Below are 56974 nucleotides of genomic sequence, written 5' to 3'. Positions count from 1 at the left end.
TCATTGGGATTGTTATCCTGGGAGGGAGCCTGTGAAAGGGGCGTTCTGGGCCTTATGCAGCGTGCTGTTAGTCAGCGCCGCGCAGCTGCTGCTGCGCGAGGCCATGCAGGCTCTGCCTCCGGTCAGCGAGATTCTGACGTTTATTTCCGCGCTGTGGCGCGTCTCGTCCGGCACGGGCGCGCTGCTGCTGGGGTTGATGGGGTATGTGGCTTCTATGGGCTGCTGGTACCTGGCGCTGCATCGCATGGCGCTCAGCAAAGCGTATGCCTTGCTGAGTCTTAGCTATATCCTGGTGTGGGGCGCCGCGATCCTGCTGCCGGGCTGGGGAGAAAGCTTCTCCTGGCACGGGCTGGTCGGCGTCGTGTTTATTATGTTGGGTGTACTGGTGATTTTCCTGCCCCGACGTGGATAATCGACTCGGTGGTCAGGGTGTAAGGGGTCGACGTACAAACGGCCAGGCTGAGTGAGCCGATCTGCACCTGGCTGACCGAGTGCGACGGCGCCGTGCTGTCGATGCTGACAATCTGCCAGGCGCTACCGCCACGCTGTTTGATGATTGCCTCTTTTCGCGTCCAGATACGCCAGAAGGCGGCAAGCCGTTCCTCTGGCGCTTCGCGCTCAAGCTCATCATGCTCCGTCATGCTGAAGACGGCATTCGCTAACGCCTGCCAGTTCTTCCTGGGGCGAATCACTTCGATATCACAGCCGACTTCGCCTTCATCGCTCATCAGCAAGGCGATATCGTCACCGCTGTGGCTCAGGTTGAACCACAGCGGATGGCCCTCCGCAAAGGCCGGTTTCCCCTGCTCGCCGTAAATAATGTCGGGGAGCGGATGAGGGGATAACGCTCTGGCGAGCAGCATCCTGCCAGCCAGCCATGAGGCATTGCGAGCACCCTGAGGTGCGCTGTCTGCGAGCGTTGACGCCAGCGGGTCCGCGCAAAGGGTGGATATTTTTCCCAGTACAAACTGGTACATAGTTACGCCCAGCGTTTAATGATAATCGAGGTGTTGATGCCGCCAAACGCGAAGTTATTGCTCTGCAGGTACTCGCAATCGATCTGGCGGGCTTCTCCCATAATATAATCTAAAGCACCACATTGCTCATCCGGTTGCCTTAAATTGAGTGTCGGGGCAAACCAGCCTTCACGCATCATCTGTAAACTCATCCATGCTTCCAGCGCGCCGCAGGCTCCGAGCGTGTGGCCAAAATAGCTCTTCAGCGATGAAATCGGCACGTTGTCACCATAGATAGCGGCAGTGGCCTGGCTTTCAGCAATATCACCGCGATCGGTGGCAGTACCGTGTGCGGAGATATACCCCATATCCAGGGCGCTTAATCCCGCCATGGCCAGCGACTGCTCCATACAAATCTGCATGGTTTCACGCTGAGGCTGGGTGATATGGGCCGCATCACAGTTAGTGGCAAAGCCCACGATTTCGCCGTAGATAGTGGCTCCGCGCGCTTTGGCATGCTCCAGCTCTTCGAGTATCAGGGTGCCCGCGCCTTCCCCAATCACCAGACCATCGCGCTGCGTATCAAATGGCGAAGGGGTGGTTTTAGGTTCATCGTTACGCTGGCTGGTGGCAAACAGCGTGTCAAACACCGCCGCTTCAGACGGGCACAGCTCCTCAGCGCCCCCCGCAACCATAACGGTCTGATAGCCGTGGCGAATCGCCTCCCAGGCGTAGCCAATTGCCTGGCTGCCTGACGTACAGGCGCTTGAGGTCGGGATGACGCGGCCACGTAATCCAAAGAACAGTCCGGTATTCACCGCGGTGGTGTGCGGCATCATCTGCACGTAGGTTGTGCCGGTGATGTTATTGGTGTGCTTTTCGGTGAGCATAGTGGCGAATTCGCTGACGGGCCCGGTACTGCCTGTGGATGAGCCATACGCGATACCCGTTTGCCCATTGGTGAGCACCGCCTCGCCAATCAGCCCCGCCTGCTCCAGCGCCAGCTCGGTGGCGCGGGTCGACATCAACGACACGCGGCCCATGGCGCGGATCCGTTTGCGGGTATAATGTTCCGGCAGCGTGAAGTCATCAATCGGCGCGCCCAGCAGGGTGTGCAGGCCATCATAGACCTGCCATTCCGGCATTTTACGCACCGCGTTTTCATACGCCAGCAGCCTGCTGGACACGGATTGCCAGTTTTCGCCAAAGGCGGTCACGCCGCCCATGCCCGTAATCACCACGCGACGCGTCATAGCATTCCTCCGTTAATGGAAATGACCTGGCGGGTGACGTAACCCGCAATATCTGACATCAGATAGCTTGCCAGCCCGGCGACCTCCTCAGCCTGGCCCATGCGTTTCATTGGAATGATGGACATCGCTTCTTTCAGCGCGGCCTCTTCCATTTCAATCATTCCGGTATCAATCAGCCCCGGCGCAATGCAGTTCACGGTGATTTTGCGTTTTGCCAGCTCAATCGCCAGCGCTTTGGTGGCACCGATAATGCCCGCTTTTGCCGCGCTGTAGTTCACCTGCCCGCGGTTACCCATCACGCCGGACACGGACGATAGGGTGATAATGCGTCCCCCTTTACGGGTGCCAATCATCGGCATAATGCAGGGGTGAATGACGTTATAAAAACTGTCGAGATTGGTGTGGATCACGCTGTCCCAGTCGTCTTCACTCAATGCCGGAAAGGCGCCATCGCGGGTGATACCTGCGTTGCTAACCACGCCATACCATGCGCCATGGGCTTCAATGTCCTGTTCCAGCACCTCGCGGCACTGTTCGCGGTTGCCCACATCAAACGAGAGTAAACGGCCGTTGCCGCCCGCCTGCGTGATGGCGTCCAGCGTCTCCTGCGCGCCTGCGGCATCACGATGGTAATGCACGCCTACGGTAAACCCGTCGGCGGCAAGCTGGCGGGCGATGGCGCGCCCTATGCCTTTGCTGGCCCCGGTGACCAGTACGGAACGACTCATGCGTTAGATCCCTGATTAAAAAGCGAGGTTAATTCTTCTGCGCTTGGCTGGAAGGTGTTGACCCGGCCCGTGGCCAGCGTCTCTTCATTAGCGGAAATTGCGCATTCAAAACTGCCGAAGCGTTCGTCCTGCATCAGCAGCTTAACGGTGATGTCCAGCGTCAAGCCTGCGGCGAAACGCCCGCTGGCGCAGATCAGTTCACGCGCGCCGAGCACCATGCCCAGCGCAATATGCTCCTGCCCCTGCTGCTGGCGATGCCAGCCGGACCAGACGCCGACGGTCTGCGCCATCAGCTCGAGCGCGTACCAGCCCGGCAGGTCGCCATCGGCATTCAGAAAGGGTGCCAGCACGCTTTGTCTGTCTATCGCGACGCGGCATACCGCCATGTCGTCCGTCACATTCTCAACGGACTCCAGCAGCATCATGGGCGCATCGTGCGGCAAATAGGCTTCGGGTGATAAATAGCTCATGACGCTCTCCCCAGCAGAATGCTGGCGTTGTTGCCGCCAAACGCGAACGAGTTAGACAGAATGACCGGCTTTGTCAGCGCGGTGCGCTGGTGCAGCAGACCGCACGGCGCCAGCGTGTCGTCCGGTGCGTAGCGGGCGAAGTCCTGCGGCGGTAAGGGCAGATCGCGCGTCAGAATCAGCCAGCTCAGGGCCGCTTCGGTGATACCGGCAGCGCCCAGCGTATGGCCGGTAAGGTGTTTGGTAGAACTACAGGGCACGCTTTCCCCAAAGAGATCGTGTACCACCTGCGATTCAATCTGATCGTTAAGCGGCGTGGCCGTGCCGTGCAGGTTGATGTAGCCGATATCTCCGGGCTGCATACCCGCTTCGTTGAGCGCCTGCGTGATGGCCCTGATCGCCCCTTCGCCCTGCGGATGCGGAGCGGAGATATGGTACGCATCGCTGGATTCACCCGTCCCGAGCAGCGCCACGTCCGCGGGCTCACGGCTAAGCATCATCAGCGCGGCGGCTTCACCGATGGTGATCCCCCGACGGTCGCGACCAAAAGGCTCGCAGAGCGTAGGGGAGAAGGATTCAAGGCTGTTAAACCCGTTGACGGGCATCCGGCTCAGGGTATCTGCTCCGCCAACAATCGCGATGTCCACCAGCCCGGCTTCAATCAGACGTTTGCCGCCGATCATCGCTCGCGCGCTGGAAGAGCAGGCTGTCGAGATCGTATAGGCCGGGCCTTCGAGCTGAAGCCAGTTGGCGAGGAAGCGGGACGGATCGCCGAGCTCCTGCTGCGGGTACTGCCAGTGCGTGCTCGCTTCGCCATGGGTCATGCGCTGCACGTGCTCATCGCCTTCATCCAGCCCAGAGGTGCTGGTCCCCAGCACCACGGCCACCCGATCGCGGCCGACGCGGGCGATAGCCTCGTCGACGGTCGACTGAATCTGCGCCAGCGCGGCCAGCAGAAGCTGGTTATTGCGGGTGCGGTGTGCGGACAGCGTTTCCGGGATGGGCGGCAGTTCGCCTTCCACACCGCCCAGCACGGCGTCGGGTGAACCCTGTAACCAGCCGGTTCGGGCATGCATACCCGGCGCTACGCCCGTCACCAGGTTGGCAGCGATTTCATCATGCGAGTTGCCCAGCGCGTTGACCATGCCAACAGCGGAAATATAAATCATCTCAGTCACCCAGATATTGAATGGTGATGTGGTATTTAAAAACGTGTTGCTCGATGCTGATCGGCTCGCGCTTGCCTTTACGCTGCAGGTAGACAATCTCCGTCACCAGCTTGCCGCTGGCGTTACGCAGTTCGCGCCGATCGCCCGTGTCAGTCAGCGTCCAGCCATTCGGCAACTGCGGCTGCCAGGCGCTAATCGGCCAGTGGCTGAGCATCACGTCGGCCAGCACCTGGCTGGCGGGCGGCAACTGCGGCACAACGATCGACTGCTCGGTATGAATACCGGTCTCATCGTACGTCGCCAGGAACAGACGAATGCCCACGGAAGAGAGCCCGGCCAGCGTCACTTTATGCGCATCCGCGTTGAGCATCACCAGCAGGGACTGCGTTTGCCCGTTAAAGCTGCCGGTCAGCAGCTGCTGGGAGCTTACCGCCGGGCTAATGCCGGGCGGCGGGAGCGTAACGCGGGTTCCCGGCTGGAGCCAGGCCTGGGGACGCGTCTCTTGGGTATCGGTCGAATGGCTGCAGCCTGCCAGCAGCAGCGCCGCGGTTAGCGCGACGGCGCGGTAAAAAGCGTTCATTTACGTTTTCTCTCTTTCTTATCCGGCATCGCCAGCGGCGCCAGCAGGAAGGCGGTAAAAATACCGCTCACCAGCACGATACCAAAGCTGCTAATGGCCTGCGTGGCGCTGAAGACGAGCATGCCCAGTGTCAGCAGCGTGGTCATCATCGCCAGCGTAATCGCCAGCATCGAGGTCAGCGGCGTGCCGCGCGGGTTGCTGAAAAACAGCGTGTAGTTAATGCCAATGCCGAGCACCAGCACCAGCGCCAGCAGTGAAAACAGGTTCACCGGGTGGCCCGTTGCAGCCAGTACCGCCAGCCCGCAGCTCAGCGAGAGCACGGACGGCACCAGGCTTATCAGCCCCTTACGCCAGCCGAGGCGCACCATCGCCCCGCAGGCAATCACCCCCAGCGCGGCAAACAGGAGCCCCGTCAGCAGCGTGCGGTAGAGGGCAAACAGGGTGTCAAAACTGGCTTTGCGATCGACCCAGACGACACCGTCATGGCGCGCGGCCAGCTCGCCGAGGGCCGCGCTGTTTTTTGCGCCGTCCACCGGCACGAGCACGCCGCTTTGACCGTCGGGCAGGGTCAGCCAGAGCAGACGCCAGCCTTCGCTGGCCGGGCTTTTAAGCCACGCGTCCACGCTGACCGGCATGGCGTCCAGATTCGGGGAGACGGCGTTGAGCCCTGCGCTTTTCAGCACGTTCGTTACCGCAGGCGCGGCGTTTTGCAGCAGCGTAAGATCGCTTTTCTGACGGGCCAGCGAGTTCAGCGGCAGGGTGCGCCAGCGGGTAATTTCTCCCGCTTTCTGCGCCTCTGCCAGCGCCGGGGTAAAGGCTTCCAGCCGCTCCAGCGTTTGCTGAGGCGAAGCGCCATGAACCACAAACCATTTCTGATCCACGCTCTGTCCGGTCAGGGCGGTAATGGCCTTCTCCTGCGCCAGAATATCTTTCGGCAGCGCCTGCAGCTGGGCGATGTCGTCGTCCACCTTCAGCGTGCTTATTCCCACGGCGGAGAGCAGCGCCAGCGCGACGGGAAGACCAATTGACAGTTTTTTACTGCGTCGCCAGGCGGCCAGCCAGCGCAGCATCAGGACCATAAAGGGAACCGGGCGCACCGGCAAACCCCGGCACAACCACGGATGCCAGAAAATCACCGTCAGGCAGGAGGCGCTCAGCCCCACGGCAGCGAACACCGCCATCTGGCGGATCCCGGGGAAGGGGGCCAGCATCATAATCAGGTAGGCGGCGACGGTCGTCAGCAGCGCCAGCAGCAGCGCATTGCGAACTTTGGCCAGGCTTTGCCAGGGAGAATGCTCCGCGCCGTGTACCATCCGTTCGGTCAGGTAGTAAAGCGTGTAATCTGCCGAAATTCCGATGATGCTCATGCTCATCACCAGCGTCATCAGGTGCAGCTCGCCAAAGAGCAGCAGCGTCACCACCGTCCCCGCCAGCGCGCCGATGGCAATGGAGAGCACGCTCAGCAGCAGCGGGCGCAGAGAGCGGAACACCGCCACGATGAGCAGGAACACGCCAAGCAGGGTGGCGATACCCAGCGTCGAAACATCACGTTTGGCCTGCTGGCTGGCGTAATCGCTGTAGAACACGGTCCCGCGGGAAAGCAGCTGTGCCTGAGGGTAGCGGGCTTTCAGCGTCTCCTGCAGCGCGTTAAGCGTCGTCACGAGCCGGTGGGTCTGCTGCATATCAAATGATGAGCCCGCCAGCTCGCCGTGGAGCAGATACCAGTAGTTTCCCGCCTCATCTTTTGCGACCAGCCAGCCGTCCATCAGCCGCAGCTTCTGGCCGTTTTGCGCCAGAGCGAGCTGCGAGCCGCGCATCAGCATCAGGGGATCGTTTTGCAGCTCTTTGCCGCTGACGCCGGAAAAGGCCGAGTAGAGCTGAGATAAAATCCACTGCGCCTGCGCTTCTCCGCCGTTTTGCAGGCGGGCGCGGGTGGCGGGGTCAATCAGGCCATTTCGGTGCTGCCAGAAGAACTCTCCCCAGGCCTTTTGCCCGGCGGCGTCCATCGGGCCTTTGACCTCGCTGAGCGAATCAGTGCTTTGCAGCAGCGCCAGCCACTGCTGTGCCACGCGCGGATCCGGCTCTTTGCCGGGGCTGACCAGCCAGACCAGCTGGCGGTCGAGACGCTGCATAAACCCGTCGTTGAGCGCCGGCGGGATCGCCCCCAGCGTCTGCTTCGGCAGCATGGCCAGCACGCTGCTGTTCAGTCGCGCGCCGGGCAGCAGCGACAGCAACACGCCCAGCAGAATCAGGCATAGCGTGGCCCACAGCAGCGCCGGGCGCAGGGATTTACGGTGCGGCAAAGCGTTGGCGTTCGTCATCGGTCAGGCTGGCGGGCGTCAGTTGGTGGCGAGAAAGGGCGATATCGGTACGGTCGCCCTGTTTGTCGTTGAGGCGAATCGTTTCCAGATAGGTTGCGCCGCCCAGATCGAGGGTGGCGAAAATCTTGTCCAGCGGCGTCGTTTTTGGCGTAAGCACCAGCGACCAGCGGCCCGCTCCCAGGTCTTTAAAATCGATGCGGAAGTTCTCTTCCAGCACCTTGCGGTCCGCCTGGAACAGGGCGCGCAGAAGATGGTTGAACTGGAACATCTGCGGATTATTGTCGGCAGTGATGGTTTGCGGCGGCTGGCCGTTAATCGCCTGAACCATCCGCTTGTCGTCCAGCAGGAGCGTCATCGGAAACGGCGCTTTTTGATCCCACAGCAGGCCGCTGTCGCGGGCGATCAGCATTTCGCCCTGCGAGCGCAGCGGCTGCGGCATATCTTTTATCGTGCGAACCTGTTCGAAATGCGCGCGCACCACGGGCTGCTCGGTGAAGCGCTGCTGCAGCTCATCCAGCGTCACGGCGCTGACCAGCGGGCTGACGATCAGCGCCAGTAAAGGCAACCATCTCATGGTGTTACTCCCATACGTTCAAACAGTATTGCCGGGCTTACAAAGCACATTTCGCGGGTCGCTTCTTCCACCGCCACCTGAATGGTGTAACCGGTGGTCGTGCGTTTGCCGGTCTGCGCATCGAAAATTTGATAGGCAATGCGCAGGCGGTTTTCATACTCTTCAATGTGCGCGCGGACGCGAATACGCTGCTCAAAGGTCACCGCATCGCGGTATTTCACCCGGGTGTCGACGACGGGCCAGACGTAGCCGGAGGCCTTCATCTGGCGATAGCCATAATCAAACTGATTGAGCAGCGCCTCGCGGGCGATCTCAAAGTAGCGGAAATAGTTACCGTGCCAGACCACGCCCATCATATCGACGTCGTGGAACGGAACGGTGATCTCGACTTCAGTCGTAAAGCGGGGATCGGTCAGCACCCTTTACTCCTTCTCACTGGACTCTGGCAGATGCCAGAAATCGAAAAAATTAAACCAGTCGAGCGGCGACATGAGGGCGTAATGTTCCAGCCGCTGCGCATAGCGATCGACGGTATCTTGCAGTGCCTGCTGGCGTTCACCGCGCGGCAGGCGCAGCGGGTCGGCAAACGGCTCGCAGTGCAGGACGAGCTTACCCTGCTGGCGCAGGGCGAAAATCAGCACCACCGGGCAGCGGAGGATGGAGGCCAGGATAAACGGCCCCTGTGGGAACGGTGCAGGCTGGCCCATGAATCGGCTCCAGATCACGCGCCATTCGCCGCCGCGCTGCGGATTCACCGCGATGCGATCCCCCACAATCGCGACCCATTCACCGCGCTCAAGCTTCTCTTTGATGGCAATGGCGGTATCCGGGCCGATGTCGGTGACCGACATCAAATTCACGCCAGCTTCGGGCGCCATTTCGCTCATGATTTGCTTAAAGCGCTGGGCGTTCTCGCTGAAAACCAGGGCGTTGATGATTTTACTGCCTTCCAGCTGAGCCAGGGCCCGGCAGGCCTCTACGTCGCCAAGGTGCGAGGCCAGCAGCAGTTTGCCCTGTGGAGCCGCGATGTTTAACGCTCCGCTCGCGCCGGGGGCAAAGACAATATCGCGATGAAGCTTCAGCTCGCCGCGCCAGCTGGCGACTTTATCCAGCATCGCGTTGCCGAAGCGCATGAAATGGAAAAAGCTGTTAAGCCGTGAGGGAACAGGCATGCTCCGCTGACGCAGTTCTTGCTTCACTCTCGCCATCCACTGCCGCGAGGCCTGCCGCGCCGGACGCGCGATAAGCCAGTACACGCCGATAACCGGCCACAACAGCACGGTAAAGGCCCGCCGACCCAGCCGTTCCCAGACGCGCAGCATCAGGCGCATCCCCCACAGACCCTTGACCTCGTCCTGCTGCGCCCAGTGCTGGCGGCGTCGACGGAAAAGCAGGCCGGGCATGCGGGGCAGCATGCCGAAGAAGAGCCGGGTATGCATCAGGGAGATCCGCACGTTATCTTTTAGCGCGTCGAAGTGGGACAAACCGTCCTGCGGATAGGTCACGCGCGTGGGTAGAAAGACGCTGGTGTTGCCCTGCCAGTAGAGACGAACCATCACTTCGGTGTCAAAGTCCATCCGCTTGCCGAGCGGTTCGCGCGCTGCCAGCCGCAGCGTGGGTGAAACCGGATAGACCCGAAAGCCGCACATGCTGTCTTTAAGCTGCAGCGATAAGGTTTCAATCCATACCCAGACGTGGGTGATCCAGCGCCCGTAAAGTCGTGAGCGCGGAATAGAGTCATCGTAAATGGGCTGGCCGGAAATCAGCGCGTCCGGGTGGCGCTCCGCCAGCGCCAGCAGTTTGGGGATATCTTCGATGGCGTGTTGACCGTCCGCATCCACCTGCACGGCGTGGGTGTAGCCCGTCCGCGCGCACTCCTCCAGCCCTCTGATGACCGCGGCACCTTTTCCGGCGTTTTGCGCCAGACGAACCAGCGTCATCTGCGGCTGCTCCGCCGCCAGGCGCTCAAGCTCCTGACGGGTGACTGCGTCGCTGCCGTCATCCACCACCAGGCACGGCAGGCCGAACGGCGCGAGACGTGACAATACGCTGGCAATCATCGCGCCGTGGTTGTAGCACGGGATCAGCACGCAGGGACGAAAGATTACTGACATAGACGAATTTTCCCGCTGCTGGCGGTGTGGCGCTCAGCCCCGGCATGGCGTTGATAGCTGAAGGTCAGCATCTGACGTTCGGCATGCCACTCAAGCATCAGCGTCACCGTGGTTTCCGGCAGCAGTGGTGCCTGAAACTTCACGTTTTGAATGCTGTGAAAGCGATAGCCTGGTGCCAGTAACGTCGTGGCGTAGTGCATCACCCAGTCAAGCTGCGCAACGCCGGGCAGCAGCGGTTGTACGGCGAAATGGCCCTGAAACCAGAACAGCGTTGCGTCGAGATGCAAAACGATCTCCAGCTTCTCCGGCTGTGTCTGGTGGCGCTCAATTTCATGAATTTTCATGAAATAACTCCTCTAACTGCGCATAGACACGCTTGTTCATACTGTTTACCGGCATTTCATCAACGATGCGCCAGTAGCGCGGCACCGCGACAGGTTCAAGCCACGGCAGCAGGGCGCGACGCCAGGCGAACTCCTGCGCTTTTTTATCCTGCACATACCCGCGCTGACGGGCCGTTTCATCCAGAACCAGCAGGGCGCCAATCCCCTGACGACCCCCGCGCGTGACCGGCAGTGCGGCCGCTTCGCAAATACCGTCGAGCTCCAGCAGGCGGCGTTCGATCTCGTTAAGCGAGATGCGTTTTTCTTCAATTTTGACCACCCGCCCGCGGCGACCGGCGATGCTGAAAAGCCCCTCGCTGTCGAAGTGCAGGATATCGTCGAGCTGGAGCCCTTCTGGCTCATGGATCAGTGGCGACGTAACGCGACAGGCGTCATCTTCCTGATGGAAGATCACGCCGGGGAACGGTAGCCAGGGCACGTTATCCTCCTGACGATGGCGCCAGGCGAGGATCCCGGTTTCGGTACTGCCATAAATTTCATCCGGCCAAAGGTTAAGCCAGCCGGAGGTGGTCGAGACGTCACGCCAGGGCAGCATTCCACCTGCTGAAATCAGCATCCTGACGGGCGGCGCGGCAAGCTCGGTATCCAGGCGCTTCAGGAACGCCGGGCTGCTGATGAACAGGTATTGCCTGTCAGGAGGCAGGGCGGCCAGCTGTTCTGCGTAATAGAGCATCGCGGCATGCAGCGGCAGGCCCAGCGCCATCGGCAAGACGATACGGAATGTCAGGCCATACAGATGTTGCGGTACGACCGAGGCCACAATGCTGCATCCGGCCAGACGCTCACCAAAGCGGTTAGCCAGCAGGCGGGCTTCGCGATCCAGACTGACGATGTGCTTAACCACCCGGCGCGGTGTGCCCGTGGAGCCTGAGGTGAACAGTTCAACGAAGCGGTTTTCGTCAATGGCCGGCAGAGGCACCCAGTGGCTGGCTGTCTGGTGGCTGGAGGCCACCACAATCTGTTTCCCATGAAAACCAAGAGTGCGATCGCTCAGAACGCCGCTAAACAAAGATTGCTGTTCTTCAAGCTGCGAGACGCGGCTATGGCCGGGAATGACCGGTGTTTTACCGGCGTGCAGCGAGGCCAGCAGCGCAACAATAAACAGGTAGCTGTTTTCAAAGCACAGCGCCCAGCGCTCGCCTTCCTGCTGACGCAGGGTCTCGACCAGTAAGGTTACGTCGTGGCGCAACTGGCCCAGCGTCCAGGTACGATCGTCAAGCCATGCAACAGGCGTGTCGTCAGGGCGCGGCGCATTTAACCACTGGCCCAGCGGAAGGGGGTTAGTCATTGTGCATCTCTTTTTTTATCACCCGCTGGCGCACCAGCCACTCTGCTGCCATCAGCATCCCCATCAGGATGTAAGCCACCATACCGTTCCATAGCGTCCACAGATGCATGTCGCCGTGGAGGACGGTAAACAGCGCCATCGTGCCGTTGCCGACGAAAAAACCGCACCAGACGAGGGTCACCTTACGGGTATAGCGCACGCCCTCCGGGGGCAAGTTTGGCTCGCGCAAGCGCGCCAGTCGTTCGACAAGCGGCATCGCTGTCCACAGCGAACCGCCAAACACGGCCAGCATGACAAGGTTGACGACCACCGGGTAGAGCAGCAGCCACTGGTGGGCTTTCAGCAGGTAGCTTGCCGTGCAGAGGGCGATCCCCGCCAGCGCCACGCACTGCACCACATACCGCATAGGGCTTGTGTTCCGCTGCGCCTGACGCAGCCGCAGCAGTAACACCAGAGCCATCACGGGTAATAGCCACTGCAGGCTGTTATGCGCCAGCCCAAATCCAATCAGGAAGGGCCACGCCAGCAGCATCAACCCCGTCAGAAGTGGGATGATCGGGAATGTCCGTCCGCCGCGCACGACGTCTTACTCTTCGCGCAGAAGCTGTTCGACGGCGTCTACCACATCCTGAACGGTACGAACCGATTTGAAGGTTTCCGGCTTGATTTTCTTGCCCGTTTTCTTCTGCAGATGAACAATCATGTCCACCGCATCAATGCTGTCCAGCTCCAGGTCTTCGTAAAGACGGGCTTCAGGGGTAATATCCTGCGGGTCGATTTCAAACAGTCGGGTCAGAAGGCCACAGACTTCCTGATAAATGGTTTCTTGTTCGGTCATCGTGATCACATCTCAGGCGCGTTGAGCGTTGATAAAGGACGCCAGCGTGGCGACGGAAAAGAAGTGCTGGCGCATCTCTTCGCTTTCAGCAGAAAGCACCACGCCATACTGGTTTTTCACGGCCAGACCCAGTTCCAGCGCGTCGATAGAGTCGAGACCCAGCCCATCGCCAAACAGCGCGGCATCGGTATCAATATCCTCTGCGGTAAGCTCGTCCAGATTCAGCGTGGTGATAATGAGATTCTTAATTTCAAGATAAAGCGCTTGCATCATTAATTCCTGACAAAGATTGAAGGCCTGATGTTAATCGATGCTGTAGATGCCGGTTTAACTGCCTTGCCGCCAGCGCCGGTTCTTGTTCATTTGCATCGTAAAATTCGTCGATGTTCACGCGGTCGCGGACATCCACGGTGAAGACAGGTTTTTCTGGCGGCACATCATACCAGCGACTTTTTTTATCCAGCAGATGTTCGCTACAGTGGATCAGCACCACCCGCAGATCGCTGTTACAGCGCACGGCGATATTTGCTGCGCCGCGCTGGAGGGAAATAGCTTCGCCAGACCGGGTACGTGTGCCTTCCGGGAAGATTAACAGCGTGTCGCCCTGAGCCAGACGCTGCTGGCTTGCAGCCAGCAGAGGCTCGGCTTCGCTGTTAATCAGGTAATCCGCCGCGCGGATGACGCCGCTGACAAACGGATTGCGCAGCAGCGCGCTTTTCACCAGACAGTCGGTTTCTGGCATCACCGATGCCAGAATCACGTAGTCAATTAACGTGGGGTGGTTAGCCACCACCAGACAACCCCGATCGTTGCGCAGGGCGTCAAGATTGTGAATGCGATAGTCCAGTACCCCGAGGCCACGGGCAACGGTCAGGAAGAAGCGGAAGCTGGCCGCAATGCTGCGCCGCGCAAGGCGACGGCGGTTGGTGCGGTCGCGCTGGACGATCAGCAGCAGGTTGAACCATACCAGTGACAGCAGCAGCCCGCCCACGCCAAACAGCACGAAGCAGAATCCGGTCATCACCAGACGCCATAACCAGTTAATTCGGGCAGTCAGGCGGTTCATGCGCGCGTCCATTGCCACAGCAAACGTTCGCCGGGTACCACAAACTGGCGTGCCTCGCTGAGATAGCGTTGCAGGAACACCAGGCTTTGCGGAAGGGCGGGTTCATCCCCCGTGCTGCCGCTGCGGGTTTCACACTGCAATTCCTTGCCGGATTCAATCACCAGCGCCAGCGCGTAGGGCCAGGTGGGCATCTGGTGCGGTAACGCCGGGTGGTAAAATTCCGGCAGTGCGCCGTCAAAATCGACCAGCAAGACGCGGGAGTAGCCCGCCTGCAGCAGGCTCAGGACTTCACATAATGCCTGCTGGAAGGTGTCCAGCCCGGCAGAAATGGATGACGAGACGATTGCCTGGCGTGCGGTAATCGTGAGATTGCCCACCGCCGAGTTGTGCACGGACATGGCGAAGTCGGTAGGCGATACGGATTGCCCCGTCGCCAGTGCATGCAGAATACGGTAGTTGCGCTCCAGCTCGCCGTGGCGGCTGGAATAGACGACGGCATCAATGGCGTGGTGTTGCAGCATAGCGAGACCAATGTCCACCGCCAGCTTACTGCCTGAATTGAGGCGGCGCGCGGTCATCATGGGTAAAGCGGTCAGCCGGGGAAGCGGGGCCGCTGGATCGACGGGCAGCTGCAGGCGTGACCACGCCTGCCACTCTGTGGCATCGCTGAGTCCTGGGGCTCTCGCCTGCCAGTCGATAATGTTCAGTGAAAATTTCATCTACGCGCGTCCGCGAAAAAAAACCGTATTCAAAGGGCAGACCTGGCCACCCGGGCAGCTAAGCTGCTCTATTGTTCACGTTTGGTGCATATCAGCAGGGTATGACCGACCCCAAGGTTATCCAGACGCTGTTCAACGCTGAAACCTGCGCTCTCCAGGTAACGATAAAACGCCTCTACGCTGTAAAACCGGCTATTGCCATTCGCCATACAGGTGAAATAGAGCGAGGTGGCATTCAGGCTGAAAGAGGCCGCTTCAAACTTCTGGGCATCCCAGAAAAGCTCCATGATGCACAAACGTGCGCCTGGCTTCATGACCTGTGCGACGCGCGTCAGCATGGCGACAATCTGATCCGGAGAGAAACAATCCAGGAACTGGCTCATCCACCAGACGTCAGCCTCACCCGGCAAGGCTGCTGGGCTAAGCATATCGACAGCATGGAATCCAATACGATGAGAAAAACCTGCTTTTGCGATGTTTTCCTGCGCCAGCGCTATCTGCTGCGGCAGGTCGAGGATCGTCACGGCAACATTTTCGTCATAGCGGCAGCAGCGTAACGCCCATTTACCCGTATTTCCGCCCACATCGTACAATTTTGTCGGCGAGCTTGCGAATATATATGGCAAAGCGGCATCAAACGCGGCGTCGGAATAGTAATGATCAAAGGCGAACCAGCTCTCTTTCGCCTGAGCCGGTAATTGGGATAATGCCGGATAGATGGTTGGCCAGTTGCCAAACACCGCTAATCCCGCAGGTTTTTCTTCCTTCAGGGCGTCCGCCAGGTGAAATAGCCCTTTGTAACAAACGTCCTGAGTGAAATCCATATTTACGCGGGTCATTTCATCGTGCAGTAAAAAGTGGCCCACTTTCGCCAGAAAATAACGTCCATGCTGTTGGGTAACGATCCGCCCGCTTAATCCCATATCCAGCAGTACGCTGACGCCATAGCTGCCGAGCGTGCTGTGTTCGGTTATTTCCTCGAGGTTGGCACCCTCTTTACCTTGTTTATCGAGCCAGGCGAGAATGCCTGAGTTACGCAGACAAAGCGCGGTCTGAAATAACATCGGAGCAAAAGCGATGCGTTGCGCTTCGGTAATGGCATCCAGTGCGCTGAGCGTATCCTTTTCGTACATTGCTGCGTAACCTTTCAGGGCAAGAAATAAGGGTTATCGGGCCATATGCGGCCCGACTTTAGAAAAATATTACAGTGCGGCGCCCGCGGAGAGGTTCAGCTGAATATCGTGGTCGAGGTTATTCACCCAACGGTTATAATTTTTGTGAATTTTACCGTCAGCCGCTTTCAGGTTCATACTGCTTTCGTAGTTAATGGAATAGCTTGTTGCGGAATAAGGAATACGAACGTCGACCGAGTGGTCGCGCGCCTGCAGACGACCTTTGATAACGCCCGGACCGGCTTCCGTCATGATCCAGTCACGTTTTTGTCCTGCTTTCAAAATCGCGGTTTTTACCTGGTCGGCGGTATGACCCGCGCTCACAGTAGAGTGAACCTGAGCGATTGGGGCAGTACGCGCACAGCCTGCCAGTGCGCCAACGAATACGGCGGCAGCACACCATTTAACGATCTTTTTCATCAACAACTCCATATCAATAATAACAATTAAAGGTAGTGGTTTTTACAAATAATATTCATCCGGCGTTTCTTATATGCCAGATGTTTTTTTAATCAATATTAAGGTTTGCATTACGTTGACGCGAAGGCGGGCATAATAACATGGAAAATAATTAACAATTTCATTTTTTTTAATTTGCGTTAAATCATGATTTGCGTTTCAACGTAATGCGACCGACGTAAACAAAAACAGAATTAATATTTCCTTAACGCAAATAAAAATACCGCGACAGGTTATGAACGCGGTAATTTAAGGCGGATTATTGGCGGTTTAAACCTACCTATACAGGTAGGTCAGCTACCCGGGCAACCGGCTTTTCGGCCTTCCCGGCCCGAGCAAAATGGCCAGCTTGCTGCCGCCTTTGGTGGTCTCCATCCAGATCTTACACACGCTGGTCAGGGGGACCGAGAGCAGCATACCGACCGGGCCCAGCAGCCATCCCCAAACCAGTAAGGATAAAAAGACGACCAGCGTCGACATGCCGAGCCGGTGCCCCATCATGCGTGGTTCGAGAATATTGCCCAGCACCATGTGAACGACGAGGAATAACGCGCCGACCAGCATACATTCGTAGAAACCGTTAAACAGAAACGCCTGAATCATCGGCGGCACGGCGGAAAGCACCGCGCCAATGTTGGGCACGTAGTTCAGCAGAAACGCCAGCACGCCCCACATCAGCGCGAACTGCACGTTCATCAGCATCAGCCCCAGCCAGACGATGATCCCGGTCCAGACGCTCAGCAGCGTTTTCAGCGCCAGATATTTAGAGACGCCCTTCAGCGCCCGGTGTAAGCCAGCAATGTGAATTTGTGGGTTATTCAGTGCAAAGCGCAGCTTATAGGGGACGTGGCGGACTTCAAACAGCATAAACACCACCGTCATGACCAGCAGCAGAATGCTGGCCATCGCGCCGGAAAGCCCCGTCATCAAGGTGGTGGCGTAGGTCATGACCTTCTCGGAGTCCATCCTGCGCAGCATCCGTTCGGGTGAGATATGCAGATTAAGGAAGGGCACCATCTCCTGGAGTGCGACGATCTTACGCGTCAGCTCTTTGTTGTACTGCGGCAGCATGGTGGAGAATTCACTCAGCGAGGCCGCCAGCACGCCGAAGAGCGCCGTCAGGGCAATCAGCATCACGATGACGACGATAGTGATGGCGACCGGGCGGCTAACGCCCCGGCGCAGAAACCAGGTGACCAGAGGATTAAGCACAATGGCAAAAAAGAGCGCCAGCAGGAGCTGAACTATGATGTCGGCGGCCGCATGGATACCCGCAAGGATAACCACCAGACAGGCGAGCTTTAATAAGATGTGGAGTCCTGCTTTGTCGGACGGGTTAGCGATCATGCGCGTTCCTTAGTGTGATGACCCGGTAAGTGTAGTGCCCGGGCCTCGCTTCGTCTGGCACCGTTAATCTGAAAGTCGCTGCTGATTTTCTTATTGGGGCGTGGTAATAGTGAAACACTGTTGTAAAAAATCCAGGTAGAACCCCATGCCCGAACCTGCCGCTGAACCGGCACTGAGCGGACTGCGCCTCAATCTGCGCATCGTTTCCGTTGTGATTTTTAACTTTGCCAGCTATCTCACCATCGGCCTGCCGCTGGCGGTTCTGCCGGGCTATGTCCATGACGTCATGGGCTTCAGTGCCTTCTGGGCGGGGCTGGTGATTAGCCTGCAGTATTTCGCCACGCTCCTGAGCCGCCCGCATGCCGGGCGCTACGCGGACACGTTCGGTCCAAAAAGCATCGTGGTGGTGGGATTGTGTGGCTGCTTCCTCAGTGGCCTGAGCTACCTGCTGGCTGCCTCAGCCAGCCACTGGCCGCTGGTCAGCCTGGCGCTGCTCTGCCTGGGCCGCGTCATCCTCGGCATTGGGCAAAGCCTGGCGGGAACCGGCTCGACGCTCTGGGGCGTGGGGGTTGTCGGGACGCCACACATTGGTCGGGTGATCTCCTGGAACGGGATTGTCACCTACGGCGCAATGGCGCTCGGTGCGCCGCTCGGCGTGGCCTGCTATGCCTTTGGTGGGCTGTATGGCCTGGCCGTCACCATTATGGCGGTCGCGCTTGTGGCGATACTGTTTGCGCTGCCGCGCCCGACAGTGAAGGCCAGCAAGGGCAAGCCGCTGCCGTTCCGGGCGGTGCTCGGGCGGGTCTGGCCATACGGGATGGCGCTGGCGCTGGCGACCACCGGCTTCGGGGTCATCGCCACCTTCATTACCCTGTTCTATGACGCCAAAGGCTGGGACGGCGCGGCCTTTGCGTTAACCCTGTTCAGCTGTGCGTTTGTTGGTGCGCGCCTGCTTTTCCCTAACGGCATCAACCGTCTGGGAGGGCTGAACGTGGCGACGATCTGCTTTGCGGTAGAGATTGTCGGGCTGCTGTTGACCGGCGTAGCCAGCGCGCCGTGGATGGCGAAAATGGGCGTATTTCTCGCGGGAGCCGGTTTTTCACTGGTCTTCCCGGCGCTGGGCGTGGTCGCGGTGAAAGCGGTGCCGCAGCAGAACCAGGGGGCGGCGCTGGCGACCTATACGGTATTTATGGATATGTCGTTGGGCATTACCGGGCCGCTGGCAGGGCTGGTAATGGCCCGGGCGGGGGTACCGGTGATCTATCTTGCCGCGGCGGGTCTGGTCATGATGGCATTGCTGCTGACGTGGCGGCTAAAAAAATGGCCCCCGGTGCAGGCACCGGAGGCCACGTCATCATCGTGAAACGTTACTGGATTACGATGGTGTTAATGATGTTTTCAGCAGCCGTCTGCGCTTTCTGCTGATCTTCCGCTGGCAGGGTGATCTGCAGGGTCAGGAGTTTGTTATCGACCTTGCCCAGCACGACAGAGGAGTACGCGGTCTGGCCCTTCGCGGAGATGATGCTGTCCAGCTGCTGCAGCTTATGGCCTTTCAGCTCGATGGATTTATTGGTCACGACCTGCAGCTGCGGGTCGCGGCCGCGCTGCTGATCTTCCAGACGTTTGGACAGGACGGCCAGATCTTCGCTGGTGTCGTCGCCCACAATCACAATGACCGCTTTCTGCCCGGTTGCGTCGGAGTAAACGTGCATGTTATTCGCCTGAGTGCCCAGCTTGCCGCTCTGGTCAGTCATATCGGCTGGCAGAGAGAAGCTGAGTTTGCCATCCATCAGATTCACCGGCTGGCCGGTCGCATTGCTTTCTGCGGATGCGCCCTGAGCAGGCGTTTTCGTGTCGCTGTTATCACAGGCTGCAAGACCCACAACCAGCAGGCCAATCCCGACATATTTAACCAGATTGCGCATTGACTTCTTCCTTTCGATAAACGGCCATAACGGCTCATTCGCTCATCTTATCACAACTGATAAAGCGAACCCTTAACCAGCCTGCAATGCCGTGATTTCAGATTTATCTGCCAGCCTTTTCAGCAGCATATTCAGCAGCACGCCGTACATGGGCAGGAAGAACACAATGCTGATGAGTACCTTGAAGCAGTAGTCCACCAGCGCGATTTCCATCCAGTGTTCGGCCATGAACGCATCCGGGCTACGCCAGAAGGCGATGAAGAAGAAGGCCAGCGTATCGCTCACGTTACCGAACAGCGTGGAGGCGGTGGGTGCCATCCACCAGCGATGATTCTCACGCAGGCGATTAAACACGTGCACGTCCAGAATCTGCCCCAGCGCGTAGGCCATAAAGCTTGCTGCGGCGATACGGGCGACAAACAGGTTGAAGTGGGTTAACGCCTCAAAGCCCTGCCAGCTTCCCATATAAAACAGGGACGAAACCCCGTACGAGATGAACAGCGCCGGGAGCATGACCGCAAAAATAATGCGGCGAGCCAGCGGTGCGCCAAAAATACGCACGGTCAGATCGGTGGCGAGGAAAATAAACGGAAAGCTGAACGCGCCCCAGGTGGTATGAAAACCAAAGATGGAGATAGGGAGCTGCACCAGATAGTTGCTGGAGGTGATCACCAGCAAATGGAAAAGCGAAAGCCAGAACAACGCTTTTACGCGCTGTGATTCAGAAAACTGCGTCATATTGTGACCTTTTTATACGTTGGGGTGAGGGAACCCAATAAAAACCGCAGAATGATACTGCTTTGGCGGGACATTGCAATGGTTAGTTTTTACGCAATCGTTAACCTGGTTTGCATTGACCGCAACGGGGCGTAAACTACAGCCGTTTTTACCTGACCGAGAAGATCATGATCGACCTGTTTTCCAGCCCAGACCACACTCTTGATGCCCAGGGCCTTCGCTGCCCGGAACCGGTAATGATGGTACGTAAAACCGTGCGCAACATGCAGACCGGTGAAACGCTGCTGATCGTTGCCGACGACCCTGCCACCACGCGCGACATTCCCGGTTTTTGTACCTTTATGGAGCATGAACTGGTGGCGCAGCAGACGGAAACGCTGCCGTACCGGTATTTGATTCGTAAGGGGTAGCCCTCACTTATTTGGGGGGAGGTTGAGGGTATCAGGCCGCACCCATGCTTGAACCTGTTCCTGAATATTTAAAAGCGAGTTTAACGGTAGATGACCTGCCTCTGGACGTCCCTGCCTTCGAACCGGAAGTTGATCAGTTGGGAAGCTATTGCCCGCTATTAACGCAGTTGCTGTTGGCTCGTTCACTTTCAGAGAGTGATGAAAGAGTGGCTGGAGATTTGTTGCAAGGCTTAGTTGGGCTGTATAGCGGTATGTTGAAAGCACCGCGCTGGTTGCGTACAAATGAAGGCATCTTGCCACTGTGAAAAAAGTCGGGTGGCGCTAACGCTTACCCGACCTACGGGACTAGAGCCGTTGTAGGCCGGGTAAGGCGAAGCCGCCACCCGGCAAGAATACGGCCTCTGCGGCCTGATGCCCTCTCCCACAGGGAGAGGGAGAACGTCATCCCTTCATCCACGCCCTGATCCCATCCAGGAACATCTGCGTTGCCATCATCACCAGAATGAGCCCCATCAGGCGCTCCAGCGCGTTTACCCCTTTTTCGCCCAGCAGGCGCAGGAACAGGGACGACTGCAGCAGGATGATAAACGTCCCGCCCCAGGCAATCAGCAGGGCAATGACCAGATGGCTCATCTGATTCGGATACTGGTGCGACAGCAGCATCAGCGTCGCCAGAATGGTCGGCCCCGCGACGAGCGGGATCGCCAGCGGCACAATAAACGGCTCTTCACCCGCAGGCAGGCCGCTGCTGCTGCCTTCCGCGCTCGGGAAAATCATCTTAATCGCAATCAGGAACAGAATAATCCCGCCGGAAATCGACACGGTTTCAGCGCGCAGGTTCAGGAAGGCGAGGATTTTTTCACCCGCAAACAGGAAGATAAACATCACCAGCAGGGCGATGAGCAGCTCGCGGATCATGATCGCCCGGCGGCGCTTTGGCTCGGTGTGCTTCAACACCGACATGAAGATCGGCAGGTTACCCAGGGGATCCATTATCAGGATCAATAAAACCGCGGCGGAAATGATTTCACTCATGTAAATTATCCCTGAAACTCTCTATGGTTATTATGATGATTAGCTGTATTTCTGATTGCCGGGCAATCATCGATTAATTTCGCTTGCGACTTTGGCAGCATTTTGTAATGTGAAGCATATCCCAGTTCAATACTGGCTTGCACAATCAGCACACACCCTCAGCAGGAAAAAAATGCTATGAAAAACGTTGGTTTTATCGGCTGGCGCGGTATGGTCGGCTCTGTACTCATGCAACGCATGGTTGAAGAGCGCGATTTCGACGCTATCCGCCCGGTCTTCTTCTCCACTTCCCAGCTCGGCCAGGCTGCTCCGTCCTTTGGTGGTACCACAGGCACGTTGCAGGATGCTTACGATCTGGAAGCGCTGAAGGCACTCGACATTATTGTGACCTGCCAGGGCGGCGATTATACCAACGAAATCTATCCAAAGCTGCGTGAAAGCGGCTGGCAGGGCTACTGGATTGACGCGGCCTCGTCGCTGCGCATGAAAGACGATGCCATTATCATTCTCGACCCGGTTAACCAGGGCGTGATCGCCGATGGCCTGAACAACGGCGTAAAAACCTTTGTTGGCGGTAACTGCACCGTCAGCCTGATGCTGATGTCCCTCGGCGGCCTGTTCGCGCAGGATCTGGTGGAGTGGGTCTCCGTGGCGACCTACCAGGCGGCGTCCGGCGGCGGCGCGCGTCACATGCGCGAGCTGCTGACCCAGATGGGCCAGCTGCACCAGAGCGTTGCGACCGAGCTGGCAAACCCGGCGTCGGCTATTCTGGATATCGAGCGTAAAGTGACCGAGCTGACCCGCAGCGGCGAGCTGCCGGTGGATAACTTTGGCGTACCGCTGGCCGGCGGCCTGATCCCGTGGATCGACAAACAGCTGGATAACGGCCAGACCCGCGAAGAGTGGAAAGGCCAGGCCGAGACCAACAAAATCCTCAATACCGCGAACACCATTCCGGTTGACGGTCTGTGCGTGCGTATCGGCGCGCTGCGCTGCCACAGCCAGGCTTTCACCATTAAACTGAAAAAAGATGTGTCTATTCCGACCGTGGAAGAGCTGCTGGCCGCGCACAACCCGTGGGCGAAAGTGGTGCCAAACGATCGCGATATCACCATGCGCGAGCTGACCCCGGCAGCGGTGACCGGCACGCTGACCACGCCGGTTGGCCGTCTGCGTAAGCTGAACATGGGGCCGGAGTATCTCTCCGCGTTCACCGTCGGTGACCAGCTCCTGTGGGGCGCCGCTGAGCCGCTGCGCCGCATGCTGCGCCAGCTGGCGTAATAATTTGTTAAATACCGGGGGTGATTTTCACCCCTTTTTTTTGCGTACTACATGGAGTAACACGCGTATGTCTTATTTTTTATCAGGAGTCATTTAGAGCGTTGGCTATGCTTTAAGGAAGAGTCATTTCTTACCTGAGGTTCGAACGGAGCAGAATGGATGCACATTTTTGTGCTGTCCCGTTCAGGTCACATTAAAAGTCGTCCCGGAGCGCTTAAAAAGGACGACATAAAAACAGGATGAATACCATGTCCGATCGTGTGGATAGAGACGTGATTAATGCGCTTATTGCGGGTCATTTCGCTGACCCCTTTTCTGTGCTTGGGATGCACCGTACTGAGGCAGGTCTGGAAGTTCGTGCCCTGTTGCCGGATGCCACAGAAGTCTGGGTGATTGAACCCAAAACCGGCCGCAAAGTCGGTAACCTTGAATGCCTCGATTCCCGTGGCTTCTTCTCGGGCGTGATGCCCCGTCGTAAAAACCCTTTTCGCTATCAGCTCGCCGTTCTCTGGCACGGCCAGCAGAACCTGATTGACGATCCCTACAGCTTCGGCCCTCTGCTTAAAGAGATGGATGCCTGGCTGCTCTCCGAGGGGACCCATCTGCGTCCTTATGAAACGCTGGGCGCCCATGCCGATACCATGGACGGCATCACCGGCACGCGGTTCTCCGTGTGGGCGCCCAATGCCCAGCGCGTCTCCGTTGTCGGCCAGTTCAACTACTGGGACGGCCGCCGTCACCCGATGCGCCTGCGTCGGGAAACCGGCATCTGGGAGCTGTTTATCCCCGGGGCGCACCACGGGCAGCTTTATAAATTCGAGATGATCGACGCCCACGGCAAGCTGCGCATTAAAGCCGACCCGTATGCCTTCGAAGCGCAGATGCGCCCGGATACCGCGTCGCTGATCTGCGGCCTGCCGGAGAAGGTCGTCCAGACGGAGGAGCGTAAACAGGCCAACCGTTTTGATGCGCCAATATCCGTCTATGAAGTCCATCTCGGCTCCTGGCGCCGCCATACCGATAACAACTTCTGGCTGAGTTACCGGGAGCTTGCCGACCAGCTGGTGCCATACGCCAAATGGATGGGCTTTACCCACCTTGAGCTGCTGCCGGTCAACGAGCATCCGTTCGACGGCAGCTGGGGCTATCAGCCCACCGGGCTGTATGCGCCGACCCGCCGCTTCGGCACCCGCGACGACTTCCGCTATTTCATTGATGCCGCGCACGCCGCCGGGCTGAACGTGATCCTCGACTGGGTGCCGGGCCATTTCCCGGCGGATGATTTTGCGCTGGCAGAGTTTGACGGCACGAAGCTGTACGAGCATAGCGATCCGCGCGAGGGCTATCACCAGGACTGGAACACGCTGATCTACAACTACGGTCGCCGTGAAGTGTCGAACTACCTGGTCGGGAATGCCCTGTACTGGATCGAGCGGTTTGGCATTGACGCCCTGCGCGTGGATGCGGTGGCGTCAATGATCTACCGCGACTACAGCCGCAAAGAGGGGGAGTGGATCCCGAACGAGTTTGGCGGCCGTGAAAACCTGGAAGCCATTGAATTCCTGCGTAATACCAACCGCATTATCGGCGAGCAGGTGGACGGTGCCGTGACCATGGCGGAAGAGTCCACCGACTTTGCGGGCGTCTCCCGTCCGCCGTCATCAGGCGGCCTGGGGTTCTGGTATAAGTGGAACCTGGGCTGGATGCACGACACGCTCGACTACATGAAGCTGGATCCGGTTCACCGTAAGTATCATCACGACAAGCTGACGTTCGGGATGCTCTACAACTACACCGAAAACTTCATGTTGCCGCTGTCGCACGATGAGGTGGTACACGGTAAAAAATCGATTCTCGACCGCATGCCGGGCGACGCGTGGCAGAAGTTTGCCAACCTGCGCGCCTATTACGGCTGGATGTTTGCCTTCCCGGGCAAGAAACTGCTGTTCATGGGCAATGAGTTCGCCCAGGGGCGCGAGTGGAACCACGACGCCAGCCTCGACTGGCATCTGCTGGAAGGCGGCGACAACTGGCACCACGGCGTGCAGCGTCTGGTGCGCGATCTGAACCTGACCTATCGCCACCACAAAGCGCTGCACGAGCTCGACTTCGATCCGTACGGCTTTGAATGGCTGGTGGTGGACGACCACGAGCGCTCGGTGTTTGTCTTTGTGCGTCGTGACAAAGCGGGTAACGAGATCATCGTCGCCAGCAACTTTACGCCGGTGCCGCGCGAACATTACCGCTTCGGCATTAACCAGCCGGGCAAATGGCGCGAAATTCTGAATACCGACTCGATGCACTACCACGGCAGCAACGCCGGTAACGGTGGGCTGGTACAGAGCGACGCCATTGAAAGCCACGGGCGACCCAACTCCCTGAGCCTGACGCTGCCGCCGCTTGGCACCATCTGGCTAATGCGGGAGGGCGAATGACGCAGCTTACGGCAGGTAAACCCGAACCGCTCGGGGCGCATTTTGACGGAAAAGGGGTGAACTTCACCCTCTTTTCCGCTCACGCCGAGCGGGTTGAACTGTGCGTGTTTGACGGGGAAGGTAACGAGCACCGTTACGATTTACCCGCGCGCACGGGGGATACCTGGCACGGCTACCTGGCCGGAGGACGGCCCGGTATGCACTATGGCTTTCGCGTTCACGGTCCGTGGGATCCCGCGCAGGGGCACTGGTTTAACCCGGCGAAGCTGCTGATTGACCCGTGCGCGCACCGCGTGGACGGTGAATTTAAAGATGACCCGCTCTTCCACGTGGGCTACGGCGAGCCCGACCACCGCGACAGCGCGCCCGTCGCGCCAAAAAGCGTGGTGGTGAACGATCTTTATGACTGGGAAGACGATGCCCCGCCGCAGACGCCGTGGGGCAAGACCGTTATTTATGAAGCCCACGTCAAAGGGCTGACGTACCTGCATCCGTCGATCCCCAAAGAGATGCGCGGCACCTACAAGGCGCTCGGGCATCCCACCATGATCGCCTACCTGAAACACCTCGGCATCACCGCCCTGGAATTGCTCCCCGTCGCCCATTTTGCCAGCGAGCCGCGTCTGCAGCGGCTGGGGCTGAGCAACTACTGGGGCTATAACCCGCTGGCGATGTTCGCGCTCGAGCCGCGCTATGCCGTCCATCCGGAAAAGGCGCGGGACGAGTTCCGCGATGCGGTGAAGGCGCTCCACGCGGCGGGCATTGAGGTCATTCTGGACGTGGTGCTGAACCACAGCGCAGAAAGCGATCTCGACGGCCCGACGCTCTCCATGCGCGGAATTGATAACCGTAGCTATTATTGGATCAGGCACGATGGCGATTATGAGAACTGGACCGGCTGCGGTAACACGCTCAATCTCAGCCATCCGGCGGTCACGCATTTTGCGTATGAATGCCTGAAATACTGGGTGGAGACGTTCCACGTCGACGGTTTTCGTTTCGACCTGGCGCCGGTGATGGGACGCACGCCGGCGTTCAGCCAGCAGGCGCCATTGTTTGAGGCGATAAAAAACTGTCCGGTGCTCTCGCAGGTGAAGCTGATTGCCGAGCCGTGGGACATTGGTGAAGGCGGTTATCAGGTCGGGAATTTCCCGCCGCTGTTTGCCGAGTGGAACGACCACTACCGCGACGCCGTACGCCGCTTCTGGCTGGAGCGGAACCTGTCGCTGGGGGAATTTGCCGGGCGCTTTGCCGCGTCGAGCGATCTCTTTAAGCGCGACGGCAAACGCCCGTCGGCCACCGTTAATCTGTTGACGGCGCACGACGGTTTTACGCTCAGGGACTGCGTTTGTTTCAATCAGAAACACAATGAGGCGAACGGCGAAGAGAATCGCGATGGCACTAACAATAACCATAGCTTTAATCATGGTATAGAAGGGTTAGGCGGAAGTCTGGATGTGATAGAGCGGCGACGCGCCAGCGTTCATGCGCTGCTGACAACGCTTTTACTGTCGCAGGGCACGCCGATGCTGCTGGCAGGCGACGAGCATGGTCACAGCCAGCACGGTAACAACAACGCCTATTGCCAGGACAACACCTTAACCTGGCTCGACTGGGGTGAAGCCAACAGCGGGCTGATTCATTTTACCGCTGCGCTGATCCATCTTCGCCAGCAGATCCCCGCGCTGACCGCCAACAGCTGGTGGGAAGAGGGTGACGGCAACGTTCGCTGGCTGAATAAAGACGCGCAACCGTTAAGCGCGCAAGAGTGGCAACACGGCGTACCACGCCTGCAAATCCTGCTGTCGGATAAATGGCTGGTCACGCTGAACGCGACGGATGACGTCGCAGAGATTGTTTTACCTGACGGGGAGTGGCGAGCCGTTCCCCCCTTTGCCGGAGCGGATAATCCGGTAGTAATGGCTGTCTGGCACGGGCCTGCGCACGGAGTGTGCGTATTCCAAAGATGATAAAAAAGGAGTTAGTCATGGTTAGATTAGAGAAGAACGATCCCTTAATGTTGGCACGCCAGCTACCATTAAAAACGGTTGCCCTGATACTTGCGGGCGGGCGTGGTACCCGTCTGAAAGATTTGACCATCAAGCGCGCCAAGCCGGCCGTTCACTTTGGTGGTAAGTTCCGTATTATCGACTTTGCGCTCTCCAACTGCCTGAACTCGGGCATTCGCCGCATTGGCGTCATCACGCAGTATCAGTCGCACACCATGGTGCAGCATATTCAGCGCGGCTGGTCATTCTTCAGCGAAGAGATGAACGAATTTGTCGATCTCCTTCCTGCGCAGCAGCGCGTTCACGGCGAGAACTGGTATCGCGGAACGGCGGATGCGGTGACCCAGAACCTCGACATCATTCGTCGCTATAACGCGGAATACATTGTGATCCTCGCCGGGGACCACATTTACAAGCAAGATTACTCCCACATGCTCATCGACCACGTCGAAAAAGGGGCGCGCTGCACCGTGGCGTGTCTGCCTGTGCCCGTTGCTGAAGCGACGGCGTTTGGCGTCATGCACGTGGATGCCGACGACAAAATTATCGACTTCGTTGAAAAACCGGCGAACCCGCCAACCATGCCGGGCGATGACACCAAATCGCTCGCCAGCATGGGGATCTATGTCTTTGACGCAGATTATCTTTATGAGCTGCTGGAAGAAGACGACAAAGACGAAAACTCAAGCCACGACTTCGGTAAAGACATCATTCCGAAAATCACCAAAGCTGGCATGGCGTATGCACATCCTTTCCCGCTGTCCTGCGTGCAGTCCGACCCGAATGCGGAACCGTACTGGCGCGATGTGGGCACGCTGGAAGCGTACTGGAAAGCGAACCTCGATCTGGCATCGGTCACGCCTGAACTGGATATGTACGACCAGAACTGGCCGATTCGTACCCATATGGAGTCGCTGCCGCCAGCCAAATTCGTGCAGGACCGCTCCGGTAGCCACGGTATGACGCTGAACTCGCTGGTGTCCGGCGGGTGCATCATCTCCGGTTCGGTCGTGGTGCAGTCGGTGCTGTTCCCGCGCGTGCGGATAAATTCATTCTGTAATATCGATTCGGCAGTCTTGTTGCCGGACGTCTGGGTAGGGCGCTCGTGTCGTCTGCGTCGCTGCGTGATCGACCGTGCCTGCGTCATCCCTGAAGGGATGGTCATTGGGGAGAATGCGGAAGAAGACGCGCGTCGTTTCTACCGTTCGGAAGAGGGGATCGTGTTAGTCACACGGGAAATGTTGCGGAAGCTGCAAATCAAACAGGAGCGATGATGCAGGTTTTACACGTATGTTCTGAGATGTTCCCGTTATTAAAAACGGGCGGTCTGGCAGATGTGCTTGGCGCATTACCGGCGGCGCAAATCGCCGGAGGCGTGGATACCCGAGTCCTGCTGCCCGCCTTTCCGGATATCCGGCGCGGTATACCTGATGCAAAAGTGGTGACCCGCCGTGAAACGTTTGCCGGACGCATTACCCTGCTGTTTGGACATTACAATGGCGTAGGGATTTACCTGATCGACGCGCCGCATTTATACGATCGCCCGGGTAGCCCGTATCACGATACGAACCTGTTCGCCTATACCGACAACGTGCTGCGCTTTGCGCTCCTCGGCTGGGTTGGAGCAGAAATGGCGACGGGGCTGGATCCGTTCTGGCGTCCGGATGTGGTGCATGCGCACGACTGGCACGCCGGGCTTGCTCCGGCGTATCTCGCCGCGCGCGGCCACCCGGCGAAATCGGTCTTTACCGTGCATAACCTGGCCTATCAGGGGATGTACTACGCCCATCACATGAATGACATCGATCTGCCATGGTCGTTCTTTAACATGCACGGTCTGGAGTTTAACGGGCAGATCTCGTTCCTGAAGGCGGGACTGTACTACGCCGATCACATCACGGCGGTGAGCCCAACCTACGCGCGTGAGATCACCCAGCCGGCATTTGGCTACGGCATGGAAGGGTTGCTGCAGCAGCGCCACCGCGAAGGCCGCCTGTCGGGCATTCTGAACGGCGTGGATGAACAGATCTGGAGCCCGGAAACCGATCTCCTGCTGGCGGCGCGCTATGGCCGTGACTCCGTGGAAGACAAAGCGGAAAACAAACGCCAGCTGCAGATTGCGATGGGCCTGAAGGTTAACGACAAAGTGCCGCTGTTCGCCGTCGTAAGCCGCCTGACCAGCCAGAAAGGGCTGGATCTGGTGCTGGAGGCGCTGCCCGGTTTACTGGAGCAGGGCGGGCAGCTGGCGCTGCTCGGCGCGGGCGACCCGGTATTGCAGGAAGGTTTCCTTGCCGCCGCCGCGGAACATCCGGGGCAGGTGGGCGTACAGATTGGCTACCACGAGGCGTTTTCGCACCGCATTATGGGCGGCGCGGACGTCATCCTGGTGCCGAGCCGTTTCGAACCCTGCGGCCTGACGCAGCTTTACGGCCTGAAATACGGCACCCTGCCGCTGGTTCGCCGCACGGGCGGGCTGGCGGATACGGTATCGGATAGCTCACTGGAAAACCTGGCGGACGGTATCGCCAGCGGGTTTGTCTTTGAGGACAGTAATGCCTGGTCGCTGCTTCGGGCGATTCGGCGTGCTTTCGTCTTGTGGTCCCGTCCATCGCTGTGGCGCTACGTCCAACGCCAGGCGATGTCCATGGACTTTAGCTGGCACGTTGCGGCGCAGTCATACCGCGATCTCTATCAACGCTTGATGTAACGAGGCGAAGTTACTGATATGAACGCTCCATTTAGCTACTCTTCACCCACGCTCAGCGTTGAGGCGTTAAAGCACTCCATCGCCTACAAGCTGATGTTCACCATCGGGAAAGATCCGGTTATTGCCAACAAGCACGAGTGGCTGAACGCCACCCTGTTTGCGGTGCGCGACCGCTTAGTTGAACGCTGGCTGCGCTCAAACCGCGCCCAGCTCTCGCAGGAGACGCGTCAGGTTTACTATCTGTCGATGGAATTTTTGATTGGCCGCACGCTGTCCAATGCGCTGTTGTCGCTCGGTATTTATGACGACGTCAAAACCGCACTGGAAGAGATGGGGTTAGATTTAGAAGAACTGATCGACGAAGAGAATGACCCGGGCCTCGGTAACGGCGGTCTGGGACGTCTTGCCGCCTGCTTCCTCGACTCGCTGGCGACGCTGGCGCTGCCGGGCCGCGGCTACGGTATTCGCTACGATTACGGCATGTTCAAGCAAAACATCGTCGACGGGCGTCAGAAAGAGTCCCCGGACTACTGGCTGGAGTACGGCAACCCGTGGGAGTTCAAGCGCCACAACACGCGCTACAAGGTGCGCTTTGGCGGGCGTATTCAGCAGGAAGGAAAAAAATCCCGCTGGGTGGAAACGGAAGAGATCCTGGCCGTGGCCTACGACCAGATCATCCCCGGCTACGACACCGATGCCACCAACACGCTGCGCCTGTGGAGCGCTCAGGCCAGTAGCGAAATTAACCTCGGTAAATTTAACCAGGGTGATTACTTCGCGGCGGTGGAGGATAAAAACCACTCCGAGAACGTATCCCGCGTGCTGTACCCGGATGACTCGACCTACTCAGGCCGCGAGCTGCGCCTGCGTCAGGAGTACTTCCTCGTTTCGGCGACCATTCAGGACATCCTCAGCCGCCACCATCAGCTGCACAAAACCTACGCCAACCTGGCGGAGAAAACCGCGATCCACCTTAATGACACCCACCCGGTGCTCTCTATTCCGGAGCTGATGCGCCTGCTGATCGACGAGCATAAGTTCAGCTGGGACGACGCCTTTGAGGTGACCTGCCAGGTGTTCTCGTACACCAACCACACGCTGATGAGCGAAGCGCTGGAGACGTGGCCGGTGGACATGCTTGGCAAAATCCTGCCGCGCCATCTGCAGATTATCTTTGAGATTAACGACTACTTCCTCAAGACGCTGCAGGAGCAGTATCCGAACGATACCGGCCTGCTGAGCCGCGCGTCCATCATTGATGAGTCGAACGGCCGCCGCGTGCGCATGGCCTGGCTGGCGGTTGTCATCAGCCACAAGGTCAACGGCGTGTCCGAGCTCCACTCGAACCTGATGGTGCAGTCGCTGTTTGCGGACTTCGCGAAGATCTTCCCGACGCGGTTCTGCAACGTGACCAACGGCGTCACCCCGCGCCGCTGGCTGGCGCTGGCTAACCAGCCGCTCTCTGAGGTGCTGGACGAGAATATCGGCCGCACCTGGCGTACCGATTTGAGCCAGCTGAGCGAGCTGGAACAGCATATTGATTTCCCGACGGTGAACAAAGCCGTGCGCGAAGCCAAGCTGCTGAACAAAAAGCGTCTGGCGGTCTGGCTGGCGATGCACCTGAACGTGGTGGCAAACCCGAAAGCGCTGTTCGACGTTCAGATCAAACGCATCCACGAATACAAGCGTCAGCTGATGAACGTGCTGCACGTGATCACCCATTACAACCGCATTAAGGCCGACCCGACGGCCGAATGGGTGCCGCGCGTGAAGATCTTCGCCGGTAAGGCGGCGTCGGCCTACTACATGGCGAAGCATATTATTCATCTCATCAACGACGTGGCGAAGGTGGTTAATCAGGATCCGGACATTGGCGACAAGCTGAAGGTGGTGTTCATTCCGAACTACAGCGTCAGCCTGGCGCAGCTGATCATCCCGGCGGCGGATCTCTCTGAGCAGATTTCTACGGCGGGCACGGAGGCATCCGGCACCAGTAACATGAAGTTTGCCCTTAACGGCGCGCTGACCATCGGCACGCTGGACGGGGCGAACGTCGAGATGTTGGAGCACGTGGGCGAAGAGAATATCTTTATCTTCGGTAATACGACGGAAGAGGTAGAGGCGCTGCGCAGGAAAGGCTACTCGCCGCGTCAGTATTACGAAGAGGATGAAGAGTTGCGTCAGGTGCTGACGCAGATTGCAACCGGCGTGTTTAGCCCTGATGAACCGAGCCGCTACCGCGATCTGGTGGATTCGCTGATTAACTTTGGCGATCACTATCAGGTGCTGGCGGATTACCGCAGCTACGTCGACTGTCAGGATAAGGTGGACGAACTGTATCGCCAGCCTGAGAAGTGGACCAGCGCCGCGATGTACAACATCGCCAATATGGGCTATTTCTCGTCAGACAGGACCATCAAGGAGTATGCCGAGACGATCTGGCATATTGATCCGGTGAGGCTGTAAAAACAAAGCCCGGTGGCGCTGCGCTTACCGGGCCTACGGGATCGAGTAGGCCGGGTAAGGCGGAGCCGCCACCCGGCTTTTTTGTATTAGGACGCCAGCGACAGCTCACGTTTCGCCGCATGTTGCAGCAACCACTGCGCCACGCGAGACTGCTGTTCGGCGTTGAGCCACATCCCTTCTTTGGTACGGCGCCAGATAGCATCATCCAGACGACGCACCCACTCGTGCTCAACCAGATAACGCAGCTCGGCTTCGTACAGCTCGTGGCCGAAATGCTCGCCCAGATCGGCAATCTCTTTTGCATCACCCAGGATCAGCTCGGTATTGCTGCCGTAGGTGCGGGCATAGTGGCGCGCCATCCCTTCGGTGATGAACGGGAAGCGACGGCGCAGCTTCGCGGCGTAATCATCGCGGTTATCGCCGATATCACCGCCGGGCAGTACCGCGCCTTTGGTCCATGCCGGGCCAATGCCTTTGTAGTACGGCGCCAGTTTTTCCAGCGCGTGCTCGGCCAGCTTGCGGTAGGTGGTGAGCTTGCCGCCAAACACGGACAGCAGCGGCGCCTGACCGTCTACGTCGTGAATATCGAGCGTATAGTCGCGGGTGATGGCCTGCGGTGAGTCAGACTCGTCATCGCACAGCGGACGCACGCCGGAGTAGGTCCAGACCACGTCGTCGCGCGACAGCTGTTTCTTAAAGTGCGCGTTATACACTTTGAGCAGGTAGTTCACTTCGCTCTCGTCGATCTCAACGTTCTTCGGATCGCCTTTGTACTCCACGTCGGTGGTGCCGATGATCGAGAATTCGTCCATCCACGGGATGACGAACACGATGCGCTTGTCTTCGTTCTGCAGGATGTACGCCTGCTTCTGGGTATGCACGCGCGGCACCACAATGTGGCTGCCCTTGATCAGGCGGATGCCGTACGGGGATGGCAGATGCATGCCGTCGTCAAAGAACTGCTTCACCCACGGGCCGGTGGCGTTCACCAGGCCGCGCGCTTTCCAGCTGAACTTCTCGCCGGTATCGATATCTTCCGCTTCGACAATCCACAGGCCGTTTTCACGACGGGCAGCGGTCGCGCGGGTGCGGGTTTTCACCTCGCCGCCTTTCTTCTCAACCATCTGCGCGTTCGCCAGCACCAGGCGGGCATCGTCCACCCAGCAGTCGGAATATTCGAATCCGCGCACAATTTCTGGCTTAAGGACCGATTCTGAGCCAAAACGCAACCCTTTCGAACCCGGGAGGCTGGTGCGTTTACCCAGATGATCGTACATAAACAGACCAATGCGGATCATCCACGCCGGACGCAGATGCGGGCGATGGGGCAGGCGGAAGCGCATCGGAATCGCCAGATGCGGGGCCATTTTCAGCAGCACTTCACGTTCGGCCAGCGCTTCGCTGACCAGGCGGAATTCGTAGTGTTCCAGGTAGCGCAGGCCACCGTGAATCAGTTTGGAGCTGGCGGACGACGTCGCGCAGGCGAGATCGTTAGCTTCCAGCATCAGTACGGATAAACCGCGTCCTGCGGCATCGACCGCAATACCGGCACCGTTGATGCCACCGCCTATCACAATCAGATCTTTGGTTTCCATAACACCCTCATGCACTTTCGTTAAAGCTCAGAAATGTTCGATATCGCTCATAATAGCAAAGGAACGCGCTTTTGGTAACATCAAAAAAACAATTTAGAGTGATATGGATAACATAATGGCGTTTACCCGCCGCCAGGACGTACACTACGGGGTAAAATCTTGTCGTTGACCACTGTTAAGAGAACACCATGGATCAGTTTGAATGTATTAACGTAGAAGAAGCCCACCAGAAGATGCACCAGGGAAAAGCGGTGCTGGTGGACATCCGCGATCCGCAGAGTTTTGCGATGGGCCATACGCCGGGCGCGTTTCATCTTACCAACGACACGCTGGGCGCGTTTATGCGCGATAACGACTTCGACACGCCGGTGATGGTCATGTGCTACCACGGCAACAGCAGCAAAGGCGCGGCGCAGTATCTGCTTCAGCAGGGTTACGACGCGGTTTACAGCGTCGACGGCGGTTTCGATGCCTGGCATCGTCATTTCCCGGCGGAAGTGGAATACGCGTTTGAGCGCTGATCCCGCTATACTGTCCCCTTTTGTGTGGAAATAAGCGACCGCTGCCCATGTTGATGATCACCTCTTTTACCAACCCGCGCGTCGCCCAGGCGTTTGTCGACTATATGGCGACGCAGGGCGTTATTCTTACTATTCAGCAACATACGCAGACCGACGTCTGGCTGGCCGATGAGAGCCAGGCCGGGCGGGTAAACGAGGAGCTGGCGCGTTTTCTTGAGAACCCTGGCGACCCGCGCTATCTCGCGGCCAGCTGGCAATCCGGCCAGACCGGCAGCGGATTGCACTACAGCCGCTTCCCCTTCCTCGCCACCCTTCGCGAGCGCGCGGGCCCGTTTACGCTGCTGCTGATGGCGGCCTGCATCATCGTCTTTATTATCATGAACGTGGTCGGCGACCAGAGCGTGATGATTGCCCTGGCGTGGCCCTATGATCCGTCGCTTGAGTTTGACGTATGGCGCTACTTTAGCCACGCGCTGATGCACTTCTCGGTGATGCATATCCTCTTCAACCTGCTCTGGTGGTGGTATCTCGGCGGTGCCGTTGAAAAGCGTCTGGGCAGCGGCAAGCTGATCGTTATCACCATCATCAGCGCCCTGTTGAGCGGCTACGTACAGCACAAGTTCAGCGGCCCGTGGTTTGGCGGGCTGTCGGGTGTCGTCTATGCCCTGATGGGCTACGTCTGGCTTCGCGGGGAGCGCGATCCGCAAAGCGGCATCTATCTGCAACGCGGATTGATAACCTTTGCGTTAATATGGCTAATTGCCGGATGGTTTGATCTGTTTGGTATGTCTATCGCCAACGGTGCGCACGTCGCCGGGCTGGCCGTGGGGCTGGCGATGGCCTTTGCCGACACGCTCCATGCGCGAAAACGAACATAATTCTCAGGGATAATTGATGAAACAAACACAACGTCATGACGCCATTATCGAACTGGTAAAAAAACAGGGATACGTCAGCACCGAAGAGCTGGTGGAGCAGTTTGCCGTCAGCCCACAAACCATCCGTCGTGACCTGAACGACCTGGCCGATCAGAACCGCATCCTTCGCCACCACGGCGGCGCGGCGCTGCCGTCCAGCTCGGTCAACACCTCCTGGCACGACCGAAAAGCGACGCAGACGGCGGAGAAAGAGCGCATTGCCCGCAAGGTCGCCAGCCAGATCCCGAACGGGGCGACGCTGTTTATTGATATCGGCACCACGCCGGAAGCGGTCGCCCATGCGCTGCTGGATCACGAGAACCTGCGCGTGGTCACCAACAACCTGAACGTCGCCAATACCCTGATGCAAAAAGACGACTTCCGCATCATCCTCGCGGGCGGCGAGCTACGCAGCCGCGACGGCGGGATTATCGGTGAAGCGACCCTCGACTTTATCTCTCAGTTCCGCCTCGACTTCGGCATTCTGGGCATCAGCGGCATCGACAGCGACGGTTCGCTGCTGGAGTTTGATTACCACGAGGTGCGCACCAAGCGCGCGATCATTGAAAACTCACGCCACGTGATGCTGGTGGTGGATCACTCGAAGTTTGGCCGTAACGCGATGGTGAACATGGGCAGCATCAGCATGGTGGATGCGGTCTATACCGACGTGATGCCGCCGGCGGGCGTGATGCAGGTAATTAAAGATAATAATTTGCAGCTGGAACTGTGCTAACGGTTGTGTCGGGTGGCGCTGCGCTTACCCGACCTACAAATTGTTCTCCCTCTCCCTGTGGGAGAGGGCATCAGACCGCACAAAACTAAACGCCGTACCCCATCATCTTCAACAGCTGCTGCGCATGCTGCACCGCATCCTGACGATGCGCCACGCCCAGCTTCTGGTACAGGTTGCGGATATGCGTTTTGATGGTGGTCGCCGCCACCGCCAGCTCGCCGGCAATCTGCTCGTTGCTGTAGCCTGAATAGATCAGCCCCAGAACCTGCCATTCGCGCTGGGTAAGCGGACTGGTGCGGATAAGCTCCGGCACTTCAGGGTGGTTTAGCAGACGTTCAACGAAGTTCTCATCGAAATGCGCAAACTTGTGGCGATGATGCTGGTTAATCTCGCGCAGAATACGCTGGGCGCGATGCTGATCCAGCTCCGGCAGCGTGTTGAGCTGAATAAGCTGACGCAGCTGCTGGGCCATCACTTCCCCTTCAATCACAAAGTGGCTGATAAACCCGGTGCGGTTTGCCAGCTGTAGCGCCTCCAGCAGCACGCGCTGGGCATCGTTTTTACGGCCCGCCTGCCAGTAGAGCTGATTTTGCAACAGCAGGTTGCGGTTCAGGTCGCTCATCAGGCGCAGGCTGCGCGCGTTCTCGTTCAGCTCTTCCAGCACAATCTCAGCGGGCTCTAATTCACCGAGCAGGATCTGCGCGCGGGCAATGTTGCGCCACTGGCTCTGCAGGAAGTGGTTGTTGGCAAATTCCGGTTTTGGCGTCTGACGCAGCCAGTTGGCGGCGGATTTTTTATCGCCGGTCATCTGCCAGTAAATCACCCGGACCTTGTCGGCGTTTGACACCCAGTCGCTATGATACTGGCCGTTGCCGAGCAGGTTTTCCAGGCGGTTAAGATGGTTGCGGGCGTTATCGAGATCGCCGCGCGCCAGCGAGCACTGCACCAGCAGCGCCAGGCACTGCAGCTGCTGCTGAGGCTGGAAACTGGAAAGAACATCCACACCCTGGCGGGCGCAGCTTTCTGCTTCATCCAGACGCGACCATGCCCACAGTAATTGAGCGCGAATACGCAGCAGGAACTCGTGCATCGGCAGCTGTTCCAGATGCTGCTCGCGAATCAGCTGGAACGCTTTCTCCTGGTTTTCCCAGGCGGCCTGCAGGAACCCCTGCGCGAATAAAATCTCGCTCTGCTGGATCAGGCTCCACAGCGCGTAGTGCCAGACATCATGACGACGCGCCATCTGTTCGGTTTGCTGCATCAGTGAAAGCGAGCGCGTGAGATCGCCCTTGCAGTGCAGCACTTCACCGTGGACGGAGGTCGCCACGATGCGGCTGTAGAAGTTGGCCAGCGGCAGTTCATCCAGCGCGACCATCGCCAGCCGTTCCGCTTCGTCCGGATCGCCGTCGTTAATGGCCACCTGAGCGCGCAGCGCGTTGAACTCGCCGTGCAGGGTGGTATCCATCTCGCTTTCCATCTCCTGCTCGGCGCGCGCCAGCAGGGTGTTCACTTCGCTGTAGCGATGCTGGCTCTGCATCAGCCAGGCCTGCAGCAGCACCAGACGCGGATTCTCAAGCAGGCTTTCCCACGGCAGGGCTTTGAGGGACTCTTCCAGCAGGGTCAGCTCGCTGTGGTTAAACAGGCCCCACGCGTGATTGAGGAGGATATCGCGCAGCATGCTGGCATCCCCGGCGGCGAGCGCGTGGTGGATGGCCTCGCTCGGGAAGCCCTGTGCCATCCAGCTTTCGGCAGCGGCGCGGTGGATCTCCGGCAGTTCAACCGCCAGCTCCCACTGACAGCGCTGGCGCAGGAAGCTACCAAACAGCGGATGATAGCTAAACCACTCGCCGGGATCGTCCATGCGCGTCAGGAAAAGGCCCTGACGTTCAATCTCTTCGAGCTGAAGCTGACCGTTTTCACAGCCCGTCACCCGCACGATCAGCGCATCGTTCATGGAGCGCAGCAGCGAGCTTTTCAGCAGGAAATTACGCGTCGAGGGATCGACGCTGTCCAGCACCTCATCCACCAGGTAATCAGAGAGGTGGCTGGCGTTGATGCCGGCCAGGCGGCGCGCTGACTGATGCGCCGGACTGTTGTTTTGCCGGGCAGAGAGGGCAATCAGCTGCAGCGCCGTTGCCCAGCCTGCGACGTCATCACACAGACGGCTGCTTTCGGCGGCCTCAATCGGTGAGTTCAGGCGGCAGTCGAAGAACTGTTTCGCTTCCTGGTGGGTAAAAGCAAGCTGTTGGCTACCCACTTCCAGAAGCTGATCGCGCACGCGCAGGTTGGCAATACCCAACTGCGGCAGGTTGCGTGACAGCACCACTAACGTCAGGTTTTCCGGCTGATGGCGCAGGAAGAAACGCATCGATTCATGAATCACCGGGTTAGTGATGAGATGGTAATCATCAATCACCACGTAAAGCGGGCGATGCCATTCAGCCAGTTCGATAAACAGCTGAGAGAAAAGGGAGGACAGGCTGGCGTACTGGCGCTTTTGCACCATCACCTCACTGGCGACGCAGTGTCCATGGGTGGCTTGCTGTATGGCGGCAATCAGATAGCTGGCAAAACGTTCTTGCTGGTTATCGCCCTCATCAAGGGAGTACCAGCCAAGATCGCTCTTACCTGCGGCCCATTGCGAGATGAGCGTTGTTTTTCCATAACCTGCAGGGCTCGTAACCAGCGCCAGTCGGAAATTATGCGCGCCGGAAAGTTTAGCCAACAGACGCTCGCGGACCACTGTATGGTCAAGACGAACCGGGCGACTTAATTTAGACGGAATCAACATAGGTTTCACTTCACTGTGGGGAACGAGAGATTTTATTTTTTTTGCGCTTCGTAATTAATACGATATAAGGTCGGTCAGAAAGAGAACTATTGCAAGTTATGTCTGGATTTGGTGGCTCTGAATTTGCACTCTGTCACAAAACATTCAGGCAGATGATGGAACTTTCTGGAAAGGGCTTTAATGCCGCGTCAATGCTGGCTTGTATGGTTGTGCTGCGGCTGCGCTGAAACTGGTTTCAGGAAGGGATAGTGACGTCAAATTTAATAAAGTGTGGGTAAAGTTCAGCGAGAATAATATCTTTCATCGTCATGACATCCTGTTGCAAAAATATTATTCCAGGTAAGTAATTATTTCGGCAGGGTTTAATTTCATCCGAAACTGCATTTCATTTCTTTGACATTCTCCTCGGTTACTTTTTTATCTTCCGGGCACACTCGAACTATGCTCTGAGAGTGGCCTTGATCACACTTTTCTGCTCATCCCCGCTACTCCTCCCTGTCTAATCCCCTACGGGAGGAGGAAGAGGTGAAATGAGCCAGGCACACTAGCGCCAACTTGTGTTTTCTTTCTAAAGGATGCCGATCCCCTATGTCACAGCCTACCTTCAACAAAGCTCAATTCCAGGCTGCCCTGACGCGTCAGTGGCAGCGTTTTGGCCTTCATGCTGCAAACGAGATGACGCCTCACCAGTGGTGGCAGGCAGTGAGCGGTGCGCTCGCAGAGCAGCTGGATGCTCAACCTCTGGCAAAACCGGCAAACGGGCAGCGCCATGTAAACTACATTTCAATGGAGTTCCTGATTGGCCGTCTGACGGGCAACAACCTGTTGAACCTCGGCTGGTATCAGGAGGTTGGTGACGTTCTTAAAGAACACGACATTAACCTGACCGATCTGCTGGAAGAAGAGATTGACCCGGCGCTGGGCAACGGTGGCCTGGGTCGTCTGGCGGCCTGTTTCCTGGATTCCATGGCGACCGTCGGCCAGTCGGCGATTGGTTACGGTCTGAACTACCAGTACGGCCTGTTCCGTCAGTCCTTCGCTGACGGCCATCAGATGGAAGCGCCGGACGACTGGCATCGCAATACCTACCCGTGGTTCCGTCATAACGCGCAGCTGGACGTGCAGGTTGGCATTGGCGGGAAAGTGACGAAGCAAGGCCTCTGGGAACCTGCGTTCACCATTACCGGCGAAGCCTGGGATCTGCCGGTGCTTGGCTACCGTAACGGCGTGGCGCAGCCGCTGCGTCTGTGGCAGGCGAAGCACGCCCATCCGTTTAACCTGACCAAATTTAACGACGGCGATTTCCTGCGTGCCGAGCAGCAGGGCATCGACGCCGAGAAGCTGACCAAAGTCCTCTACCCGAACGACAACCACCTGGCCGGTAAAAAGCTGCGCCTGATGCAGCAGTACTTCCAGTGCGCCTGCTCCGTGGCGGACATTCTGCGTCGCCATCACCTGGCGGGCCGCAAGCTGGCGCAGCTGCCGGACTTCGAAGTCATTCAGCTCAACGACACGCACCCGACCATTGCCATCCCGGAACTGCTGCGCGTGCTGATTGACGAGCATCAACTGAGCTGGGACGACGCCTGGGCCATCACCAGCCGTACCTTTGCCTACACCAACCACACCCTGATGCCGGAAGCGCTCGAGTGCTGGGATGAGAAGCTGGTGAAAGCGCTGCTGCCGCGCCACATGCAGATCATCAACAAGATTAACGACCAGTTTAAAACCCTGGTGGATAAAACCTGGCCGGGCAACAAAGCGGTCTGGGCGAAGCTGGCGGTGGTTCACGATAAGCAGGTACGCATGGCGAACATGTGCGTAGTGAGCGGCTTTGCGGTGAACGGCGTGGCGGCGCTGCACTCGGATCTGGTGGTCAAAGATCTGTTCCCGGAATACCACCAGCTGTGGCCGACCAAATTCCACAACGTGACCAACGGCATCACGCCGCGTCGCTGGATCAAGCAGTGCAACCCGCTGCTGGCTGGCCTGCTGGACAAGACCCTGAAGAAAGAGTGGGCCAACGATCTGGACCAGCTCATCAACCTGGAAAAATACGCTGACGACGCGAAATTCCGCGAACAGTACCGCGCGATCAAGCTGGAGAACAAAGTTCGCCTGGCGGCGTTCGTGAAAGCGCGCACCGGGATTGAGATCAACCCAAATGCGATTTTCGATATCCAGATCAAACGCCTGCACGAGTACAAACGTCAGCACCTGAACCTGCTGCACATTCTGGCGCTGTACAAAGAGATCCGCGAGAACCCGCAGGCTGACCGCGTGCCGCGCGTGTTCCTGTTCGGCGCGAAGGCGGCGCCGGGCTACTACCTGGCGAAAAACATTATCCTCGCCATCAATAAAGTGGCGGCGGCGATCAACAGCGATCCGAACGTGGGCGACAAGCTGAAGGTGGTGTTCCTGCCGGATTACTGCGTCTCGGCGGCTGAAATGCTGATCCCGGCGGCGGATATCTCCGAGCAGATCTCAACCGCAGGAAAAGAAGCCTCCGGTACCGGCAACATGAAGCTGGCGCTGAACGGCGCGCTGACCGTCGGCACGCTGGACGGGGCGAACGTCGAAATCGCCGAGAAGGTGGGCGAAGAGAATATCTTTATCTTCGGCCACACCGTGGAAGAGGTGAAAGCCATCAAGGCCAAAGGCTACGACCCGGTGAAATGGCGTAAGAAAGACAAAGTGCTGGACGCGGTGCTGAAGGAGCTGGAGAGCGGCAAATACAGCGACGGCGACAAGCACGCGTTTGACCAGATGCTGCACAGCATGGACAAACACGGCGGTGACCCGTATCTGGTCATGGCGGACTTCACGGCCTACGTTGAAGCGCAAAAACAGGTCGACGTGCTGTATCGCGACCAGGAAGCGTGGACCCGGGCGTGCATCCTGAACACCGCCCGCTGCGGTATGTTCAGCTCTGACCGCTCAATCCGTGATTATCAGGCCCGTATCTGGCAGGCAAAACGCTAAGGAAGCGCGATGGAGAGTAAACGTCTGGACAGTGCCGCGCAGGCGGCGGGAATTAGCCTCAGTTACATTAATGCTCACGGCAAACCACAGTCTATTGGCGCCGACACCAAAAGACGTTTGCTGGATGCCATGCACAAAACCGACGCGAAAGCGTCGGCTGCGCCGGTGCCGAACGTGAAGGTATTCACCGCAGGTAAAAAGATGCCGCTCGCGGTGGAAGGGCGCGGCGAGTTTAGCTGGCTGCTCACGACCGAAGAGGGGCATCAGCACAAAGGCCACGCCACCGGCGGCAAAACCCTTAACCTTCCGGCGAAGCTGCCGGAGGGCTACCACACCCTGACGCTCACCCAGGACGATCGGCGTTTCCACTGCCGGGTGATCGTCGCGCCAAAACGCTGCTACGAGCCGCAGGCGCTGCTCGAAGGGAAAAAGCTGTGGGGCGCCTGCGTGCAGCTCTACACGCTGCGCTCCGACAGCAACTGGGGGATCGGTGATTTTGGCGATCTAAAGAACATGCTGGCATCCGTGGGCGAGCGCGGCGGCGCGTTTATCGGCCTCAACCCGATCCACGCCCTCTATCCGGCAAACCCGGAGAGCGCCAGCCCGTACAGCCCGTCCTCCCGTCGCTGGCTGAACGTGATTTATATCGACGTTAACGCCTTAGATGACTTCAAAAACAGCCAGGAGGCGCAGGCCTGGTGGAAACTCAGTACCACGCAGCAGGCGCTGAAGCAGGCGCGCGAAGCCGACTGGGTGGACTATTCCACCGTCACGGCGCTGAAAATGGCCGCGCTGCGTCTGGCGTGGAAAGGCTTTTCTCAGCGCGATGACGAGCAGATGGCGGCGTTCCGCCAGTTCGTGACGCAGGAGGGCGAGAGCCTGTACTGGCAGGCGGCGTTCGATGCGCTGCACGCGTATCAGGTGAAAGAGGACGAAATGCGCTGGGGCTGGCCGGTCTGGCCTGAAGCGTATCAATCCGTCGACACGCCGGAAGTGAAAGCGTTCTGTAAAAAATATGCCGATGAAGTGGACTTCTACCTGTGGCTGCAGTGGCTGGCGTACAGCCAGTTTGCCGCCTGCTGGCAGGTGAGCCAGGGCTATAAAATGCCGATTGGCCTGTACCGCGATCTGGCCGTCGGTGTGGCAGAGGGCGGCGCGGAAACCTGGTGCGACCGTGAACTCTACTGCCTGAAGGCCTCCGTCGGCGCGCCACCGGATATCCTGGGGCCGCTCGGCCAGAACTGGGGCTTACCGCCGATGGATCCACACGTCATGGCGGCGCGCGCCTACGAGCCGTTTATCGACCTGCTGCGCGCCAACATGCAGAACTGCGGGGCGCTGCGTATTGACCACGTGATGTCCGTGCTGCGCCTGTGGTGGATCCCGTACGGTGAAACGGCGGATCACGGGGCATACGTGCAGTATCCGGTTGACGATCTGCTGTCGATCCTGGCCCTGGAAAGCAAGCGTCACCAGTGCATGGTGATCGGTGAAGATCTCGGTACCGTGCCGGTGGAGATTGTCAGCAAGCTCCGCGACAGCGGCGTCTACTCCTATAAAGTGCTCTATTTTGAAAACGACCATGAGAAAACCTTCCGCGCGCCGCAAGCGTACCCTGAACAGTCAATGGCAGTCGCGACGACGCATGACCTTCCTACGCTTCGTGGCTATTGGGAAAGCGGCGATCTGACCCTTGGCAAAACGCTGGGCCTGTATCCTGACGAAGAGGTGTTACGCGGTCTTTATCAGGATCGCGAGCTCTCCAAACAGGGGCTGCTGGATGCGCTGCATAAGCATGGCTGTCTGCCGAAGCGCGCCGGGCATAAAGCGTCGCTGATGGCGATGACTGCGACACTCAACCGCGGTTTGCAGCGCTATATTGCCGACAGCAACAGTGCGCTGCTGGGCCTGCAGCCGGAAGACTGGATTGATATGGCGGAGCCGGTGAACATTCCGGGTACCAGCTATCAGTACAAGAACTGGCGTCGCAAGCTGTCCACCACGCTTGAGGCGATGTTTGCCGATGACGGGGTGAACAGGCTGATCAAGGATTTGGATAAGCGGCGAAAAGCTGCTGGTAAGAAGTGATAAAAAACCCGCCAGTGGCGGGTTTTTTATTATCAGGTGGTGCTCATGTAGGTCGGGTAAGGCGTAGCCGCCACCCGACTTAGGGCATCAGACCACCATATTCAGCAGCAGCACCCCGACCAGACCGCACACCGAAATAATGGTTTCCAGCGCGGACCAGGACTTGATGGTTTCACCGATCGTCAGGTTGAAGTACTCCTTGAACAGCCAGAAGCCCGGATCGTTTACGTGAGAGAAAATCACGCTACCGGAACCGACGGCGATAACCATCAGCTCAGGGCTCACGCCCGTGGTGGCAATCAGCGGCGCAACGATGCCGCCTGCGGTGATCGCTGCAACGGTCGCAGAACCCAGCGCAATACGCAGAACCGCGGCAATAGACCAGGCCATCAGAAGCGGCGACACGTTGGTTTCATGCATCATGGCAGCGATGTATTTGTCCACGCCGCTGTCGACCAGAACCTGTTTGAACGCACCGCCACCGCCGATGATCAGCAGCATCATGGCAATGATTTTGATGGAAGAGGTCAGCGTGTCGTTGATCTGATCCATGGAGCGGCCGCGGTTCAGACCGAAAGTGAACATCGCGATCAGCACGGCAATCAGCGTTGCCATCACCGGGTCACCCAGGAATTCTGCAACGGACAGGAACGCATGACCTTTTGGCAGAACCATCTCTGCCACGGCGCGCATCGCCATCAGGATCACCGGTACCAGAGAGGTCCAGACGCTGACGCCAAAGCCAGGCATCTCTTCTTCGGTGAAGGTTTTGGCGCTGTACAGACCTTCCGGAATCGGCTTATCAATGCCTTTCAGGAAGCGGGCATAAACCGGGCCTGCCAGAATCACCGTTGGGATCGCCAGAATCGTACCGAACAGCAGGGTTTTACCCATGTCGGCGTGGAAGATGGTCGCGATAGCGGTTGGACCCGGGTGCGGCGGCAGGAAGCCGTGGGTCACGGACAGCGCCGCGGCCATTGGCACACCGACATACAGCAGCGGGATGCTCGCGGCAGCCGCAATGGTGAACACCAGCGGCAGCATCAGCACGAAGCCCACTTCATAGAACAGCGCGAAACCAACGGTAAAGCCGGTTAACACCACTGCCCACTGAATGTTCTTCTTACCAAATTTGTCGATAAGCGTGGTGGCAATACGCTGGGCGCCACCGCAGTCCGCCAGCATTTTACCGAGCATGGCGCCGAAGCCCATGATCAGCGCCAGGCTGCCGAGCGTGCCGCCGACACCGGCTTTAATCGAGCTGATAACTTTTACCAGCGGCATCCCCTGCATCAGACCGACTGCAAGTGCCACCAGAACCAGAGCGATAAATCCGTTCATTTTGAAGCGGATCATCAAGAGCAGTAATAACACAACACCGATAGCAACGATGACTAATGGCATGATTTACCTGGCCTTTGAATTGTTATGGGTAACGTCATTGTTTCAACGACAAATTCCGGTTGTCCCAACTGGGAACAGAGAAGTAACGGCACTAATACTGATGCCTTTTAAACGATTAAGTTTAGTCGGCTGTTATGAGTGTGCTTAGTGCCCATGAGAATGATACGGGTAACATGACGTGATTGAGAATCACCCTGGAAGGCAAAATGTGAATTATGAGACGCAGGTCAACATATAGAGGGGAGCGAAGAGGGGGAGCAGGGTTTTGTAGGCCCGGTAAGCGCAGCGCCACCGGGCAATACAGACGGGCAATGAATCAGTAGTAAGAGTGCTCGCCGCGCTGGTGTTCGGTCAGGTCACGCACGCCTTTCAGTTCCGGGAACTCGTTCAGCAGCTGCTTCTCGATCCCTTCTTTCAGGGTGACATCGACCATTGAACAGCCGTTACAGCCGCCGCCAAACTGCAGAATGGCAAAACCTTCGTCGGTGATTTCCATCAGGGAAACACGACCGCCATGGCCAGCCAGCTGCGGGTTAATCTGGGATTGCAGCAGATACTCAACGCGCTCCATCAGCGGGGCATCGTCAGACACTTTACGCATTTTCGCGTTCGGCGCTTTCAGGGTCAGCTGAGAACCCAGCTGATCGGTGACGAAGTCGATCTCCGCATCTTCAAGATACGGTGCGCTCAGCTCATCAACATAGGCGGTGAGCTGTTCAAATTTAAGGGCAGTGTCGGTGGCTTCCACGGCGTCCGGAGGACAATAAGAAACACCACATTCTGCATTCGGCGTGCCTGGATTGATCACAAACACACGGATCTGCGTCCCTTCTTCCTGATTTGCCAGCAGTTTGGCAAAGTGCGCTTGTGCAGAATCGGAAATACGGATCATAGCTTTGGCCTAATAGTTGACTAAATTACCTGGGTATAATCATACGCCCATTGAAGAAGGGCTACAAGGTACGGCACAGACACCATACCTGAACCGACGCGGCGCCGCTTTGCAAAAGCAGTCGGGAAAGTTCAGCAACGGTACTGCCTGTGGTGACGACATCATCCACAATCGCGATATGGAGACCGTCGACCGGCAATTCAAGGCGAAAGGCATTTTTGAGGTTTCTTTTGCGAAGCCGGGCGCTGAGCTGATGCTGGATGGCGGTGGCATGAACACGCGTCAGCGCGCGGGCATCATACTGACAGCCAAGCCACCGGGCGAGGGGACGGCAGATCAGGTCGCTCTGATTGTAACCGCGTCGCCAGTGGCGGCGTCGGTAGAGGGGGACATTCACCACCCTGTCGATTTTCGGCAATGCGCGGTGGCGCCGCGCCTGCAAAACCGCCAGCAGTAGCAGTCGCGCAAGGGGCTGTGCCAGGGAACTTTGACCGGAAAACTTCAGCGCGTGAATCAGCCTGCTCAGCGGCGGAACATAATCATCCACCGCCACCAGCGCGCTCCACGGCGGGGATTTTTTCAGGCACCGGCCACAGGGCAAAGAGGGATTTGTGGCCGGTAAACCACATTGTGGACAGCTCCCGATACGCCATTGCAGCGATCGCGTACAGACGGAGCAGATGCCCCACCTGCTGAGTGCCAGCGGCATTCGGCATAGCCAGCACAACCCAGGTACTGTTAGCATGTGCAACCTCCATGTGAAAAAGAGAACAGTAACTGATGAAGACGCTGTGGTGGCAGACCGTCGGAACGGGAAATTGCCATCTTGTGCTGCTGCACGGATGGGGACTGAATGCTGAGGTGTGGCGTTGCGTAAGCGAGGAACTTGCCTCGCAATTTACGCTGCATCTGGTGGATTTGCCGGGTTATGGCCGCAGCCGCGGCTTTGGCGCGATGTCGCTTGATGAGATGGCGCAGCAGGTTCTGGACGCCGCGCCGCAAAACGCTGTCTGGCTGGGCTGGAGCCTGGGCGGGCTGGTGGCAAGCAAGATTGCGCTGGATAACCCCGGGCGCGTGAGCGCGCTGGTTACCGTTGCCTCGTCACCCTGCTTTAGCGCGCAGGACGCGTGGCCGGGGATCAAGCCTGAAGTGCTGGCAGGATTCCAGCAGCAGCTAAGCGACGATTTCCAGCGGACGGTGGAGCGTTTTCTCGCGCTGCAGACGATGGGTACAGAAACCGCGCGTCAGGACGCGCGCACGCTGAAGCAGACCGTGCTGTCGCTGCCGATGCCTGACGTTGAGGTGCTTAACGGGGGGCTTGAGATACTCAAGACGATCGATCTGCGTGAACCGCTGGCGTCGCTGGCGCTTCCGCACCTGCGTATGTATGGCTATCTGGACGGACTGGTTCCGCGTAAGGTGGTTCCACTGCTGGATAACCTGTGGCCGGAAAGCCAATCAATGGTGGTCGCTAAAGCGGCACACGCGCCATTTATTTCACATCCTGGCGAGTTTTGTTCGGCGCTGTCCGCCTTTATTCGCGCAGTGCCCACCACTCCCTGAGGCAGGCTTTTCCTTCCGGGCAATGTTTACAGCTGCCGGACAGACAACCGTCCGGCTCTTCCTGAATGCGCACCGCTTTCCCCATGGCTTCCAGTCTTTCCAGCATGGCGTCGATCATCGGCTGCGGCGTATGCAGGCTGAGGCTCAGCTGTTTCGCCTCCATTCGCCCCTGCAGTGCCAGCAGGTCACGAACCTGAATCAACGATGCCATGGGGCGTGCTCCTTAGTGACAGTCGCCTGCCGGGCTGTTGCAGCAGGTCGCCGCGGTTTTACGGTTTGCCAGCAGGTTGATGTCGACGCGGCTGCGTGCCCGCCGCAGCAGGCCGAGAACGATCACGTTAAACAGCACAACCGCGAGAATGCAGACCAGGCTGTAGCGCGGGTGCTGGCTGAAATTGACGGTTTGATAAAACAGCGTCGCCAGCGAATACGCGATGTTTAATCCCCACAGGATGGAGAAGCCCATCCAGCCGCGGCTGGACTCGCGGGCAATCGCCCCCATCACGGAGATGCATGGAATATAGAGCAGAACGAAGATGAGGTAGCTGTAGGCCGCGGACGCGCTGCCAAACTTCTCGCCCATCACGCCCATGGCACCGGTCGCCATCTCGCCGTCGCCTTTGCTCGCCTCAATTGGGTTCGCCAGCACGCTCAGGCTGAAGGTGTCCTTCAGGCTTTGCCAGGTTTCCTCTACGGCACCCAGCAGTTCGTCACCGAGGTGAAACTCCGCCGGGTTAAATTCCTGCTCCTGAATGTTCTCGGCGGTGTATAGCGTGTTCAGGGTACCGACAACCACCTCTTTTGCCATCGCGCCGGTAAACAGCCCGACGGTTGCCTGCCAGTTATCCTCATGCACGCCAATCGGTTTGAAGACCGGCGTGATGACGCGGCTGACGGAGGCGAGGGCTGAGTCGTTAATGTTATCCGCTGCCTGTCCACTCAGGGTAAAGCTGTTCAGCGCGCTCAGGAAAACGCTGACGATGACAATCACCTTACCGGCGCGCAGGACGAAGCCTTTCAGACGCTGCCAGGTCTGGATCGCCAGGCTTTTCAGATGGGGGACGTGGTACACCGGCAGCTCCATCACGAACGGCGACGCTTCACCGCGCATGATGGTGTGTTTCAGCATTAAGCCGGTCAGGATCGCCATCACGATGCCCAGGACATACAGCGAGAAGACCGCCAGCGCGCCCTGCTGGCCAAAGAAGGCTGCCGCAAAGACGGCAAAGATCGCCAGACGGGCACCGCAGGACATAAACGGCGCCATCATGATGGTCATCAGACGCTCGCGCGGTGCATCCAGCGTGCGCGCGCCCATCACCGACGGCACGTTACAGCCGAAGCCGACGATCAGCGGGACGAAGGATTTGCCCGGCAGGCCCAGCGCCTGCATCAGACGATCCATCACGAACGCCGCGCGCGCCATGTAGCCGGAATCTTCCAGGAACGAGAGGAACAGGTACATCATGCCGATCTGCGGCACCAGCGGCAGAACGGTATTGATACCGCCGCCGATCCCCTGCGCGAGGAAGATGGTGAGCCATTCCGGGAAGTGCAGGGTGTAGCCCACCCACTGAATGCCGTGCACGAAGACCGCGACGGAACCGGCGTCAAAAATCGGCTGCAGCGCGCCACCGATGTTAATGGCGAGCAGGAACATCACGTACATCACCAGCAGGAAGATGGGCAAACCGAGGAAGCGGTTGAGCACAATCTTATCCACCGCCGCCGTAAAGCGGCTGGGTTCTGCCGTCAGTGCGTTACTGACCACGTCGCAGATCGAGGCGATAGCCTGGTAACGGGCATCGGCGATGTGCAGCGCCGGGTCGTCCAGCTCGTCGCTAAGACGGGCCACCGTCACGTCCAGCTTATCGGCCGCATGACCGGCATAAGCGCGGCTGTAAATATCCCCTTCCAGCATCTGCAGGCCAAGCCACAGGCGCTGTTTCGCAGGCATGGCTTTGTCCATCTCCTGCGCCAGCACGTTGGCTTCGCGCAGGAGAGGCTGGGCGTAATGCACCAGCTCAACGTCGCGATTTCCCGCGTGACGGTCAATGGCCAGCTTCAGCGCATCAATACCGCGCGCGCGCGTCGAGACCAGCGGAACGACCGGGCACCCGAGGCGCGCGGAGAGGGCATCAACGTCGATGCGTAGCTTTTGTTTCTCTGCGATGTCGAGCATGTTGAGCGCCACGATGCAGGGGATACCCAGCTCCAGCAGCTGCAGCGTCAGATAGAGGTTACGCTCGAGGTTCGAGGCATCGACCACGTTGATCAGCAGATCCGCATCGCCGCCAAGAATGTAGTGACAGGCGATTTGCTCATCGAGCGAAGTTTGCGACGAAATGGTGGTTAAGGAGTAGGTGCCGGGAAGGTCAACCAGCGTCACCTGGTTGTCTGTCGTCGTGAACTGGCCCTCTTTACGTTCAACCGTTACGCCCGCCCAGTTGCCCACGCGCTGGCGAGCCCCGGTCAGCTGGTTAAAAAGCGTAGTCTTGCCGGAATTAGGATTGCCAATTAAGCCAATAGTTAACTTTTTCATTTTTCTGGACTCACTGAAACCGCTGGCTTGTTATCGGGATAAGGCTTCGACTTCTATTAACGCGAGGTCTTTTTTACGCAGGACCAGATTCACGCGTCGGGTTTCGATATGAACCGGATCGCCTAACGGCGCCACGCGTACGACCTGGAATGACGAGCCGGGCAGCATGCCAAGCGACAGCAGCTTTTGCCGATAGGCCGGGCTAATTTCGCGGGTAAAACCGGTAATCTTCCATGCACTGTCTGGAGTGAATTGCATAACGCCTGATTCCACGAAAGGTTAAATTATCTACTATGCGATGATAATGAGAATAGTTTTTATCAGCAATATTAAAACTGTGACGGAATGTTGTTTACGGTATTAATTTACGGCCTGTTTGACCTTGCTCAATATTTGCTGAAATGCCGGGAAAACGAAAAGAGAGGTATTTGTTAACGGGGTGATAATTCGTGGTTTAAATATGGCTACACGCTATTTATTTTAATTCCCTGCGGCCTGCTTGCCGGGCGGCACTGCGTTTGCCCGGCCTACAAAACCGTAGGCCCGGTAAGCGTAGCGCCACCGGGCATGTACAACCTTAGCGTTTTTTACCCATCGCGGCCGCCAGCGCATCCATCATCGCGCTGTTGCCTGCAGGCTGGGCGTCACGTCCACGCGGCTTCGCGGCTTTCGCGGCCGGACGCTGCTGCTCGCGGCCCCCGCCGTTGCCGCCGCGGCGCGCGTTGGTGTCACCCGGCTGCTCGTCCAGACGCATGGTCAGGGCGATACGCTTGCGCTGCAGATCCACTTCCAGCACTTTGACCTTCACGATGTCGCCCGCTTTGACCACGGTGTGCGGGTCTTCAACGAACTTGTCGGCAAGGGATGAGATATGGACCAGGCCATCCTGATGCACGCCGATATCCACAAACGCGCCAAAGTTGGTGACGTTGGTCACCGCACCTTCCAGCACCATCCCTGGCAGCAGGTCGTTCATGGTCTCGATACCGTCAGCAAAGGTCGCTGTTTTGAACTCAGGACGCGGATCGCGGCCCGGTTTTTCCAGCTCTTTAATAATGTCGGTAACGGTTGGCACACCAAATTTGTCGTCAGTGAAATCAACGGCTTTCAGGTTGCGCAGGGCGCTGCTGTCGCCCATGAGATCCTTCAGCGCCTGCTGGGTGGCGGCCAGGATGCGTTCCACCACCGGGTACGCTTCCGGGTGAACGGTGGAGGCATCGAGCGGGTTATCGCCGTGGTTGATGCGCAGGAAGCCCGCGCACTGCTCAAACGCTTTTGGCCCCAGACGGCTTACCTTCAGCAGCTGCTGACGGTTCTGGAACTGGCCGTTCTCATCGCGCCAGGCGACGATGTTTTGCGCCATCATGCGGGTTAAGCCCGCTACGCGGGTCAGCAGAGGGACGGAGGCGGTGTTCAGGTCAACGCCAACGGCGTTTACGCAGTCTTCCACCACCGCATCCAGCTTGCGCGCCAGCTGAGTCTGGCTCACGTCATGCTGATACTGGCCCACGCCGATCGATTTCGGGTCGATCTTCACCAGTTCCGCCAGCGGATCCTGCAGGCGGCGAGCGATCGAGACCGCACCGCGCAGGGAAACGTCCAGGTCCGGGAACTCCTGGGCCGCCAGCTCGGACGCGGAATAGACGGACGCCCCGGCCTCGCTGACGATCACTTTCTGCGCCGTCACTTTCGGGAACTGCTTCTGCACGTCGAGGTAGAAACGTTCGGTTTCGCGGGACGCCGTACCGTTGCCGATGGCGACAAGTTCGACGTTGTATTTTTCGCACAGCGCCGCTACCACGACGGCCGCTTTCGCTGCCTGGCCGGTATGCGGATAGATGGTGTCTGTGGCGACCAGCTTGCCGGTGCCGTCAACGACAGCGACTTTTACACCGGTACGCAGACCCGGATCGAGACCCATGGTCGCGCGCAGGCCAGCAGGGGCGGCCATCAGCAGGTCGTGCAGGTTGCGGGCGAAGACGTTGATGGCTTCATCTTCGGCGCGTTCGCGCACGGTGCCCATCAGCTCGGTTTCGAGGTGCATCAGCACCTTGATGCGCCAGGTCCAGCTCACCACGCCTTTGCGCCAGCTGTCAGCCGGGGCGTTGTTCAGGCGCAGGCCGAGATGGTCGATGATGATCTGCTCGCAGTGGCTCTCTTTCGGCGGCTCGTCAAACTGCGGGTCGGCGTTCAGGGAGAGCTGCAGCACGCCTTCGTTACGGCCGCGGAACATTGCCAGCGCGCGGTGGGAAGGGGTGGTGGAAATCGGTTCGTGGTGATCGAAGTAGTCGCGGAATTTCGCGCCTTCTTCCTCTTTACCCGCGACGACGGTAGAGACGATGTGGGCGTTCTTCCACAGATAATCACGCACTTTAGCGAGGAGGGCGGCATCTTCAGCGAAGCGCTCCATCAGAATGTAGCGTGCGCCGTCGAGGGCGGCTTTGGTGTCCGCTACGCCTTTGTCGGCGTCGATGAATTTCGCCGCTTCGGTATCCGGATCGTGGGACGGCTCGTTCCACAACAGGTCGGCCAGCGGCTCAAGACCCGCTTCAATTGCAATCTGTCCGCGCGTGCGGCGCTTCGGCTTGTACGGCAGATAGAGGTCTTCGAGTTCGGTTTTGCTCAGGGTGCCGTTAATGGCGCTTTCCAGTTCGCTGGTCAGCTTGCCCTGTTCGCCGATAGATTTGAGGATCGCCTGACGACGTTCTTCCAGTTCGCGCAGATAACCGAGACGGGTTTCCAGGTTACGCAGCTGCGTGTCATCCAGACCGCCGGTGACTTCCTTACGATAGCGTGCAATAAACGGCACGGTGTTCCCTTCATCAAGCAGGCGAACGGCAGCTTCTACCTGTTCGGCTCTGGCCTGAAGTTCACCCGCAATAATGCGGCAGAGCGAATCTTTCATCATGGCTTTATCATCTGTTGAGTCGAAAAAATCAGGGGATAGTTATACGGGCTGACACGGCAAAATGCCAGCCGGGGAGGGCGCTCTCGGACTATTTTACGTAGACGATCTCATTAACGTACCAGCTGGCTTCACCGGCTGGGGTTTGCACGACGGCCAGATCGCCCACTTCCTTTTTCAGCAGCGCGCGGGCCATCGGGGAGTCGATGGAGATGTAATCCTTACGACCAAAAATTTCATCGTAGCCGACGATGCGAAAACGCAGGGTGTCACCGTCGTCGTTTTCAATCTCCACCCACGCGCCGAAGAAGACCTTGCCCTCCTGCTGCGGGGAGTAATCGACGATTTTCAGGTTCTCAAGGCACTTCGTCAGATAGCGTACACGGCGGTCAATTTCGCGCAGCCGCTTCTTGTTGTACTGGTAGTCAGCGTTTTCGCTGCGATCGCCCAGGCTCGCGGCCCAGGTCACCTTTTTGGTCACCTCAGGACGCTCTTCGCGCCAGAGGAAATCCATCTCTTTTTTGAGCTTCTCGTACCCTTCGCGGGTGATCAGGGGCGTTTTCATGGTGCTGCCTTTGCTGCCGGTTCTCTGTTTTGCGCACAATACGTACCACACAGTGTAACAGACAGGATTAATAATAATTTATGTGGTGAAATGAAAAGATAAGCTGCTGTTAAATATGCTTTGTAACAATTTCGACTAGAATTTATACCAGAATTAACTGGTCGAATACGTGCACTTTTTTAGAATACGCTGTTACAAAGACTATCCGAACCTTTGGGAGTACACACAATGCAAGAAAACTATAAAATTCTGGTCGTGGATGACGACATGCGCCTGCGTGCGCTGCTGGAGCGTTATCTGACCGAGCAGGGCTTCCAGGTTCGCAGCGTTGCGAACGCTGAGCAAATGGATCGTCTGTTGACCCGTGAATCTTTCCATCTGATGGTTCTCGACCTGATGCTGCCAGGCGAAGACGGGCTCTCTATCTGCCGCCGTCTGCGCAGCCAGAGCAACCCGATGCCGATCATTATGGTAACGGCGAAGGGCGAAGAAGTTGACCGTATCGTGGGCCTCGAAATCGGCGCCGACGACTACATTCCAAAACCGTTTAACCCGCGTGAACTGCTGGCGCGCATTCGCGCCGTGCTGCGCCGTCAGGCGAACGAGCTGCCGGGCGCACCGTCGCAGGAAGAAGCCGTTATTGCCTTCGGCAAGTTCAAGCTGAACCTCGGCACGCGCGAAATGTTCCGTGAAGACGAGCCAATGCCGCTCACCAGCGGCGAGTTCGCGGTGCTGAAAGCGCTGGTTAGCCACCCGCGTGAACCGCTCTCCCGCGACAAGCTGATGAACCTGGCGCGCGGTCGCGAATACTCCGCAATGGAACGCTCCATCGACGTGCAGATCTCCCGTCTGCGCCGCATGGTGGAAGAAGATCCGGCGCATCCTCGTTATATTCAGACCGTATGGGGTCTGGGCTACGTGTTCGTTCCGGACGGCTCTAAAGCATGAGGCGAATGCGCTTCTCGCCGCGAAGCTCGTTTGCCCGCACCCTGTTACTGATCGTCACCCTGCTGTTCGTCAGCCTGGTGACGACCTACCTGGTGGTGCTGAACTTTGCGATCCTGCCGAGCCTCCAGCAGTTTAATAAAGTCCTGGCCTACGAAGTGCGTATGCTGATGACCGATAAGCTGCAGCTGGAGGACGGCACGCAGCTGGTTGTTCCCCCGGCGTTTCGTCGTGAAATCTACCGTGAACTGGGCATCTCGCTCTACTCGAATGAAGCGGCGGAAGACGCGGGTCTGCGCTGGGCGCAGCACTACGAATTTCTCAGCCAGCAGATGGCGCAGCAGCTGGGTGGCCCGACGGAAGTGCGCGTCGAGGTCAACAAAAGCTCGCCCGTTGTCTGGCTGAAAACCTGGCTGTCACCCAACATCTGGGTGCGCGTCCCGCTGACCGAAATCCATCAGGGCGATTTCTCGCCGCTGTTCCGCTATACCCTGGCGATTATGCTGCTGGCGATAGGCGGAGCCTGGCTGTTTATCCGAATACAAAACCGACCGCTGGTCGACCTGGAGCACGCTGCGCTGCAGGTCGGTAAAGGCATTATTCCTCCTCCGCTGCGCGAGTATGGCGCCTCGGAAGTCCGCTCGGTGACGCGTGCGTTTAACCATATGGCGGCAGGCGTGAAGCAGCTGGCGGATGACCGTACGCTGCTGATGGCGGGCGTGAGCCATGACCTGCGCACCCCTCTGACGCGTATTCGTCTGGCGACGGAGATGATGGGGGAAGAGGACGGTTATCTCGCCGAGTCCATCAACAAGGACATCGAAGAGTGCAACGCCATCATCGAGCAGTTCATCGACTACCTGCGCACCGGCCAGGAGATGCCGATGGAAATGGCGGACCTGAACGCGGTGCTGGGTGAAGTGGTGGCGGCAGAAAGCGGCTACGAGCGTGAAATTGATACTGACCTTCAGGCCGGTGAAATTCAGGTTCGTATGCACCCGCTCTCCATTAAGCGCGCGGTGGCGAACATGGTGGTCAACGCGGCGCGCTACGGTAACGGCTGGATCAAAGTCAGCAGCGGGTCTGAACTCAACCGCGCCTGGTTCCAGGTGGAAGACGACGGTCCGGGCATCAAGCCCGAGCAGCGTAAGCATCTGTTTCAGCCGTTTGTGCGCGGCGACAGTGCGCGCAGCACCAGCGGTACGGGCTTAGGCCTGGCGATTGTGCAGCGTATTGTGGATAACCATAACGGGTTGCTGGAGATTGGTACCAGCGAGCGGGGCGGGTTGAGCATTCGCGCCTGGTTGCCGGTTCCGGTCACGCGGGGGCAGGTGAAAGAGAGTTGAAAAAAGGGTGGCACGAGCCACCCTTTTTTGCAGGTCGGGTAAGGCGAAGCCGCCACCCGACATGGACTACAGTTTTGGACCCGCGCTCACCAGCGCAGCACCTGCCGGGGTATCGGTATACTTCTCGAAGTTCTCGATAAACAGCTTCGCCAGCGATTCCGCTTTCTCGCGCCACTGTTCAGGCGAACCGTACGTATTGCGCGGGTCGAGGATATGCGTATCCACACCCGGCAGCGACGTTGGGATCGCCAGGTCAAACATTGGCAGCGTGAAGGTTTCGGCGTCGTCAAGAGAACCATCCAGAATGGCGTCGATAATGGCGCGGGTATCTTTGATGGAGATACGTTTGCCGGTACCGTTCCAGCCGGTGTTCACCAGGTATGCCTGCGCGCCGGATGCCTGCATGCGTTTCACCAGCACTTCAGCGTACTGCGTCGGGTGCAGCGACAGGAAGGCTGCGCCGAAACAGGCGGAGAAGGTTGGGGTTGGCTCCGTCACGCCGCGCTCGGTACCCGCCAGCTTGGCGGTGAAACCGGAGAGGAAGTGGTACTGCGTCTGGCTGGCCGTCAGGCGAGACACCGGCGGCAGCACGCCAAACGCATCCGCCGTCAGGAAAATAACCTTCGTGGCATGACCCGCTTTTGACACCGGCTTCACGATATTGTCGATGTGGTAGATGGGGTAAGAGACGCGGGTGTTTTCCGTTTTCGACGCATCGTCG

Annotated in this window: 53 protein-coding genes (2 of these 53 running past the window's edge); 19 read left to right on the top strand and 34 right to left on the bottom strand. The window is 58.3% G+C overall.

Annotation, left to right across the window (positions count from 1 at the left end):
- Both arnE and arnF read left to right on the top strand, forming a co-directional pair.
- Positions 1 to 35: the end of a 4-amino-4-deoxy-L-arabinose-phosphoundecaprenol flippase subunit ArnE gene (arnE, locus tag C6A40_RS12220; RefSeq protein ID WP_023326251.1), read on the top strand. Its footprint begins 301 nt before the window's first position; only the last 35 of its 336 coding nucleotides appear in the window; its start codon lies off the left edge, out of view; it ends in the stop codon at positions 33 to 35.
- On the top strand, positions 32 to 412 hold the full coding sequence (gene arnF / locus C6A40_RS12215; protein ID WP_023326250.1) for a 4-amino-4-deoxy-L-arabinose-phosphoundecaprenol flippase subunit ArnF: 381 nt from the start codon (positions 32 to 34) through the stop codon (positions 410 to 412). Before arnE ends, arnF begins: the two co-directional genes overlap by 4 nt.
- Here the strand turns inward: arnF and acpT are convergent.
- From acpT to C6A40_RS12115, 20 genes are all read right to left on the bottom strand, one after another.
- Complete coding sequence (gene acpT, locus C6A40_RS12210) at positions 369 to 977, bottom strand: 4'-phosphopantetheinyl transferase AcpT (protein ID WP_023326249.1); 609 nt, start codon at positions 975 to 977, stop codon at positions 369 to 371. The two genes, arnF and acpT, sit on opposite strands and share 44 nt — an antisense overlap.
- A 2-nt stretch (positions 978 to 979) precedes the next feature.
- On the bottom strand, positions 980 to 2209 hold the full coding sequence (locus C6A40_RS12205) for a beta-ketoacyl-ACP synthase (protein ID WP_021242168.1): 1230 nt from the start codon (positions 2207 to 2209) through the stop codon (positions 980 to 982).
- On the bottom strand, positions 2206 to 2937 hold the full coding sequence (locus C6A40_RS12200) for a 3-ketoacyl-ACP reductase FabG2 (RefSeq protein ID WP_008503093.1): 732 nt from the start codon (positions 2935 to 2937) through the stop codon (positions 2206 to 2208). The genes C6A40_RS12205 and C6A40_RS12200 overlap by 4 nt, the downstream gene beginning before the upstream one ends.
- Positions 2934 to 3407, bottom strand: coding sequence for an ApeP family dehydratase (locus C6A40_RS12195; protein ID WP_008503092.1), 474 nt, complete (start codon positions 3405 to 3407; stop codon positions 2934 to 2936). The genes C6A40_RS12200 and C6A40_RS12195 overlap by 4 nt, the downstream gene beginning before the upstream one ends.
- Positions 3404 to 4573 (bottom strand): beta-ketoacyl-[acyl-carrier-protein] synthase family protein, encoded by a 1170-nt coding sequence (locus tag C6A40_RS12190; RefSeq protein WP_045336734.1) that lies wholly within the window; start codon positions 4571 to 4573, stop codon positions 3404 to 3406. The genes C6A40_RS12195 and C6A40_RS12190 overlap by 4 nt, the downstream gene beginning before the upstream one ends.
- Position 4574: 1 nt before the next feature.
- Positions 4575 to 5153 (bottom strand): DUF3261 domain-containing protein, encoded by a 579-nt coding sequence (locus C6A40_RS12185; RefSeq protein WP_045336733.1) that lies wholly within the window; start codon positions 5151 to 5153, stop codon positions 4575 to 4577.
- On the bottom strand, positions 5150 to 7474 hold the full coding sequence (locus C6A40_RS12180) for an MMPL family transporter (RefSeq protein WP_045336730.1): 2325 nt from the start codon (positions 7472 to 7474) through the stop codon (positions 5150 to 5152). The genes C6A40_RS12185 and C6A40_RS12180 overlap by 4 nt, the downstream gene beginning before the upstream one ends.
- Positions 7443 to 8048, bottom strand: coding sequence for an outer membrane lipoprotein carrier protein LolA (locus C6A40_RS12175; RefSeq protein ID WP_025910258.1), 606 nt, complete (start codon positions 8046 to 8048; stop codon positions 7443 to 7445). The genes C6A40_RS12180 and C6A40_RS12175 overlap by 32 nt, the downstream gene beginning before the upstream one ends.
- On the bottom strand, positions 8045 to 8467 hold the full coding sequence (locus tag C6A40_RS12170; RefSeq protein ID WP_008503087.1) for an acyl-CoA thioesterase: 423 nt from the start codon (positions 8465 to 8467) through the stop codon (positions 8045 to 8047). Before C6A40_RS12170 ends, C6A40_RS12175 begins: the two co-directional genes overlap by 4 nt.
- Before the next feature lie 3 nt (positions 8468 to 8470).
- Positions 8471 to 10162, bottom strand: a complete 1692-nt coding sequence (locus C6A40_RS12165; RefSeq protein WP_045336726.1) for a glycosyltransferase family 2 protein — start codon at positions 10160 to 10162, stop codon at positions 8471 to 8473.
- Positions 10153 to 10506: an ApeI family dehydratase gene (locus C6A40_RS12160; protein ID WP_008503085.1), complete on the bottom strand. Its 354-nt coding sequence runs from the start codon at positions 10504 to 10506 to the stop codon at positions 10153 to 10155. The genes C6A40_RS12165 and C6A40_RS12160 overlap by 10 nt, the downstream gene beginning before the upstream one ends.
- Positions 10493 to 11854 (bottom strand): acyl-CoA synthetase, encoded by a 1362-nt coding sequence (locus C6A40_RS12155; protein ID WP_023326243.1) that lies wholly within the window; start codon positions 11852 to 11854, stop codon positions 10493 to 10495. Before C6A40_RS12155 ends, C6A40_RS12160 begins: the two co-directional genes overlap by 14 nt.
- Positions 11847 to 12386 (bottom strand): COG4648 family protein, encoded by a 540-nt coding sequence (locus C6A40_RS12150; RefSeq protein WP_023294735.1) that lies wholly within the window; start codon positions 12384 to 12386, stop codon positions 11847 to 11849. The genes C6A40_RS12155 and C6A40_RS12150 overlap by 8 nt, the downstream gene beginning before the upstream one ends.
- Before the next feature lie 54 nt (positions 12387 to 12440).
- Entirely contained in the window at positions 12441 to 12692 is a 252-nt protein-coding gene (locus tag C6A40_RS12145; RefSeq protein WP_008503082.1) for an acyl carrier protein, read from the bottom strand.
- A gap of 12 nt (positions 12693 to 12704) precedes the next feature.
- Positions 12705 to 12962, bottom strand: a complete 258-nt coding sequence (locus C6A40_RS12140) for a phosphopantetheine-binding protein (RefSeq protein WP_008503081.1) — start codon at positions 12960 to 12962, stop codon at positions 12705 to 12707.
- Positions 12943 to 13758, bottom strand: coding sequence for a lysophospholipid acyltransferase family protein (locus C6A40_RS12135; protein ID WP_008503080.1), 816 nt, complete (start codon positions 13756 to 13758; stop codon positions 12943 to 12945). Before C6A40_RS12135 ends, C6A40_RS12140 begins: the two co-directional genes overlap by 20 nt.
- Positions 13755 to 14477, bottom strand: a complete 723-nt coding sequence (locus tag C6A40_RS12130; protein ID WP_008503079.1) for a beta-ketoacyl synthase chain length factor — start codon at positions 14475 to 14477, stop codon at positions 13755 to 13757. Before C6A40_RS12130 ends, C6A40_RS12135 begins: the two co-directional genes overlap by 4 nt.
- A gap of 68 nt (positions 14478 to 14545) precedes the next feature.
- Positions 14546 to 15610 (bottom strand): class I SAM-dependent methyltransferase, encoded by a 1065-nt coding sequence (locus C6A40_RS12125; RefSeq protein ID WP_045336724.1) that lies wholly within the window; start codon positions 15608 to 15610, stop codon positions 14546 to 14548.
- A gap of 69 nt (positions 15611 to 15679) precedes the next feature.
- Entirely contained in the window at positions 15680 to 16069 is a 390-nt protein-coding gene (locus C6A40_RS12120; protein WP_008503076.1) for a hypothetical protein, read from the bottom strand.
- A 336-nt stretch (positions 16070 to 16405) separates the two neighbouring features.
- Entirely contained in the window at positions 16406 to 17455 is a 1050-nt protein-coding gene (locus C6A40_RS12115) for an AI-2E family transporter (RefSeq protein ID WP_008503075.1), read from the bottom strand.
- A gap of 145 nt (positions 17456 to 17600) precedes the next feature.
- Between C6A40_RS12115 and C6A40_RS12110 the strand changes: the two genes are divergently transcribed.
- The gene (locus tag C6A40_RS12110; protein ID WP_045336722.1) at positions 17601 to 18818 is read left to right on the top strand and encodes an MFS transporter; all 1218 of its coding nucleotides are present in this window, start codon (positions 17601 to 17603) and stop codon (positions 18816 to 18818) included.
- Positions 18819 to 18822: 4 nt separating this feature from the next.
- Here C6A40_RS12110 and C6A40_RS12105 read toward each other — a convergent pair whose 3' ends face one another.
- Together C6A40_RS12105 and C6A40_RS12100 are read right to left on the bottom strand one after the other, a co-directional pair.
- A complete protein-coding gene (locus C6A40_RS12105) occupies positions 18823 to 19380 on the bottom strand; it encodes a DcrB family lipoprotein (RefSeq protein WP_008503073.1) in 558 nt (185 codons plus the stop codon).
- Between the two features lie 72 nt (positions 19381 to 19452).
- Positions 19453 to 20118 carry a 7-cyano-7-deazaguanine/7-aminomethyl-7-deazaguanine transporter gene (locus C6A40_RS12100; protein ID WP_045336720.1) on the bottom strand — a complete coding sequence of 222 codons (666 nt, stop codon included), beginning with the start codon at positions 20116 to 20118 and terminating at the stop codon, positions 19453 to 19455.
- A gap of 167 nt (positions 20119 to 20285) precedes the next feature.
- Between C6A40_RS12100 and tusA the strand changes: the two genes are divergently transcribed.
- A complete protein-coding gene (gene tusA, locus C6A40_RS12095) occupies positions 20286 to 20528 on the top strand; it encodes a sulfurtransferase TusA (protein WP_045336718.1) in 243 nt (80 codons plus the stop codon).
- A 44-nt stretch (positions 20529 to 20572) separates the two neighbouring features.
- A complete protein-coding gene (locus C6A40_RS12090; protein ID WP_032676980.1) occupies positions 20573 to 20833 on the top strand; it encodes a hypothetical protein in 261 nt (86 codons plus the stop codon).
- Positions 20834 to 20969: 136 nt separating this feature from the next.
- On the opposite strand, the gene yhgN is transcribed toward C6A40_RS12090, so the two are convergent.
- Positions 20970 to 21563, bottom strand: coding sequence for an NAAT family transporter YhgN (gene yhgN / locus C6A40_RS12085; protein WP_003861574.1), 594 nt, complete (start codon positions 21561 to 21563; stop codon positions 20970 to 20972).
- A 177-nt stretch (positions 21564 to 21740) separates the two neighbouring features.
- Between yhgN and asd the strand changes: the two genes are divergently transcribed.
- From asd to glgP, 6 genes are all read left to right on the top strand, one after another.
- Complete coding sequence (gene asd / locus C6A40_RS12080; RefSeq protein WP_021242179.1) at positions 21741 to 22844, top strand: aspartate-semialdehyde dehydrogenase; 1104 nt, start codon at positions 21741 to 21743, stop codon at positions 22842 to 22844.
- Positions 22845 to 23092: 248 nt separating this feature from the next.
- The gene (gene glgB / locus C6A40_RS12075; RefSeq protein ID WP_021242180.1) at positions 23093 to 25279 is read left to right on the top strand and encodes a 1,4-alpha-glucan branching enzyme; all 2187 of its coding nucleotides are present in this window, start codon (positions 23093 to 23095) and stop codon (positions 25277 to 25279) included.
- The gene (gene glgX / locus C6A40_RS12070) at positions 25276 to 27249 is read left to right on the top strand and encodes a glycogen debranching protein GlgX (protein WP_023326238.1); all 1974 of its coding nucleotides are present in this window, start codon (positions 25276 to 25278) and stop codon (positions 27247 to 27249) included. The genes glgB and glgX overlap by 4 nt, the downstream gene beginning before the upstream one ends.
- A gap of 17 nt (positions 27250 to 27266) precedes the next feature.
- Positions 27267 to 28562, top strand: a complete 1296-nt coding sequence (glgC, locus tag C6A40_RS12065; RefSeq protein WP_114191285.1) for a glucose-1-phosphate adenylyltransferase — start codon at positions 27267 to 27269, stop codon at positions 28560 to 28562.
- The gene (gene glgA, locus C6A40_RS12060) at positions 28562 to 29995 is read left to right on the top strand and encodes a glycogen synthase GlgA (protein ID WP_008503065.1); all 1434 of its coding nucleotides are present in this window, start codon (positions 28562 to 28564) and stop codon (positions 29993 to 29995) included. Before glgC ends, glgA begins: the two co-directional genes overlap by 1 nt.
- Before the next feature lie 18 nt (positions 29996 to 30013).
- Positions 30014 to 32461: a glycogen phosphorylase gene (gene glgP, locus C6A40_RS12055; protein ID WP_008503064.1), complete on the top strand. Its 2448-nt coding sequence runs from the start codon at positions 30014 to 30016 to the stop codon at positions 32459 to 32461.
- A gap of 86 nt (positions 32462 to 32547) precedes the next feature.
- On the opposite strand, the gene glpD is transcribed toward glgP, so the two are convergent.
- Positions 32548 to 34056 carry a glycerol-3-phosphate dehydrogenase gene (gene glpD, locus C6A40_RS12050; RefSeq protein ID WP_021242183.1) on the bottom strand — a complete coding sequence of 503 codons (1509 nt, stop codon included), beginning with the start codon at positions 34054 to 34056 and terminating at the stop codon, positions 32548 to 32550.
- 188 nt (positions 34057 to 34244) lie between these two features.
- Here glpD and glpE point away from each other — a divergent pair, with 188 nt between their 5' ends.
- From glpE to C6A40_RS12035, 3 genes are read left to right on the top strand one after another with little or no spacing between them, the layout of a single operon-like run.
- Complete coding sequence (gene glpE, locus C6A40_RS12045; protein WP_008503062.1) at positions 34245 to 34577, top strand: thiosulfate sulfurtransferase GlpE; 333 nt, start codon at positions 34245 to 34247, stop codon at positions 34575 to 34577.
- Between the two features lie 47 nt (positions 34578 to 34624).
- Positions 34625 to 35455, top strand: coding sequence for a rhomboid family intramembrane serine protease GlpG (gene glpG, locus C6A40_RS12040; RefSeq protein WP_023345039.1), 831 nt, complete (start codon positions 34625 to 34627; stop codon positions 35453 to 35455).
- A 16-nt stretch (positions 35456 to 35471) separates the two neighbouring features.
- A complete protein-coding gene (locus C6A40_RS12035) occupies positions 35472 to 36230 on the top strand; it encodes a DeoR/GlpR family transcriptional regulator (protein WP_008503060.1) in 759 nt (252 codons plus the stop codon).
- 85 nt (positions 36231 to 36315) lie between these two features.
- Here the strand turns inward: C6A40_RS12035 and malT are convergent, their stop codons facing one another.
- Entirely contained in the window at positions 36316 to 39021 is a 2706-nt protein-coding gene (gene malT / locus C6A40_RS12030) for an HTH-type transcriptional regulator MalT (RefSeq protein ID WP_008503059.1), read from the bottom strand.
- Positions 39022 to 39609: 588 nt separating this feature from the next.
- On the opposite strand from malT, the gene malP reads away from it, so the two are divergent.
- A complete protein-coding gene (gene malP / locus C6A40_RS12025) occupies positions 39610 to 42003 on the top strand; it encodes a maltodextrin phosphorylase (protein WP_039024284.1) in 2394 nt (797 codons plus the stop codon).
- A gap of 9 nt (positions 42004 to 42012) precedes the next feature.
- Positions 42013 to 44091 (top strand): 4-alpha-glucanotransferase, encoded by a 2079-nt coding sequence (gene malQ, locus C6A40_RS12020; protein ID WP_023294726.1) that lies wholly within the window; start codon positions 42013 to 42015, stop codon positions 44089 to 44091.
- A gap of 87 nt (positions 44092 to 44178) precedes the next feature.
- On the opposite strand, the gene gntT is transcribed toward malQ, so the two are convergent.
- The 3 genes from gntT to gntX form a co-directional block, all read right to left on the bottom strand.
- Entirely contained in the window at positions 44179 to 45495 is a 1317-nt protein-coding gene (gene gntT / locus C6A40_RS12015; RefSeq protein ID WP_013099097.1) for a gluconate transporter, read from the bottom strand.
- Between the two features lie 316 nt (positions 45496 to 45811).
- A complete protein-coding gene (gene nfuA / locus C6A40_RS12010) occupies positions 45812 to 46387 on the bottom strand; it encodes a Fe-S biogenesis protein NfuA (protein WP_008503055.1) in 576 nt (191 codons plus the stop codon).
- A gap of 61 nt (positions 46388 to 46448) precedes the next feature.
- Entirely contained in the window at positions 46449 to 47132 is a 684-nt protein-coding gene (gene gntX, locus C6A40_RS12005; RefSeq protein WP_023326234.1) for a DNA utilization protein GntX, read from the bottom strand.
- Positions 47133 to 47167: 35 nt separating this feature from the next.
- Between gntX and bioH the strand changes: the two genes are divergently transcribed.
- Positions 47168 to 47950: a pimeloyl-ACP methyl ester esterase BioH gene (gene bioH, locus C6A40_RS12000; protein WP_008503053.1), complete on the top strand. Its 783-nt coding sequence runs from the start codon at positions 47168 to 47170 to the stop codon at positions 47948 to 47950.
- Here bioH and feoC read toward each other — a convergent pair.
- From feoC to greB, 5 genes are all read right to left on the bottom strand, one after another.
- A complete protein-coding gene (feoC, locus tag C6A40_RS11995; RefSeq protein WP_008503052.1) occupies positions 47922 to 48161 on the bottom strand; it encodes a [Fe-S]-dependent transcriptional repressor FeoC in 240 nt (79 codons plus the stop codon). The two genes, bioH and feoC, sit on opposite strands and share 29 nt — an antisense overlap.
- A gap of 12 nt (positions 48162 to 48173) precedes the next feature.
- A complete protein-coding gene (feoB, locus tag C6A40_RS11990) occupies positions 48174 to 50492 on the bottom strand; it encodes a Fe(2+) transporter permease subunit FeoB (RefSeq protein ID WP_045333906.1) in 2319 nt (772 codons plus the stop codon).
- Positions 50493 to 50522: 30 nt separating this feature from the next.
- Positions 50523 to 50750, bottom strand: a complete 228-nt coding sequence (gene feoA / locus C6A40_RS11985) for a ferrous iron transporter A (RefSeq protein WP_008503050.1) — start codon at positions 50748 to 50750, stop codon at positions 50523 to 50525.
- Positions 50751 to 51069: 319 nt separating this feature from the next.
- The gene (locus tag C6A40_RS11980; protein WP_025910299.1) at positions 51070 to 53400 is read right to left on the bottom strand and encodes a Tex family protein; all 2331 of its coding nucleotides are present in this window, start codon (positions 53398 to 53400) and stop codon (positions 51070 to 51072) included.
- A gap of 88 nt (positions 53401 to 53488) precedes the next feature.
- Complete coding sequence (gene greB / locus C6A40_RS11975) at positions 53489 to 53962, bottom strand: transcription elongation factor GreB (RefSeq protein ID WP_008503048.1); 474 nt, start codon at positions 53960 to 53962, stop codon at positions 53489 to 53491.
- Between the two features lie 228 nt (positions 53963 to 54190).
- Here greB and ompR point away from each other — a divergent pair, with 228 nt between their 5' ends.
- Together ompR and envZ are read left to right on the top strand one after the other, a co-directional pair.
- Positions 54191 to 54910: an osmolarity response regulator transcription factor OmpR gene (gene ompR / locus C6A40_RS11970; RefSeq protein ID WP_001157751.1), complete on the top strand. Its 720-nt coding sequence runs from the start codon at positions 54191 to 54193 to the stop codon at positions 54908 to 54910.
- Positions 54907 to 56253, top strand: coding sequence for a two-component system sensor histidine kinase EnvZ (gene envZ / locus C6A40_RS11965; protein WP_008503047.1), 1347 nt, complete (start codon positions 54907 to 54909; stop codon positions 56251 to 56253). The genes ompR and envZ overlap by 4 nt, the downstream gene beginning before the upstream one ends.
- A 66-nt stretch (positions 56254 to 56319) precedes the next feature.
- Here envZ and pckA read toward each other — a convergent pair whose 3' ends face one another.
- Positions 56320 to 56974, bottom strand: the 3' portion of a protein-coding gene (gene pckA, locus C6A40_RS11960) for a phosphoenolpyruvate carboxykinase (ATP) (RefSeq protein ID WP_021242192.1). The gene runs 965 nt beyond the window's last position; only the last 655 of its 1620 coding nucleotides appear in the window; its start codon lies beyond the right edge, outside the window; it ends in the stop codon at positions 56320 to 56322.

This window comes from Enterobacter sp. GER_MD16_1505_Eko_090, from assembly GCF_003331015.1.
Taxonomy (GTDB): Bacteria; Pseudomonadota; Gammaproteobacteria; order Enterobacterales; family Enterobacteriaceae; genus Enterobacter; species Enterobacter roggenkampii.
This window is presented reverse-complemented; position numbering and strand designations above follow the sequence as displayed.

What these genes read in the sequence shown, in the direction of transcription:
- C6A40_RS12175 (WP_025910258.1), bottom strand. Translation starts at nt 8,048, where the DNA reads ATGAGATGGTTGCCTTTACTGGCGCTGATCGTCAGCCCGCTGGTCAGC.
- yhgN (WP_003861574.1), bottom strand. Translation starts at nt 21,563, where the DNA reads ATGAGTGAAATCATTTCCGCCGCGGTTTTATTGATCCTGATAATGGAT.
- ompR (WP_001157751.1), top strand. Translation starts at nt 54,191, where the DNA reads ATGCAAGAAAACTATAAAATTCTGGTCGTGGATGACGACATGCGCCTG.
- gntT (WP_013099097.1), bottom strand. Translation starts at nt 45,495, where the DNA reads ATGCCATTAGTCATCGTTGCTATCGGTGTTGTGTTATTACTGCTCTTG.
- bioH (WP_008503053.1), top strand. Translation starts at nt 47,168, where the DNA reads ATGAAGACGCTGTGGTGGCAGACCGTCGGAACGGGAAATTGCCATCTT.
- glpD (WP_021242183.1), bottom strand. Translation starts at nt 34,056, where the DNA reads ATGGAAACCAAAGATCTGATTGTGATAGGCGGTGGCATCAACGGTGCC.
- C6A40_RS12140 (WP_008503081.1), bottom strand. Translation starts at nt 12,962, where the DNA reads ATGCAAGCGCTTTATCTTGAAATTAAGAATCTCATTATCACCACGCTG.
- C6A40_RS12130 (WP_008503079.1), bottom strand. Translation starts at nt 14,477, where the DNA reads ATGAAATTTTCACTGAACATTATCGACTGGCAGGCGAGAGCCCCAGGA.
- glgC (WP_114191285.1), top strand. Translation starts at nt 27,267, where the DNA reads ATGGTTAGATTAGAGAAGAACGATCCCTTAATGTTGGCACGCCAGCTA.
- glgX (WP_023326238.1), top strand. Translation starts at nt 25,276, where the DNA reads ATGACGCAGCTTACGGCAGGTAAACCCGAACCGCTCGGGGCGCATTTT.
- C6A40_RS12125 (WP_045336724.1), bottom strand. Translation starts at nt 15,610, where the DNA reads ATGTACGAAAAGGATACGCTCAGCGCACTGGATGCCATTACCGAAGCG.
- C6A40_RS11980 (WP_025910299.1), bottom strand. Translation starts at nt 53,400, where the DNA reads ATGATGAAAGATTCGCTCTGCCGCATTATTGCGGGTGAACTTCAGGCC.
- glgP (WP_008503064.1), top strand. Translation starts at nt 30,014, where the DNA reads ATGAACGCTCCATTTAGCTACTCTTCACCCACGCTCAGCGTTGAGGCG.
- glgB (WP_021242180.1), top strand. Translation starts at nt 23,093, where the DNA reads ATGTCCGATCGTGTGGATAGAGACGTGATTAATGCGCTTATTGCGGGT.
- C6A40_RS12035 (WP_008503060.1), top strand. Translation starts at nt 35,472, where the DNA reads ATGAAACAAACACAACGTCATGACGCCATTATCGAACTGGTAAAAAAA.
- tusA (WP_045336718.1), top strand. Translation starts at nt 20,286, where the DNA reads ATGATCGACCTGTTTTCCAGCCCAGACCACACTCTTGATGCCCAGGGC.
- feoB (WP_045333906.1), bottom strand. Translation starts at nt 50,492, where the DNA reads ATGAAAAAGTTAACTATTGGCTTAATTGGCAATCCTAATTCCGGCAAG.
- C6A40_RS12200 (WP_008503093.1), bottom strand. Translation starts at nt 2,937, where the DNA reads ATGAGTCGTTCCGTACTGGTCACCGGGGCCAGCAAAGGCATAGGGCGC.
- C6A40_RS12100 (WP_045336720.1), bottom strand. Translation starts at nt 20,118, where the DNA reads ATGACGCAGTTTTCTGAATCACAGCGCGTAAAAGCGTTGTTCTGGCTT.
- envZ (WP_008503047.1), top strand. Translation starts at nt 54,907, where the DNA reads ATGAGGCGAATGCGCTTCTCGCCGCGAAGCTCGTTTGCCCGCACCCTG.
- C6A40_RS12195 (WP_008503092.1), bottom strand. Translation starts at nt 3,407, where the DNA reads ATGAGCTATTTATCACCCGAAGCCTATTTGCCGCACGATGCGCCCATG.
- C6A40_RS12205 (WP_021242168.1), bottom strand. Translation starts at nt 2,209, where the DNA reads ATGACGCGTCGCGTGGTGATTACGGGCATGGGCGGCGTGACCGCCTTT.
- glpG (WP_023345039.1), top strand. Translation starts at nt 34,625, where the DNA reads ATGTTGATGATCACCTCTTTTACCAACCCGCGCGTCGCCCAGGCGTTT.
- feoA (WP_008503050.1), bottom strand. Translation starts at nt 50,750, where the DNA reads ATGCAATTCACTCCAGACAGTGCATGGAAGATTACCGGTTTTACCCGC.
- nfuA (WP_008503055.1), bottom strand. Translation starts at nt 46,387, where the DNA reads ATGATCCGTATTTCCGATTCTGCACAAGCGCACTTTGCCAAACTGCTG.
- malQ (WP_023294726.1), top strand. Translation starts at nt 42,013, where the DNA reads ATGGAGAGTAAACGTCTGGACAGTGCCGCGCAGGCGGCGGGAATTAGC.
- acpT (WP_023326249.1), bottom strand. Translation starts at nt 977, where the DNA reads ATGTACCAGTTTGTACTGGGAAAAATATCCACCCTTTGCGCGGACCCG.
- C6A40_RS12150 (WP_023294735.1), bottom strand. Translation starts at nt 12,386, where the DNA reads ATGCTGCTGGCGTGGCCCTTCCTGATTGGATTTGGGCTGGCGCATAAC.
- asd (WP_021242179.1), top strand. Translation starts at nt 21,741, where the DNA reads ATGAAAAACGTTGGTTTTATCGGCTGGCGCGGTATGGTCGGCTCTGTA.
- C6A40_RS12160 (WP_008503085.1), bottom strand. Translation starts at nt 10,506, where the DNA reads ATGAAAATTCATGAAATTGAGCGCCACCAGACACAGCCGGAGAAGCTG.
- C6A40_RS12135 (WP_008503080.1), bottom strand. Translation starts at nt 13,758, where the DNA reads ATGAACCGCCTGACTGCCCGAATTAACTGGTTATGGCGTCTGGTGATG.
- C6A40_RS12090 (WP_032676980.1), top strand. Translation starts at nt 20,573, where the DNA reads ATGCTTGAACCTGTTCCTGAATATTTAAAAGCGAGTTTAACGGTAGAT.
- malT (WP_008503059.1), bottom strand. Translation starts at nt 39,021, where the DNA reads ATGTTGATTCCGTCTAAATTAAGTCGCCCGGTTCGTCTTGACCATACA.
- malP (WP_039024284.1), top strand. Translation starts at nt 39,610, where the DNA reads ATGTCACAGCCTACCTTCAACAAAGCTCAATTCCAGGCTGCCCTGACG.
- C6A40_RS12145 (WP_008503082.1), bottom strand. Translation starts at nt 12,692, where the DNA reads ATGACCGAACAAGAAACCATTTATCAGGAAGTCTGTGGCCTTCTGACC.
- C6A40_RS12105 (WP_008503073.1), bottom strand. Translation starts at nt 19,380, where the DNA reads ATGCGCAATCTGGTTAAATATGTCGGGATTGGCCTGCTGGTTGTGGGT.
- C6A40_RS12110 (WP_045336722.1), top strand. Translation starts at nt 17,601, where the DNA reads ATGCCCGAACCTGCCGCTGAACCGGCACTGAGCGGACTGCGCCTCAAT.
- feoC (WP_008503052.1), bottom strand. Translation starts at nt 48,161, where the DNA reads ATGGCATCGTTGATTCAGGTTCGTGACCTGCTGGCACTGCAGGGGCGA.
- greB (WP_008503048.1), bottom strand. Translation starts at nt 53,962, where the DNA reads ATGAAAACGCCCCTGATCACCCGCGAAGGGTACGAGAAGCTCAAAAAA.
- glpE (WP_008503062.1), top strand. Translation starts at nt 34,245, where the DNA reads ATGGATCAGTTTGAATGTATTAACGTAGAAGAAGCCCACCAGAAGATG.
- C6A40_RS12185 (WP_045336733.1), bottom strand. Translation starts at nt 5,153, where the DNA reads ATGAACGCTTTTTACCGCGCCGTCGCGCTAACCGCGGCGCTGCTGCTG.
- C6A40_RS12165 (WP_045336726.1), bottom strand. Translation starts at nt 10,162, where the DNA reads ATGTCAGTAATCTTTCGTCCCTGCGTGCTGATCCCGTGCTACAACCAC.
- C6A40_RS12155 (WP_023326243.1), bottom strand. Translation starts at nt 11,854, where the DNA reads ATGACTAACCCCCTTCCGCTGGGCCAGTGGTTAAATGCGCCGCGCCCT.
- C6A40_RS12120 (WP_008503076.1), bottom strand. Translation starts at nt 16,069, where the DNA reads ATGAAAAAGATCGTTAAATGGTGTGCTGCCGCCGTATTCGTTGGCGCA.
- C6A40_RS12115 (WP_008503075.1), bottom strand. Translation starts at nt 17,455, where the DNA reads ATGATCGCTAACCCGTCCGACAAAGCAGGACTCCACATCTTATTAAAG.
- C6A40_RS12190 (WP_045336734.1), bottom strand. Translation starts at nt 4,573, where the DNA reads ATGATTTATATTTCCGCTGTTGGCATGGTCAACGCGCTGGGCAACTCG.
- glgA (WP_008503065.1), top strand. Translation starts at nt 28,562, where the DNA reads ATGCAGGTTTTACACGTATGTTCTGAGATGTTCCCGTTATTAAAAACG.
- C6A40_RS12180 (WP_045336730.1), bottom strand. Translation starts at nt 7,474, where the DNA reads ATGACGAACGCCAACGCTTTGCCGCACCGTAAATCCCTGCGCCCGGCG.
- gntX (WP_023326234.1), bottom strand. Translation starts at nt 47,132, where the DNA reads ATGCTAACAGTACCTGGGTTGTGCTGGCTATGCCGAATGCCGCTGGCA.